The sequence below is a fragment of the Mucilaginibacter sp. P2_A4 genome (assembly GCF_056405015.1).
In genome coordinates this window covers 1-54318 of record NZ_JBFUCX010000023.1, presented here as the reverse complement: position 1 = coordinate 54318, position 54318 = coordinate 1, and the positions used below count along the sequence as shown (strand labels likewise).

71 protein-coding genes and 1 pseudogene are annotated in these 54318 nt (G+C 42.5%); 25 read left to right on the top strand and 47 right to left on the bottom strand.

The annotated features are described in order from the left end of the window. Positions 1 to 56 precede the first annotated feature (56 nt). Together AC1DYB_RS28995 and AC1DYB_RS28990 are read left to right on the top strand one after the other, a co-directional pair. Positions 57 to 215 carry a lmo0937 family membrane protein gene (locus tag AC1DYB_RS28995; RefSeq protein ID WP_477440241.1) on the top strand — a complete coding sequence of 53 codons (159 nt, stop codon included), beginning with the start codon at positions 57 to 59 and terminating at the stop codon, positions 213 to 215. A 154-nt stretch (positions 216 to 369) separates the two neighbouring features. After that, complete coding sequence (locus AC1DYB_RS28990; protein ID WP_477440239.1) at positions 370 to 648, top strand: hypothetical protein; 279 nt, start codon at positions 370 to 372, stop codon at positions 646 to 648. A gap of 7 nt (positions 649 to 655) precedes the next feature. On the opposite strand, the gene AC1DYB_RS28985 is transcribed toward AC1DYB_RS28990, so the two are convergent. The 6 genes and pseudogenes from AC1DYB_RS28985 to xth form a co-directional block, all read right to left on the bottom strand. Further along, complete coding sequence (locus AC1DYB_RS28985; protein WP_477440237.1) at positions 656 to 1039, bottom strand: response regulator; 384 nt, start codon at positions 1037 to 1039, stop codon at positions 656 to 658. 126 nt (positions 1040 to 1165) lie between these two features. Further along, positions 1166 to 1341 (bottom strand): annotated as a pseudogene (locus tag AC1DYB_RS28980) (DUF2256 domain-containing protein). Beyond that, positions 1328 to 1810: a DUF4385 domain-containing protein gene (locus AC1DYB_RS28975; protein ID WP_477440235.1), complete on the bottom strand. Its 483-nt coding sequence runs from the start codon at positions 1808 to 1810 to the stop codon at positions 1328 to 1330. Before AC1DYB_RS28975 ends, AC1DYB_RS28980 begins: the two are co-directional and overlap by 14 nt. Beyond that, on the bottom strand, positions 1807 to 2925 hold the full coding sequence (locus AC1DYB_RS28970; RefSeq protein WP_477440233.1) for an AI-2E family transporter: 1119 nt from the start codon (positions 2923 to 2925) through the stop codon (positions 1807 to 1809). The genes AC1DYB_RS28975 and AC1DYB_RS28970 overlap by 4 nt, the downstream gene beginning before the upstream one ends. A gap of 4 nt (positions 2926 to 2929) precedes the next feature. Further along, positions 2930 to 3118, bottom strand: coding sequence for a YtxH domain-containing protein (locus tag AC1DYB_RS28965; protein WP_477440231.1), 189 nt, complete (start codon positions 3116 to 3118; stop codon positions 2930 to 2932). A gap of 40 nt (positions 3119 to 3158) precedes the next feature. Beyond that, a complete protein-coding gene (gene xth / locus AC1DYB_RS28960) occupies positions 3159 to 3929 on the bottom strand; it encodes an exodeoxyribonuclease III (protein ID WP_477440229.1) in 771 nt (256 codons plus the stop codon). A 76-nt stretch (positions 3930 to 4005) separates the two neighbouring features. Between xth and uvrA the strand changes: the two genes are divergently transcribed. After that, positions 4006 to 6525 carry an excinuclease ABC subunit UvrA gene (gene uvrA, locus AC1DYB_RS28955; RefSeq protein ID WP_477440227.1) on the top strand — a complete coding sequence of 840 codons (2520 nt, stop codon included), beginning with the start codon at positions 4006 to 4008 and terminating at the stop codon, positions 6523 to 6525. A gap of 5 nt (positions 6526 to 6530) precedes the next feature. On the opposite strand, the gene AC1DYB_RS28950 is transcribed toward uvrA, so the two are convergent. From AC1DYB_RS28950 to AC1DYB_RS28925, 6 genes are all read right to left on the bottom strand, one after another. After that, a complete protein-coding gene (locus AC1DYB_RS28950; RefSeq protein WP_477440225.1) occupies positions 6531 to 7067 on the bottom strand; it encodes a lipocalin family protein in 537 nt (178 codons plus the stop codon). A 3-nt stretch (positions 7068 to 7070) separates the two neighbouring features. Continuing rightward, on the bottom strand, positions 7071 to 7313 hold the full coding sequence (locus tag AC1DYB_RS28945; protein WP_477440223.1) for a hypothetical protein: 243 nt from the start codon (positions 7311 to 7313) through the stop codon (positions 7071 to 7073). Positions 7314 to 7349: 36 nt separating this feature from the next. Then, complete coding sequence (locus tag AC1DYB_RS28940) at positions 7350 to 7691, bottom strand: hypothetical protein (protein ID WP_477440221.1); 342 nt, start codon at positions 7689 to 7691, stop codon at positions 7350 to 7352. A gap of 1 nt (position 7692) precedes the next feature. Next, positions 7693 to 8463, bottom strand: a complete 771-nt coding sequence (ku, locus tag AC1DYB_RS28935; RefSeq protein WP_477440219.1) for a non-homologous end joining protein Ku — start codon at positions 8461 to 8463, stop codon at positions 7693 to 7695. Next, positions 8460 to 8732 (bottom strand): hypothetical protein, encoded by a 273-nt coding sequence (locus AC1DYB_RS28930; RefSeq protein WP_477440217.1) that lies wholly within the window; start codon positions 8730 to 8732, stop codon positions 8460 to 8462. The genes ku and AC1DYB_RS28930 overlap by 4 nt, the downstream gene beginning before the upstream one ends. Positions 8733 to 8834: 102 nt before the next feature. Next, positions 8835 to 9731 (bottom strand): DUF72 domain-containing protein, encoded by an 897-nt coding sequence (locus tag AC1DYB_RS28925; protein WP_477440215.1) that lies wholly within the window; start codon positions 9729 to 9731, stop codon positions 8835 to 8837. Positions 9732 to 9897: 166 nt separating this feature from the next. On the opposite strand from AC1DYB_RS28925, the gene AC1DYB_RS28920 reads away from it, so the two are divergent. The 6 genes from AC1DYB_RS28920 to AC1DYB_RS28895 all read left to right on the top strand — a co-directional run bounded on the left by AC1DYB_RS28920 (position 9898) and on the right by AC1DYB_RS28895 (position 12822). Then, positions 9898 to 10119 (top strand): hypothetical protein, encoded by a 222-nt coding sequence (locus AC1DYB_RS28920; RefSeq protein WP_477440213.1) that lies wholly within the window; start codon positions 9898 to 9900, stop codon positions 10117 to 10119. Between the two features lie 32 nt (positions 10120 to 10151). Continuing rightward, on the top strand, positions 10152 to 10925 hold the full coding sequence (locus AC1DYB_RS28915) for a DNA-formamidopyrimidine glycosylase family protein (protein ID WP_477440211.1): 774 nt from the start codon (positions 10152 to 10154) through the stop codon (positions 10923 to 10925). A gap of 129 nt (positions 10926 to 11054) precedes the next feature. After that, positions 11055 to 11552: a hypothetical protein gene (locus tag AC1DYB_RS28910; RefSeq protein WP_477440209.1), complete on the top strand. Its 498-nt coding sequence runs from the start codon at positions 11055 to 11057 to the stop codon at positions 11550 to 11552. A gap of 17 nt (positions 11553 to 11569) precedes the next feature. Further along, entirely contained in the window at positions 11570 to 11761 is a 192-nt protein-coding gene (locus tag AC1DYB_RS28905) for a DUF2188 domain-containing protein (protein WP_477440207.1), read from the top strand. Then, positions 11754 to 12170 (top strand): DUF1810 domain-containing protein, encoded by a 417-nt coding sequence (locus tag AC1DYB_RS28900; RefSeq protein ID WP_477440205.1) that lies wholly within the window; start codon positions 11754 to 11756, stop codon positions 12168 to 12170. The genes AC1DYB_RS28905 and AC1DYB_RS28900 overlap by 8 nt, the downstream gene beginning before the upstream one ends. A gap of 46 nt (positions 12171 to 12216) precedes the next feature. Then, positions 12217 to 12822 (top strand): hypothetical protein, encoded by a 606-nt coding sequence (locus AC1DYB_RS28895; RefSeq protein ID WP_477440203.1) that lies wholly within the window; start codon positions 12217 to 12219, stop codon positions 12820 to 12822. Here AC1DYB_RS28895 and AC1DYB_RS28890 read toward each other — a convergent pair. Beyond that, positions 12819 to 13088 carry a hypothetical protein gene (locus AC1DYB_RS28890; RefSeq protein ID WP_477440201.1) on the bottom strand — a complete coding sequence of 90 codons (270 nt, stop codon included), beginning with the start codon at positions 13086 to 13088 and terminating at the stop codon, positions 12819 to 12821. The two genes, AC1DYB_RS28895 and AC1DYB_RS28890, sit on opposite strands and share 4 nt — an antisense overlap. Positions 13089 to 13176: 88 nt before the next feature. Between AC1DYB_RS28890 and AC1DYB_RS28885 the strand changes: the two genes are divergently transcribed. Genes AC1DYB_RS28885 through AC1DYB_RS28870 form a run of 4 tightly spaced genes read left to right on the top strand, consistent with a single transcriptional unit; the run spans position 13177 to position 18952 of the window. Next, positions 13177 to 13521: a hypothetical protein gene (locus AC1DYB_RS28885; protein WP_477440199.1), complete on the top strand. Its 345-nt coding sequence runs from the start codon at positions 13177 to 13179 to the stop codon at positions 13519 to 13521. 10 nt (positions 13522 to 13531) lie between these two features. Further along, on the top strand, positions 13532 to 14257 hold the full coding sequence (locus AC1DYB_RS28880) for an ImuA family protein (protein WP_477440197.1): 726 nt from the start codon (positions 13532 to 13534) through the stop codon (positions 14255 to 14257). Continuing rightward, positions 14250 to 15752 carry a Y-family DNA polymerase gene (locus AC1DYB_RS28875; protein WP_477440195.1) on the top strand — a complete coding sequence of 501 codons (1503 nt, stop codon included), beginning with the start codon at positions 14250 to 14252 and terminating at the stop codon, positions 15750 to 15752. The genes AC1DYB_RS28880 and AC1DYB_RS28875 overlap by 8 nt, the downstream gene beginning before the upstream one ends. Next, positions 15749 to 18952, top strand: coding sequence for an error-prone DNA polymerase (locus AC1DYB_RS28870; protein ID WP_477440193.1), 3204 nt, complete (start codon positions 15749 to 15751; stop codon positions 18950 to 18952). The genes AC1DYB_RS28875 and AC1DYB_RS28870 overlap by 4 nt, the downstream gene beginning before the upstream one ends. A gap of 5 nt (positions 18953 to 18957) precedes the next feature. On the opposite strand, the gene AC1DYB_RS28865 is transcribed toward AC1DYB_RS28870, so the two are convergent. Both AC1DYB_RS28865 and AC1DYB_RS28860 read right to left on the bottom strand, forming a co-directional pair. Then, positions 18958 to 19884: an SOS response-associated peptidase gene (locus AC1DYB_RS28865; RefSeq protein WP_477440191.1), complete on the bottom strand. Its 927-nt coding sequence runs from the start codon at positions 19882 to 19884 to the stop codon at positions 18958 to 18960. Positions 19885 to 19887: 3 nt separating this feature from the next. After that, complete coding sequence (locus AC1DYB_RS28860) at positions 19888 to 20142, bottom strand: hypothetical protein (RefSeq protein ID WP_477440189.1); 255 nt, start codon at positions 20140 to 20142, stop codon at positions 19888 to 19890. A gap of 231 nt (positions 20143 to 20373) precedes the next feature. Here AC1DYB_RS28860 and AC1DYB_RS28855 point away from each other — a divergent pair, with 231 nt between their 5' ends. Genes AC1DYB_RS28855 through AC1DYB_RS28840 form a run of 4 tightly spaced genes read left to right on the top strand, consistent with a single transcriptional unit; the run spans position 20374 to position 21663 of the window. Further along, on the top strand, positions 20374 to 20829 hold the full coding sequence (locus tag AC1DYB_RS28855; RefSeq protein ID WP_477440187.1) for a hypothetical protein: 456 nt from the start codon (positions 20374 to 20376) through the stop codon (positions 20827 to 20829). A 44-nt stretch (positions 20830 to 20873) separates the two neighbouring features. Then, complete coding sequence (locus AC1DYB_RS28850) at positions 20874 to 21107, top strand: YtxH domain-containing protein (protein ID WP_477440185.1); 234 nt, start codon at positions 20874 to 20876, stop codon at positions 21105 to 21107. Between the two features lie 15 nt (positions 21108 to 21122). Next, a complete protein-coding gene (locus tag AC1DYB_RS28845) occupies positions 21123 to 21314 on the top strand; it encodes a hypothetical protein (RefSeq protein WP_477440183.1) in 192 nt (63 codons plus the stop codon). 25 nt (positions 21315 to 21339) lie between these two features. Next, the gene (locus AC1DYB_RS28840; RefSeq protein WP_477440181.1) at positions 21340 to 21663 is read left to right on the top strand and encodes a hypothetical protein; all 324 of its coding nucleotides are present in this window, start codon (positions 21340 to 21342) and stop codon (positions 21661 to 21663) included. A gap of 567 nt (positions 21664 to 22230) precedes the next feature. On the opposite strand, the gene AC1DYB_RS28835 is transcribed toward AC1DYB_RS28840, so the two are convergent. The 20 genes from AC1DYB_RS28835 to AC1DYB_RS28740 all read right to left on the bottom strand — a co-directional run bounded on the left by AC1DYB_RS28835 (position 22231) and on the right by AC1DYB_RS28740 (position 39165). After that, complete coding sequence (locus AC1DYB_RS28835; RefSeq protein ID WP_477440179.1) at positions 22231 to 23001, bottom strand: hypothetical protein; 771 nt, start codon at positions 22999 to 23001, stop codon at positions 22231 to 22233. 32 nt (positions 23002 to 23033) lie between these two features. Beyond that, positions 23034 to 23861, bottom strand: a complete 828-nt coding sequence (locus AC1DYB_RS28830; protein ID WP_477440177.1) for a DUF4138 domain-containing protein — start codon at positions 23859 to 23861, stop codon at positions 23034 to 23036. A gap of 11 nt (positions 23862 to 23872) precedes the next feature. Further along, the gene (traM, locus tag AC1DYB_RS28825) at positions 23873 to 25153 is read right to left on the bottom strand and encodes a conjugative transposon protein TraM (protein WP_477440175.1); all 1281 of its coding nucleotides are present in this window, start codon (positions 25151 to 25153) and stop codon (positions 23873 to 23875) included. A 3-nt stretch (positions 25154 to 25156) separates the two neighbouring features. Beyond that, on the bottom strand, positions 25157 to 25501 hold the full coding sequence (locus AC1DYB_RS28820; RefSeq protein WP_477440173.1) for a hypothetical protein: 345 nt from the start codon (positions 25499 to 25501) through the stop codon (positions 25157 to 25159). A 2-nt stretch (positions 25502 to 25503) separates the two neighbouring features. After that, complete coding sequence (traK, locus tag AC1DYB_RS28815) at positions 25504 to 26121, bottom strand: conjugative transposon protein TraK (RefSeq protein ID WP_477440171.1); 618 nt, start codon at positions 26119 to 26121, stop codon at positions 25504 to 25506. A 24-nt stretch (positions 26122 to 26145) separates the two neighbouring features. After that, positions 26146 to 27351, bottom strand: coding sequence for a conjugative transposon protein TraJ (gene traJ, locus AC1DYB_RS28810; RefSeq protein WP_477440169.1), 1206 nt, complete (start codon positions 27349 to 27351; stop codon positions 26146 to 26148). A gap of 64 nt (positions 27352 to 27415) precedes the next feature. Then, positions 27416 to 28063 (bottom strand): TerB family tellurite resistance protein, encoded by a 648-nt coding sequence (locus AC1DYB_RS28805; protein WP_477440167.1) that lies wholly within the window; start codon positions 28061 to 28063, stop codon positions 27416 to 27418. Between the two features lie 7 nt (positions 28064 to 28070). Continuing rightward, positions 28071 to 28763 carry a hypothetical protein gene (locus tag AC1DYB_RS28800; RefSeq protein WP_477440165.1) on the bottom strand — a complete coding sequence of 231 codons (693 nt, stop codon included), beginning with the start codon at positions 28761 to 28763 and terminating at the stop codon, positions 28071 to 28073. Then, complete coding sequence (locus tag AC1DYB_RS28795; protein WP_477440163.1) at positions 28750 to 29433, bottom strand: conjugal transfer protein TraI; 684 nt, start codon at positions 29431 to 29433, stop codon at positions 28750 to 28752. Before AC1DYB_RS28795 ends, AC1DYB_RS28800 begins: the two co-directional genes overlap by 14 nt. Positions 29434 to 29492: 59 nt before the next feature. Further along, positions 29493 to 29867 carry a hypothetical protein gene (locus tag AC1DYB_RS28790; protein ID WP_477440161.1) on the bottom strand — a complete coding sequence of 125 codons (375 nt, stop codon included), beginning with the start codon at positions 29865 to 29867 and terminating at the stop codon, positions 29493 to 29495. Between the two features lie 15 nt (positions 29868 to 29882). Next, positions 29883 to 32372 (bottom strand): TraG family conjugative transposon ATPase, encoded by a 2490-nt coding sequence (locus tag AC1DYB_RS28785; RefSeq protein ID WP_477440159.1) that lies wholly within the window; start codon positions 32370 to 32372, stop codon positions 29883 to 29885. A 2-nt stretch (positions 32373 to 32374) separates the two neighbouring features. Further along, entirely contained in the window at positions 32375 to 32689 is a 315-nt protein-coding gene (locus tag AC1DYB_RS28780) for a DUF4133 domain-containing protein (protein ID WP_477440157.1), read from the bottom strand. 12 nt (positions 32690 to 32701) lie between these two features. Then, the gene (locus AC1DYB_RS28775; protein WP_477440155.1) at positions 32702 to 33040 is read right to left on the bottom strand and encodes a DUF4134 domain-containing protein; all 339 of its coding nucleotides are present in this window, start codon (positions 33038 to 33040) and stop codon (positions 32702 to 32704) included. A 28-nt stretch (positions 33041 to 33068) separates the two neighbouring features. Then, entirely contained in the window at positions 33069 to 33608 is a 540-nt protein-coding gene (locus AC1DYB_RS28770) for a hypothetical protein (protein ID WP_477440153.1), read from the bottom strand. Between the two features lie 151 nt (positions 33609 to 33759). Continuing rightward, the gene (locus AC1DYB_RS28765) at positions 33760 to 34626 is read right to left on the bottom strand and encodes an RteC domain-containing protein (RefSeq protein WP_477440151.1); all 867 of its coding nucleotides are present in this window, start codon (positions 34624 to 34626) and stop codon (positions 33760 to 33762) included. A 123-nt stretch (positions 34627 to 34749) separates the two neighbouring features. Further along, positions 34750 to 36696 carry a conjugal transfer protein MobC gene (mobC, locus tag AC1DYB_RS28760; protein ID WP_477440149.1) on the bottom strand — a complete coding sequence of 649 codons (1947 nt, stop codon included), beginning with the start codon at positions 36694 to 36696 and terminating at the stop codon, positions 34750 to 34752. A 10-nt stretch (positions 36697 to 36706) separates the two neighbouring features. After that, positions 36707 to 37903 (bottom strand): relaxase/mobilization nuclease domain-containing protein, encoded by a 1197-nt coding sequence (locus tag AC1DYB_RS28755; protein ID WP_477440147.1) that lies wholly within the window; start codon positions 37901 to 37903, stop codon positions 36707 to 36709. A gap of 29 nt (positions 37904 to 37932) precedes the next feature. After that, positions 37933 to 38346: a plasmid mobilization protein gene (locus tag AC1DYB_RS28750; protein WP_477440145.1), complete on the bottom strand. Its 414-nt coding sequence runs from the start codon at positions 38344 to 38346 to the stop codon at positions 37933 to 37935. Between the two features lie 175 nt (positions 38347 to 38521). Then, positions 38522 to 38839, bottom strand: coding sequence for a hypothetical protein (locus AC1DYB_RS28745; protein ID WP_477440143.1), 318 nt, complete (start codon positions 38837 to 38839; stop codon positions 38522 to 38524). Then, complete coding sequence (locus AC1DYB_RS28740) at positions 38836 to 39165, bottom strand: helix-turn-helix domain-containing protein (RefSeq protein ID WP_477440141.1); 330 nt, start codon at positions 39163 to 39165, stop codon at positions 38836 to 38838. The genes AC1DYB_RS28745 and AC1DYB_RS28740 overlap by 4 nt, the downstream gene beginning before the upstream one ends. A gap of 409 nt (positions 39166 to 39574) precedes the next feature. Here AC1DYB_RS28740 and AC1DYB_RS28735 point away from each other — a divergent pair, with 409 nt between their 5' ends. The 7 genes from AC1DYB_RS28735 (at position 39575) to AC1DYB_RS28705 (ending at position 44068) form a co-directional block, all read left to right on the top strand. After that, positions 39575 to 39958 carry an Arm DNA-binding domain-containing protein gene (locus tag AC1DYB_RS28735; protein ID WP_477440139.1) on the top strand — a complete coding sequence of 128 codons (384 nt, stop codon included), beginning with the start codon at positions 39575 to 39577 and terminating at the stop codon, positions 39956 to 39958. Between the two features lie 86 nt (positions 39959 to 40044). Beyond that, positions 40045 to 40638 (top strand): cupin domain-containing protein, encoded by a 594-nt coding sequence (locus AC1DYB_RS28730; RefSeq protein ID WP_477440137.1) that lies wholly within the window; start codon positions 40045 to 40047, stop codon positions 40636 to 40638. 53 nt (positions 40639 to 40691) lie between these two features. After that, entirely contained in the window at positions 40692 to 41015 is a 324-nt protein-coding gene (locus AC1DYB_RS28725; RefSeq protein WP_477440135.1) for a hypothetical protein, read from the top strand. A 19-nt stretch (positions 41016 to 41034) separates the two neighbouring features. Then, on the top strand, positions 41035 to 41196 hold the full coding sequence (locus AC1DYB_RS28720) for a hypothetical protein (protein ID WP_477440133.1): 162 nt from the start codon (positions 41035 to 41037) through the stop codon (positions 41194 to 41196). A 192-nt stretch (positions 41197 to 41388) separates the two neighbouring features. Further along, the gene (locus AC1DYB_RS28715) at positions 41389 to 41763 is read left to right on the top strand and encodes a response regulator (protein WP_477440131.1); all 375 of its coding nucleotides are present in this window, start codon (positions 41389 to 41391) and stop codon (positions 41761 to 41763) included. A 42-nt stretch (positions 41764 to 41805) separates the two neighbouring features. Then, positions 41806 to 42627, top strand: a complete 822-nt coding sequence (locus tag AC1DYB_RS28710; RefSeq protein ID WP_477440129.1) for an alpha/beta fold hydrolase — start codon at positions 41806 to 41808, stop codon at positions 42625 to 42627. Beyond that, a complete protein-coding gene (locus AC1DYB_RS28705; protein WP_477440127.1) occupies positions 42617 to 44068 on the top strand; it encodes an ATP-binding protein in 1452 nt (483 codons plus the stop codon). The genes AC1DYB_RS28710 and AC1DYB_RS28705 overlap by 11 nt, the downstream gene beginning before the upstream one ends. Positions 44069 to 44653: 585 nt before the next feature. On the opposite strand, the gene AC1DYB_RS28700 is transcribed toward AC1DYB_RS28705, so the two are convergent. The 8 genes from AC1DYB_RS28700 to AC1DYB_RS28665 all read right to left on the bottom strand — a co-directional run bounded on the left by AC1DYB_RS28700 (position 44654) and on the right by AC1DYB_RS28665 (position 49692). After that, on the bottom strand, positions 44654 to 46195 hold the full coding sequence (locus AC1DYB_RS28700; protein ID WP_477440125.1) for an IS630 family transposase: 1542 nt from the start codon (positions 46193 to 46195) through the stop codon (positions 44654 to 44656). A gap of 33 nt (positions 46196 to 46228) precedes the next feature. Further along, positions 46229 to 46825 carry a hypothetical protein gene (locus AC1DYB_RS28695; protein WP_477440123.1) on the bottom strand — a complete coding sequence of 199 codons (597 nt, stop codon included), beginning with the start codon at positions 46823 to 46825 and terminating at the stop codon, positions 46229 to 46231. A gap of 57 nt (positions 46826 to 46882) precedes the next feature. Continuing rightward, entirely contained in the window at positions 46883 to 47065 is a 183-nt protein-coding gene (locus AC1DYB_RS28690; protein ID WP_477440121.1) for a phosphoenolpyruvate carboxykinase (ATP), read from the bottom strand. Between the two features lie 111 nt (positions 47066 to 47176). Continuing rightward, positions 47177 to 47377, bottom strand: coding sequence for a hypothetical protein (locus AC1DYB_RS28685; protein WP_477440119.1), 201 nt, complete (start codon positions 47375 to 47377; stop codon positions 47177 to 47179). Positions 47378 to 47806: 429 nt separating this feature from the next. Next, positions 47807 to 48196: a hypothetical protein gene (locus tag AC1DYB_RS28680; protein ID WP_477440117.1), complete on the bottom strand. Its 390-nt coding sequence runs from the start codon at positions 48194 to 48196 to the stop codon at positions 47807 to 47809. A 3-nt stretch (positions 48197 to 48199) separates the two neighbouring features. Further along, complete coding sequence (locus tag AC1DYB_RS28675) at positions 48200 to 48523, bottom strand: hypothetical protein (RefSeq protein ID WP_477440115.1); 324 nt, start codon at positions 48521 to 48523, stop codon at positions 48200 to 48202. Between the two features lie 549 nt (positions 48524 to 49072). Continuing rightward, a complete protein-coding gene (locus AC1DYB_RS28670; RefSeq protein ID WP_477440113.1) occupies positions 49073 to 49354 on the bottom strand; it encodes a hypothetical protein in 282 nt (93 codons plus the stop codon). Positions 49355 to 49458: 104 nt separating this feature from the next. After that, positions 49459 to 49692, bottom strand: coding sequence for a hypothetical protein (locus AC1DYB_RS28665; RefSeq protein ID WP_477440111.1), 234 nt, complete (start codon positions 49690 to 49692; stop codon positions 49459 to 49461). Positions 49693 to 50556: 864 nt separating this feature from the next. Here AC1DYB_RS28665 and AC1DYB_RS28660 point away from each other — a divergent pair. Continuing rightward, a complete protein-coding gene (locus AC1DYB_RS28660; protein ID WP_477440109.1) occupies positions 50557 to 51066 on the top strand; it encodes a peptide-methionine (S)-S-oxide reductase in 510 nt (169 codons plus the stop codon). Positions 51067 to 51114: 48 nt separating this feature from the next. On the opposite strand, the gene AC1DYB_RS28655 is transcribed toward AC1DYB_RS28660, so the two are convergent. The 4 genes from AC1DYB_RS28655 to AC1DYB_RS28640 all read right to left on the bottom strand — a co-directional run. Beyond that, positions 51115 to 51570, bottom strand: a complete 456-nt coding sequence (locus tag AC1DYB_RS28655) for a hypothetical protein (protein ID WP_477440107.1) — start codon at positions 51568 to 51570, stop codon at positions 51115 to 51117. Further along, positions 51567 to 51833 (bottom strand): hypothetical protein, encoded by a 267-nt coding sequence (locus AC1DYB_RS28650; protein WP_477440105.1) that lies wholly within the window; start codon positions 51831 to 51833, stop codon positions 51567 to 51569. The genes AC1DYB_RS28655 and AC1DYB_RS28650 overlap by 4 nt, the downstream gene beginning before the upstream one ends. A gap of 339 nt (positions 51834 to 52172) precedes the next feature. Next, positions 52173 to 53066: an ROK family protein gene (locus AC1DYB_RS28645; protein ID WP_477440103.1), complete on the bottom strand. Its 894-nt coding sequence runs from the start codon at positions 53064 to 53066 to the stop codon at positions 52173 to 52175. A gap of 1 nt (position 53067) precedes the next feature. Then, on the bottom strand, positions 53068 to 54318 hold a 1251-nt coding region (locus AC1DYB_RS28640; protein ID WP_477440101.1), incomplete at its 5' end, for an MFS transporter.

Genomic DNA, 54318 nt, shown 5'->3' with positions numbered 1-54318 from the left:
CAATATTGGTATGCCATTTGTAAACCTCAGTTATCTACTTACATAAACTTATAACCATGAGATCAATATTGTACATTATCGCCGTTGTCCTGATCATTGGATGGGCAATCGGCACATTCGCTTATGCGGCCGGTAGTTTAATCCACGTTCTATTAGTTATTGCAATTATTGCATTAGTGCTGGGTTTCCTGCGCAAGGATACAACAGTCGTTTAGCTTAACGGAATAATAAATCTGAAAAGCCCGGACGTTAACGCCGGGCTTTTTGTCATGATGTTGAACAGTTCTTTTTATTACTGAAGTCATCAGCCCGCTGGCCCGTGTCGCTCACTGGAACTAATTCCTGTTTTGCGAAAGTTGGATTAGTATAATGTGGCCACACGAATGCTTCCTAATCTGCGCAGCCTATGAACCGGATGAACAGCAATACATTGGCGGCGTCAAATTACGGGAAGAATATTTTGACAATTTAGAATTGATGGGTGATGATAACCCGTGTTTTTCAGGGGAGTTGCACTTTAATGGCTTCGCATATTTCAAGTGTCGTTACCTTGTTACCGCCTATTTGAAGGCGAAATATGGCAGATTTTCGACCTATTACGGAACGGCTGAAAAACTTGCGTCTATTAACTATTTAGTACTTGCTTAATCATGTTTTAAGCCGCGTAACGCCTGACATAACCTACCAAATCTGTTAAATCAAATGGCTTAGCCAGAAAATCATCCGCGTTGCATTCTTTTTCCCGAAGGGCGTGCCAGCCGTGGCTGGCGGAAATAATAATAATTGGGATATCTTGCGTAGTTGGCATTTGCTTTAGTTCCCGGCAGATATCCCTTCCATCCCGGTCACCGAGCTGAACATCAAGTAATACTATATCCGGCTGTATTTGGTGAACTGTGTCTACAACCGCCTGTCCGTTATCCAATCCGGAAACATGATAGCCCTCAGATTCCAGGACCATCATGATGATTTCCCGAATATCCTGATCATCGTCTACAACTAAAATCTTTTTGGCAGTGGCTAATTTATTTGTTTCCATTTTAATATTTATTTTAGTCCGCAGGCACTTCAAATGATAATTGCCTTTCTCAATTCTTACATCTGAATTTTATAAGCAAATGTCAAGCCACCATTCTGACTTTCAATATATTCCGAATTAATCAGATTATTTCAGAGGTAACACTGCATATCCCACACAATAATTGTTCTTGTTTTTTCTAATTTTATCCGAGCAGTATTTAACTTCTTCCCAAACTACTTCCCATTTTTACGCCAATTAAACGGACGGCCGCAGGTTACACAAATTTTCTGCGGGAGGTCTTGCTTCTTAACCCTTTTCATTCTTCCATTGTTTTTTTAAACGGGCATACTGCTCGTTCGCTTCTGCCGCTTTCCAACTGGCAAAAAAAATGGCCGCGGATTTCGCTTTCTCGTTTTCACCTGTCCCTTTTTCTAAAAGTTTATAGTCATTCTCTTTGTCATATTTTTTACCACCTTTATAATTGGCATAACGCCGTGCGCGGGTGAAACCCATTTGCAGGTATTTGCGTGCCATATCAGCGCCGACGAAATCATTGTCAGCAAGGTAAACCGAGAATAATTCATAAATCTTTGCGCTGCTTTCTTTGGCGATTTCCACGGTTTTAAATCGCCAGTATTGGCCGATCTCACTTTTATAAGGTTCACAGATCAGAACGCCCTGTTCGCGTTTTCCAACACGATACAATTCCGGTTGCACGCGATAGTCGACGTTAGGATTCCAGGCGTAAGCCTCTTTGTTGAAATTTAAATATGATGGGGATTCTGTCATATGGTGACCGGCTTTTTCTTAACCGCCAGCTTTTTTGCCAGGCGGTTTTGTTTCGGCTCTTCGTCCCCAAGGATAATGCCCCATGCTTTAAGGCTTTCAACCCGGTCAAAGATGATTTTTAGGACCGCTATTACCGGTATGGATAAAAACATACCGGGGATACCCCAAACCATTTCCCCAATGATGACCCCCAATACAGTAATGAGCGCATTGATCCGGACTTTGGAACCCACGACCAGGGGCAATAAAATATTGCTGTCTATCAGGTGCGTGATCACCAGCGTAATTATGACATAGATCACGGTTCCTTGTTCAGGCGATGTAGCCAGCGTAACTGCAGAACTTAAAACCAGCGCTGTAAAAATTCCGATATAGGGTATAATATTAAAAAGGCCGGTTATTAAACCCAGCAAGATCGCATATTTAACGCCCAGGAACATAAATGCAACGCTCACTACGATGGCGACAATGGCCATTTCAATCACGATCCCTATTATATAATTCCGGATCATAAATTGCACTTTTTCAATGATATCATGTACAACTTTTTTGTTGTCTTCTTCAAATACGGTCTCTAAAAAGCGCATGATCAATTTGCGGTACAACAAAAAGAAAAAGGTGTAAATAAAAGTAAAAACCAAAAACAGCAGCATTCCCGACAAGGACAATAAAGTAGCGCCGACAACTGATCCGCCGGAGGCAACTACCCTGTTGGTTGTGTTCGCTACAAAGGTAAGCTGCTTATGGCGGGTGACATGAAAGCTGGAACGGATCCAGTCCATCATGTCATTTTGCGTTTTGTGTAATTGATCCTGGAATTGCGGCCAGTCGCTTGCCAAGTTTGATACCTGCGAACCGATTACGTAAAGTAAGCCCCCAATACAAACAAGCAGACTTAAAACGGCGAGCATCGAAGCCGCGCTGCGCGGCAAGCGGAGCTTGTTCTCCAGAAAAGCGGCAAAAGGCAGTAACAAAATGGAAAACAAGCAGGAAAAGATCAATGGCGAAAGGATCCCCTTTGCGATGATCACGATCCATACCATAGCAATCAGGCTAAACAATACGGCGGCCAGTTTTAAATAAAACGGCAGGCCCTTGAGTTGCTGAATATCCACGGAATTAACTTAGTTTTTCTTTTAAGGTATGTGCAACTTCTGCTATCGCATAATCCTTAGCCCTGTTCATAAATAAGGAAGGATTGTCCAGCAAGTCATCCAGTATGGATGTTCCGTCTATGCGTTTTCTGGTAATAAAGTAGATGGCGTAAGCTGTGCCTGCGCCTAATAAAAAAGTCTTGATCGTGCCCATAAGTTTTTCATTAACCTAATCAAGTATGGTGCCATCAAATTTATTCAGCAATTTCGATCCAAGCCGGCGCATGATCGCTGGAATGTTCCCATCCTCTTATTTCCTTGTCGATGTGTGCTGATCGCAAGCGTGGCAGGAGTAGTTTGTTTAATAGAAAATGATCTAACCGCAAACCAGCGTTTCGCTCATAAGCATGTCTAAGGTAATCCCAAAAGGTATAAACAGCTTTGTCCGGGTACAATTCGCGGATCGCATCCGTCCAGCCCAGCTTAAGTAATGTATGAAAAAGCTTTCGCGCCTCCGGCCGGAACAGCGCGTTTTCGATGTATTTCTCTGGCTTGTAAGTATCCAGGTCGGTCGGCATGATATTATAGTCACCGATGAGGGCCACCGGTAAATTAAACCCTTCCAGCTTTTTGGCATGAGCCGTCAACCGTCTGATCCAATCCAATTTATACTCAAACTTTGTCCCGGGAAAAGGGTTGCCATTTGGCAGGTACAAACAGCCGATCACAATCCCATTTATAAAAGCTTCGATGTAACGGCTATGGCTGTCATTTTCGTCGCCGGGCAGGCCACGCCGGGTTTCTTTGATTTCGAATTTAGATATGATCGCCACACCGTTCCAGCTTTTTTGTCCCTGCCAAATGGCGTTGTAACCCGCCTCTAATAAAGCACGTTCAGGAAATTTATGATCCTCTGTTTTGAGTTCTTGCAAACATACCACATCGGGTTGCGCATCTGCCAGCCAGCGGAGCAGATTGCCGATCCTTCCGTTGATTCCGTTAATATTATAAGTAGCGATTTTCACAAAAGCCTAACAAGCGGTAAGCGATCTTAGTTTCACCGGTTCTGAAACAATGGCGCTGTCAGGCTGTTGGCAAATCATGAGTACGAGAACTGAATTTTCCGGTTTTGTCAGCGTGCGCGGGGCCAGGGAGCATAATTTAAAGAATGTTAGCCTGGAGATACCAAGGGATGCACTGGTGGTTTTTACCGGTATCTCCGGTTCGGGAAAATCGTCCCTTGCTTTCGGTACTTTATATGCCGAGGCGCAGCGGCGTTACCTTGAATCCGTTTCACCTTACGCCCGGCGCTTATTTAACCAGATGGCTATTCCGGAAGTCGATGAGATCGAAGGGCTGCCTCCGGCCGTTGCCTTACAGCAGCAGCGGGGTTCGGCCAGTACCCGCTCGTCGGTTGGCAGCGTAACGACACTTTCTAATTTATTAAGAATGTTGTACTCCCGTGCCGGTGATTATCCTCCGGGACAAGGTATCATTTATGCCGAGGCCTTTTCACCCAATACGCCGGAGGGTGCCTGCCCGGAATGCCACGGCTTGGGAAGGGTTTATCAGATCACCGAACAAACCATGGTGCCAGACGATTCATTGACCATCAGGCAAAAAGCGATTGCCGCATGGCCATCAGCCTGGCAGGGTCAGAACCAACGTGATATCTTAACCACGATGGGTTATGATATTGACGTTCCCTGGAAAGACCTGTCGAAAAAAGACCGCGACTGGATACTATTTACCGAAGAACAGCCGGTAGTGCCGGTTTATTCCGGGTACAGCCATGAAGAAATTCAGCGTTTCATCAAAAATAAACGGCAGCCTGACTATATGGGCACTTTTACCGGTGCCCGCCGTTACGTGCGGCATACTTTCGCCCATACGCAAAGCGCATTGATGAAAAAACGGGTGTCGCAATATATGCTCAGCAGTGAATGCCCGCTTTGTCTGGGCAAAAGATTAAGACAGGAATCGCTGAGCATCAAATTCTCGGGTTATGATATCGCGGAACTGTCTGGATTGGCGCTGAACAAACTGGCCACCATTTTCCAGCCTTATGCGACCGGAGCCTCACCCGCCTTAAAAAAGCTGGAAGGCAAGCACCCGGAAAAGGTGGTCGTTGCTAAACGTATCGCTGAAGACTTTTTAGCCAGGCTCCAGGTAATGCTTGACCTCGGCCTGGGTTATTTGACCATCGGACGCAGTACACCTACTTTATCGCCCGGTGAATTACAAAGGTTAAGACTGGCAACGCAAGTGCGCTCTAATCTTTTCGGTGTGGTTTACGTACTGGATGAACCCTCCGCGGGCTTGCACCCGGCTGATACCGAAGCCTTGCTCAGGGCGCTTGATAAATTAAAGGCGTCGGGTAATTCGCTGTTCGTAGTGGAACACGAGATCGATGTCATTCGCCACGCGGACTGGATCGTGGATGTAGGTCCGGCAGCAGGTGAAAAAGGTGGTCATATCTTGTACAGCGGGGTGCCCTCAGGTTTAAATGACATCGAAGCGTCGCTGACCCGCCACTACTTATACGGCAACCCGAAGAAAGTAACCGGCGAAGCCAGGGTGCCTAAAGACTGGCTGAAACTGGAAGGCGTTAGCCGCAATAACCTGAACGGACTGGATGCCGCCTTTCCGCTGGGCGTACTGACCAGCGTGACCGGCGTTTCCGGCTCTGGTAAAAGCAGCCTGGTGAGCCAGGTTTTGGTGGAACTGGTCGCGGAACATTTAGGTGTACAGCTGGATACTACCGGCGAAACGGAAGCCGACCCGCTGGAACATATCGAAGTGCTAACCCTGGGAGGACAGATCACCCACGGCATGAAACATATTAAAAGACTGGTGGTTGTTGACCAGAAACCCATCGGCCGGACACCGCGTTCCAACCTGGCTACTTATACCGGCCTGTTTGACCATGTGCGTAAATTATTTGCAGCTACGCCCATGGCCAAAAGCAAAAAATATGATGCCGGCCGTTTTTCTTTTAACGTCGCCAAGGGCCGCTGCCCGCACTGCGAGGGCGAAGGTATGGTGATGGTGGAACTCTTATTTTTGCCCAGCGTCTATACGCCCTGCCCGACTTGCAGTGGTACGCGTTATAACCCCAAAACGTTGGAAGTTAAATATAAGGAAAAGCATATTGCCGAAGTACTGGCTATGACAGTAGATGAGGCAGCAAATTTCTTCGACGAAGAACCGTCCATCAGCCGGGCATTGGAAGTGGTAAGGGAAGTGGGTTTGGGCTATCTGCGTTTAGGCCAGCCGGCCACCGAGCTTTCGGGTGGCGAAGCGCAACGCATCAAGCTGGCAACCGAGCTGCAGCGCGCGCAGCACGGGCAGACACTTTATATTTTAGATGAACCGACTACCGGGCTCCATCCTTCAGATGTAGAAAGATTAATGCTGCAGTTGAACCGTTTGGTGGATGCGGGCAATACGGTTATCCTGGTCGAACATGATATGCAGGTCATAGCAGGGAGTGACTGGGTGATTGATATTGGTCCCGGTGCCGGAGACGAAGGCGGGCGGATCGTAACTGCCGGTATCCCACAGTCGATTGTAAAAGTAAAAGCCAGCCGCACTTCCTCTTATCTAAGTAAATACCTGTGAACAGGCTAATAATCCATCCATTCCAGCCGGCTGATTTCAAAACCCAAACCAATCGCCTTTTGTAAAAAGCGCTGTTTCATTTCCTCGGGCATACTGTTTTCGCGGGACAGCAGCCAAAGGTAGCCCATGCCGCTGCCGGACACCAGCGTATATTGGTAGTTTTCATCGATATCCAGCACATTATAGTCCAGGTAGATCGGCAGGAAATAAGCGACTTCGAGTCGACCGAGTGTCTGGGCTCCTTTAAACTTGATCGTGCCGGTCGCTTCCACCGGTTTGTTCTTAAACGCATTGAAGGCACGGGTGACTACTTTGATCGTCCCGTCTTCATTCAGCGAATATTCCTCTGTCAGGTTCCGCAGGTCTTTTTCGATCAGGTTTGGCAACCGGGCCACTTCGTTCCACCTGCCCATATACCGCTCCTTATCGAATGGATCAACAATAGCGCCCACCGGAATTTTCTTTTTCGGCCAAAGGGCATAAACGATACTTGCTACGCCTGCCACCGCCGCGACACCGATCAAGGCTTTTCCTTTTTTCATAACTTAGTCTTTGATCACCACATCAGTAGCTGCTTTAGCTGCTTTTTTCGGCACAATGGTTTTTTTGCTGATCAAACCGGCTGCCTGTTCGCTTACACCTTCCTTCAATCTATCCTTCATTTGCTTACGATAAACAGCACCTTTTTCCGTGAGGAACAACCAGCCCAGGCCAATGCCAGCGGTTACGCCGACCGCAAGGCCGACAATCAGACTTGTATGATCTTCTTTCTTAAATGGATTCTTCATATCATATGAACAGCAACATTCCTGGAATGTTCATATTTAAATATCGGGTTCTTCGTAACGCTCTATAAACACCGCCAGATATGCCTGCTCCGCTATGCTCAATACCCGGCCTGCGAAATGCTTAACGCTGCCATTTTCAAATACAAAATGCCCCAGATAGTCTGGGTTTTGTTCATCCGGCAGGTCATCACGCGCCTCGTCAAGCTCCGCAGGTTCGGTGAACAAGTGCGTCTCCTCTCCTACCGCATCTTTATAAACTTTGAACACACCTGTTGAACGTAAACACTGCTCTCCATCTTTTTCAAGTACGGGTTCAATGATCACGTAGCGGTCGCTGCCGTCTGTCTGCGGGATACTGGTTTGTACCGGGTTTATCATATTAAGCCCCTTTCTTAGCTGACAAGCTGTTCATCAGTTGATCGTAAAGATCGTCACTTTTTGCTTTTACCGGTTTGAGTTTCTTGATTGTCGGACGTTTGCCCTTCGCCTTTTGCTCAATGATCTTCAGCAACTCCGTATGGTATTCATCCTTATATTTAGAAAGATCCAGTGGCTCCGCGTATTGGTTAATCAGCGCCAGCCCCATATCTAACTCTTTTTTACTGACCGTAATATCATCGTCCAGGTTAAGTTCGTCCTGATCACGGATCTGCTGCGCGAAACGGATACGCGTCACCACGATAGCTTTATCCACCGGATGAACAATGCACAAACTTTCCGTACTGCGAAGTACGAATCGCGCTAAACCGGCTTTGCCTGATTTTTTGAGCGCTTCCAACAAAAGGGCATAAGCTTTGTTTTTCTTAGTGGCCGGTTCCGTATAATAAGAAGTTTCATAATACATCGGGTTTACCGAAGCGACGTCCACAAAGCTTTCGATCTCGATCACCTTGGTTTTTTCGGGAGCCGCAGCCTCAAAATCAGCCTCTTCAATGATCACATAGTCATCATCGTATTTATAACCCTTTACGATTTTATCATAAGGGACTTCCTTTTTGGTATTTTCATTTACGCGCTGAAACTTGATGTGCGCATGGTCGCGGCCATCAAGCATATCCAGATCAAGCCTGGTTTCTTCAACAGCAGAAAATAATTTAATGGGTATGCTCACAAGGCCAAAGCCGATTGAACCGGTCCAGATACTTCTCATTGCTTTAATTTTCTAATGTTATCGTTGATGCCTTGAGGATGATGTGCCTCGATCTTATCGGCCAATAGGTGCAATATTTCCTCGTCTATACTTCCAGGGTTTTGGCAGATTTGTAAAAAATCATGGACGTCAGGCGTAAAACTGGCCACATAGGCTCCGTTCTCGTACACCCTGTATTTGCATTTATCATAATCGTGATGAACATATTCGCCTACCTCGAAATGATGCACTTCTTTAGCCAGGCTTATCGTGATCGGGTAATTCTCCATAGGAGTATAACCTTTAGCCTGGGTTATTGTTTACTATCAGGCAGTGATAAAAGAAAGCTAACTTTCTGGTGGGAAAAGCCAGACGAAAAATACAAGGCTCGCCTATCTTAAAAGTCTTGGAGCCGTGAGATTTGTGCCCAGTTCTTTATTCAATTGTCTGATCATGTAGTCGCACATTTCAGGACTATTATTCTCGTCAAGCTGATGTACGAAAAACCACAACGTTTGTAAGCCCTTTTCTTGCCAGCTTTTAATCCTTTGCACCCATGCGTCTGCACGTGTGTAATCAGTCTGATGTAAATTACTTCCCACGAAACGGATCATCGTATGTGGTGTTGGTAACTCCATATGAGCACAATCTCTCCGGCCAGCGGTGTCAGTTATCACGGCACCGATTTTCAAGTCGTGCAACGTATCAAAAAGTTTTTGTCTGGCTACCTCATCCTGAAACCAATCCTTATGGCGAACCTCCAGGAACACCGGAGTACTTGTTGGCAAAGTTTCAAGGTAAGTTTTCAAGTTATCGAAACTTTTAGGACTGAAGTTGTCTCCAAGTTGTAACAAGAGCGCCCCAAGCTTGTCACCAAAACCATTTATAGATTCGTAGAATTGGGCTGTCTGTAATTCCGCATTTTTCAGGCGCCTTATGTGGGTGATAGCTTGGGGAAATCGGGGACAAAACTTAAAATCCGGACTTTCATCAACCTGACCTGTCCATCTTTTCACATCCTCCGATTTGGGAATACTGTAAAACGTTGCGTTCAGTTCTATGCTGTTAAATTGTTTACTGTATTCATTCAAAAACTGTTTTTCGTTCGTTTTTGGCGGATACACCCGACCTATCCATCCCTTATTGCCCCATCTCGGACATCCAACATGAATACTTATCGGATCACTGAGTTTCGACGCTGCGAGAGTTTTAATAGTTAAATCAGAATCAACCGGTAACACGAAGTCAATTTCCGCTAGTTCAAAATCTTCAACTCTGCCAAATTCCATATTGCAAAGTAAACAGTTAAGACTACAAGTTGTACATATAGTTGATTTATATTAATTTTCATTTGACGACGTATAACTTAAGCTATCGGGTGAAATAGACAATTTTAATTAAAAAATATACTTGAAAAATCAGCCATTGTGGCTGTAAATTTTTAATTTAGAGGTAATGGCAAACCCTGTTATTGGATTCGGGATAGCATATGGCGATGAATTGATCTATTGTGAAGCATGTATGGCTGAACGGAGTTATGATGTATATTTTGATGGAAAGTGGACAGCATCAGTTGAACATACAGACCAATTCAATTGGATTCAAGCCTCAGGAGCAATATTGCCACAAAGTATTATTGACGAGATCGGGCAAAAGATCGAAAGTCACTATAATTAGAAGCACACTATACTATTTTCTACATTTGTCATATGCCAGAAATTCCAGACTTAAACATATTCAGTCAAAATTTGAGTAAGCGCCTTATAGGCGGAACGCTCATTCAGATTGACGTACCCGTACCCAGGAAACTCAAGGTTCCGGAATTTGCTTTGAAAGAAGCCTTTGAAGGACAAAAGTTAATAGGTATTACCAGGGAAGGCAAGGAATTACATTTCGCATTCGAAAACGGACATGTGCTAGGCCTCCATTTGATGCTGCATGGAACGATGTATTGGTACGATGGTAAGAATGAGAACAGATTTACAATCGCTGAACTCTTGTTTTCTGATGGGACAGGATTAGCCATTACAGACTGGCAGAAAGCGGTAATCATAACACTCGACCCGAAGCCTACAAAAGTACCAGATGCTTTGAATATCCCGGACGGCTACCTCATTGCAGCATTAAAAAATACTGCCCACCCTATCAAAACAGTTTTAACAGAGGGAAAGGTGGTGCGGGGCATTGGCAACGCTTATGTCGACGAAATTCTTTATTGGGCAAAAATATCACCGTTTTCCAAAGCGAATAAACTTCCTGAAAAGAAGGTTGACGTCATCATCAAAGCTATCAAGACTGTCTTAGCAGATGCCGAAAGCCATATATCAAAGATATTCCCTGATACGATCACGGAGAAGGAACGTGATTTCCTTCAGGTGCATCTCCCAAGACACGAGCTGACCCCCTCCGGCGAAACAATTTTAAAGGCTGAAATAAATTCACGCAAAACCTATTACACAGAAAGTCAGGAACTCTTCGAGTAAATTCTACCCAATGATCCCCGTATCTGGAGAATTGTGATGTTCGGGGAACGATAAAACAAAGGCAACGATGCGTTGTCTTATTATTAGTTAACAATCAACAATATGATCATTGCGACATCCTCCCTCGAATTGACACGCGCAGACGGAACTAAGTTATACGTCGAAATAGCGCCTGTATCCTACCAGGAAGAAGACAAGTATGTTTATACCGGCATTTATCAATTGCAGGCGACGCGCCACGACGATCCCGCCGGTGAATATACCGAAGACAACCCTGGAGACACCACAGAGATTGGCTCATTTGCGCACAAACAGGACGATAAATATGAATGGGTTTATCTCGGGGATTTTCTGGATGAGGAAGAGCAATCACAGATTGCTGATCATATCCAGCGGCTTGAAGATAAAGATGAACCTGCGGGAAGTTTTTATGTACAGGCATTCTATCATGGCGGCATGAACAGCTTTGAGGTAAAAGCGCAGGAAGGCAGCTATACTGTTGCTTACGATGGTAAGGTCATCGCGGAGTTGCAGCATAAGGAAAAATGGGAACAAGTGAGTGGTGATCCGTTGGATGAAGATGTTTACATTTCGGTCAAACAAGCGATTGAAGCAAAATTTAAGTAAATAAAGGAGGAAGAAATATGCCCTGGCACAATGGAGATTACCCGCCATCTTATAAGAACCAGCCCAAGCACATCCGAGACAAAGCGACCGAGATCGCAAACGAAGTCCTGAGCACCACAGGTAACGAGGGTGAAGCCATTGCAACCGGCCTTAAACAGGCAAGGTTACATTTTGCGAAACTAAAAAAGAAGAAAGAGAAGGATGAGTGACGATAACTTCAAACGTTTTTTAGATGCTCAACAACGTGATTACGCCACGGCTTTATCAGAAATAAAGGCAGGCCGTAAACGCAGCCACTGGATATGGTACATTTTTCCACAGATCGGCGGGCTGGGTTACAGTGAAATGTCGAAACGTTATGCGATCAAGGATCTGCCCGAGGCTATTGCCTATCTTGCACACCCCGTCCTGGGTAAACGTCTGATTGAGATAGCAGCTGCCTTGCTGGAATTAAAGTCTATTAGTGCATCTGGTGTCATGGGCAGCCCTGACGATTTGAAATTGCGTTCATCCATGACCTTATTTGCACAGGTGCCCGGTGCGGACCCTGTTTTTGAAACAGTACTTAAGAAATATTTTAAGGGAGAGATGGACAAGGCTACTTTGAAGTTGCTGTAAATGATTGCAGGATCAAATATAGTTCAGGCTTTTTATAAATTTGTATATGACCATTCCGATCAATTTACAGATCAAACGTTCCGATAATACCTGGGATATTATCGAAGCTGCGCCTTTGCTGATCGAAGAAGGCCGCGAACTCATTCCCACCGGCACGTTCCAGCTTTATCGGGGCTTCCCCGAATTTGAAAGCACACTCTTCAACTATGAAACCATGCGGGAACGCTATGTGGAAAGCCTCGAACTAACAGGCGAAAACAATCCAGGTTATCTTGGCGAGCTTCATTTTACCGGAATCGGTTTTTTCGAATGGAAATACGAAGGACTACAATTACAAGAAAGCGAAGTCTGGCAGATTGTTGACTGTATCCAAGACTACGCTGCCGGAAAAAAGCGACCTATGGCGAACGGGATCATCCTACCCAAACCAGAGCAACCCGAAGATAAATCGCTTTTTTTCAAATACGGTAAGAATCAAATTGTGAGCGAGGTGCGTATTGAAGAAATGGAAGGCCATTTTGTAGTTCTTGTTAACGGCGACCCTATCGCGCAATTCGAACTGCTGAAAGAAAACTGGGAAATTACCAGCGGTGATATAGACGACGCCGATCTAAAAGAAGAAGTCATACGCCGGATCATGGCGAATACTTAACGGTTATCCAGAACACTTAACAATTCTTCCATCTCCTTGTGGTTCCCGGTAATTTTGCCGGCCAGTTCTTCCTGTTCGGTCAAACTCAACTTCTCACCGTCATAGATCCAGTTGTCCTTCGAATCAATCAGGATACGTCCAATCCAAGCCTCTTCCATTGCATCATACAGATGATAACCCTCGCCATCGTTCGGAAAAATTCGAACCCACCTGCCTGCACTGGTTTTGGCTGTTTTCGTAACCTCAGGAAACAATTGACTTTTCATAAAACAAAAGTGGAGAAAAAAATGTAGAAAAGATAGAAGAAATGCTAAAAATATTAGCATAGCTTTGTAATCCTCAAAATTGGCTAGCATGGTACCATATAATTTACAACTCGAACTTAACGCCCGACAGGTAACAATATCTGCCGAACAGCTTGATCAACTCGCTGATGAAGCGGGCTTTATGCGCTATCAGATCAAGACGTTCAATGATAGTTCTGTGGTTTATGTGAACATAGAAGATGTGCCGCAATTACCGAATACTCCGCAAGAAGCAGAAAACCTTTTTGAAACTATCAATTATCCGGATCAAAACATCGGGTATAGTTTAGACAACGTTTTTTCGGTCGATGAGGTGGTCGCTATTGCCAGGGCTATTCGGGAATATAACAGTAGTCGTAAACTAAACTTTGATCAAATGCATTTTGACTTTTAAAATTATAACCATGACCGCTACGAAAGAAGAAATTATCAGCAAGCTCCGGCAGGATATGATCCGCTGGGAGGGCTTCCGTCCGCCGCAGCCCGGTGCAAGCAATGACCTGGGCCTTGGCCCGGTAGCCGAAGCTTTTCCGGACGGTGTATTTCCGACGGGCGCGATCCATGAGTTTATCAGCAACTGCCCGGAAGACTCTGCCGCCAGCGGCGGTTTTATTGCAGGCCTCGTTCAAAAATTATTGAGCAGCGGAGGCGCATGCCTATGGGTCAGTTATACCCGCAGGATATATCCACCGGCATTAAAACTGTTTGGGGTAGATCCAGACCGTGTTATTTTCGTGGATGTACCCATGCAAAAAGATGTGCTTTGGGTAACCGAAGAAGCACTGAAATGCGAAGGAGTTGCTACCGTGATTTGCGAAACAAAAAATTTAAGTTTTACCGAATCACAGCGATTACAATTGGCTGTAGAGAAAAGCCATGTAACCGGTTTTGTCCTGCGAAAAGATGTAAAAACAATCAACACAACAGCCTGCGTAACGCGCTGGCAAATCCGCCCTGTGCGCAGCCAGTTAAGAACCGGCATGCCCGGCGTCGGTCATCCGCGCTGGCGGGTCGAATTGCTTAAGGTCAGGAATGGAAGGCCAGGTATCTGGACGGTGGAATGGAAAAAGCAAACATTCCAAACAGTTGTAATACCTCAAATTATCGAAAAAGCCCGTCTTTATGCCTAAGCGTTTTGCGTCCATATGGTTCCGGCATTTACTAACAGACCAAAAGGCTATCCGACAGCCAGGCCTGAAAGGGAAGCCTTATGTCTTTGCCGAACCGAATCATGGACGTATGCTTATAACAGCACTAACGGATGAAGCCCGCAAATATGGCGTGACGGAAGGTATGACTGTGGCAGATGCAAGGGTGATTGCGCCCGATCTCCAGGTGTTCGATGGCAAACCTGGTCGTAACTTGAAATTGCTGACCGGCCTCGCAGAATGGTGCCTGCGTTATACACCGCTTGTACAGACAGACCCGCCAGATGGCTTATTACTGGATGTGACCGGCTGCACGCACCTGAAAGGAGGCGAAAAAGCTTATTTACAGGAAATCGTGTCCCGCTTAAAAACTCTCGGCTATGACGTTCGTCCTGCAATCGCTGATACAATTGGCGCGGCATGGGGTGTAGCACGTTGCGCAAACTCCGGACTCATCGTACCCGAAGGCGGGCATCGCAATGCACTCATGACCTTGCCACCTTCCGCGCTTCGTTTGCCATTGGATCAGCTCCTAAAGCTGCGCAACCTTGGTATGCATCAGATCAACAGTTTTATATACATGCCCAATTCAGTTTTGCGCCGACGCTTTGGTAAGAATATGGTTTTACGTCTACAGCAAGCGCTCGGGCAGGAAGTGGAATATCTTTTTCCGCTTAAAGAACCCGTGCCTTATAGTGAGCGGCTGGAATGCCTGGAAGCAATTAAAACAAGACCGGCCATAGAGATCGCCCTGAATGACTTACTTGAAAGAATTTGTAAGAGGCTTTACGGTGAAGGGCTCGGCTTGCGTTCCGCTATACTCACCTGGTACCGGGTTGACGGTAAAAATGGAAACCTCGCTATTGGTACCAACCATGCCAGTAACCGACCGGAACATCTTTTTAAATTGTTTTTTAACAAACTGGATAGCGTTGCGCCAGGTCTGGGTATCGAATTGTTTGTTTTAGATGCCCCCAAAACGGAGCCGGTCAGCGATAAGCAGAGTGAAATCTGGTCTGCAAAGGGTGGCGCGGACAGCGAAGAGGTGGCAGAATTGCTTGACCGGGTGGCCGGCCGGATTGGCATCACGCCTATTCGTCGATATTTACCCGGCGAACATTACTGGCCAGAGCGCACTCCGGCACCAAGTGCGGATTTAAAAAAAGCACCGGAAAGCGAATGGCGCACGGATAAACCGCGTCCTATGCAGTTACTCGATCATCCCGAAGCCATTGAGGCGATGGCGCTGACTCCGGATTATCCACCCAGGTTATTTATCTGGAGGGGTGAGCAGCATGTCATTGTCGGTGCCGACGGCCCTGAGCGTATCGAGCGGGAATGGTGGCTTGATCCGGGTGAACACCGGGATTATTATATTGCTGAAGATGAAGCCGGGCGTCGCTATTGGCTTTTCCGATCAGGGCATTATAACGCAGAAAATAATCAGCACTGGTTTTTACATGGCTTTTTCGCATGAGTTACGTCGAATTACAAGTGACCAGCAATTTCAGTTTCCGGCGTGGTGGCAGCCATCCGGAGGAACTCGTCGACCAGGCGGCCGATCTGGGCTACGATGCTATTGGTATCACTGATCGGAACACTTTCGCGGGTGTTGTGCGGGGTTACCAGGTTGCCAAAGACAGGGATATACGACTGATACCCGGTGTTCGCCTCGACCTGCTGGATGGACCAAGTTTGTTGGCTTATCCCACAAATAAGGATGCATATGCCCGACTTTCCGCGCTTCTTACACTCGGCAACCTCCGTGCTGAAAAAGAAAAATGCTATATCTCCAAGAGAGATGTTTACGAGCATTCCGAGGGCTGCTATTTCATTATTATACCACCTGACAAGCTCAGCCAGGATTTTGAATTTGAGTTTGTGTTTCAGCACCATGTAAAAGATTATGAGGAAAATCTGCCAAACCTTTATTTAGCGGCAACCAAGTATTATACTGGCGACGATGCCAAGCGCTTATTTTTATTAGCCGAATTAGGCATTCCCTTAGTTGCTACCAATGACGTGCATTATCATGATGTCGCTCGTCGTGAGTTACAGGATATCCTTACCTGTGTGAGGGAAAAATGCACCATATTTAATGCCGGGTATAAGCTACATCAAAATGCCGAGCGTCATCTTAAAGAAAAGGAAGAGATGGAGCGCCTTTTCCGCAATTATCCGGAATCTATCATCAATGCCCGGACCATTGCTGATGCGTGCAGCTTCGACCTGAAATCACTGAAATATAAATACCCCAGCGAACTGACCACAAATGGCCGTACGCCTCAGCAGCAACTGGAATACCTCGCCTGGAAAGGAGCAAACAGCTTTTATCATAGAAACATACCTGCAAAGGTTAAAAAAGCGCTCGAAGACGAACTGGAGATCATTGCCGAATTGGATGTTCCTGATTATTTTTTGACTGTTGAAGATTATGTATCCTGGGCGCGCGGCCAGCATATCCTTTGCCAGGGAAGGGGTTCTGCTGCGAATTCAGCGGTTTGTTTTGTACTTGGCATCACCTCGGTGGCGCCGGATAAGTCCAATTTGCTTTTCGCCCGTTTTCTTTCCAAGGAACGCAATGAACCGCCTGATATTGATGTCGACTTTGAGCACGAGCGCCGGGAAGAAGTGATTCAATACGTGTATAATCGGTTTGGCCGTGATCGAGCCGCGATCCTGCCGACCGTCACCATGCTTCATTATAAAGGCGCTATTCAGGACGTCGGCCGCGCAATGGGACTTTCCGTAGATGTTGTTAAACAATTGTCGGATGCCTTTGGAGAGTTATCCGACGAGGAAATTACCGTTGAACAAATAGGTGCATTAGGACTTAATGCGAAAGATCCGCATTTGATCAAAGTCATAGAATTGACTTCATTAATGATTGGTTTTCCACGTCAACTTGGCCAGCACACCGGCGGCTTCGTGATAACTGACGGCAAATTAACCGACCTGTGTCCGATCTTTCATGCCCGTATGAAAAACCGTACCAACATTGAGTGGAATAAGGATGATATTGATGCGCTCGGATTTATGAAAGTTGACATTTTGGCTTTGGGTATGCTGACTTGTATCCGAAAGGCTTTTGATCTCGTGCAAAGCCACTATGGAGTTACACTTACCTTAGCCAATATTCCCCAGGACGATTCCAAAGTTTATGAGATGATTACCGCCGCCGATACCCTCGGCGTGTTCCAGATCGAGAGCCGCGCGCAAATGTCTATGCTCCCCCGCATGAAACCCACTTGTTTTTATGATCTGGTAATCGAGGTAGCCATTGTACGGCCCGGTCCGATACAGGGAGACATGGTGCATCCGTATATCAGGCGAAGGAACGGCGAAGAAGCGGTGGATTATCCTTCCGAGGAAATTCGTTCTATTCTTGAGCGCACGCTCGGCGTGCCGTTATTCCAGGAACAGGCTATGGAACTTGCTATTGTTGCCGCTGGGTTTACCCCGGGCGAAGCAGATCTGCTTCGCCGAACAATGGCAACCTTTAAATTTAATGGCATGGTCAGTAAGTTTGAACACAAGTTAATCAATGGTATGACCTCCCGTGGTTACACGGAAGAATACGCCCGCCGGATCTTTAAGCAGCTGGAAGGTTTTGGCAGCTATGGTTTCCCCGAAAGCCATGCGGCAAGTTTTGCTTTATTGGTTTACGTTTCCTGCTGGCTGAAATTTTACTACCCCGAGGTATTCGCCGCGGCCCTTCTTAATAGCCAGCCGATGGGTTTTTATCAGCCTGCCCAAATCGTAAGGAATGCCCGCGAACATGGCGTAAAAATGCTGCCCATCGACGTAAATCATTCCCAATGGGATAATACGCTGGAGGCAAAACAAGGGGAGTATTTCGCGCTCCGCTTAGGCTTTCGGCAGATCGATGGCATACGCCAGGAAGAAATAGACAAATTGGTCGCCGGGAGAATAAAACTTTACACCGCACCTCATCAAATTTGTGATGCCGGTGTCAGCGTGGCCACCATGGAGCGACTTGCTAATGCTGATGCCTTTCGTTCTATGGATCTCGACCGCAGGCGCGCCCTTTGGGAAGTTAGCGCCCTTCATGACCGGCCCGTACAGCTTATGGAAGGACAACCCTCGGAAAGTGTTTATGAGCCGGAGGTCAACCTGCCAACCTTACGGCTGTCAGAGCACGTGGTACAGGATTATGCGACCACCGGTCTTTCGATCAAAGGCCACCCGCTCAGCTTTATCAGGCATAAGCTGGAATCGCTTCATATCAAAACAGCCAAAGATGCCAGCCAAACTGAAAATAAAACGGTTATTAAAACTGCCGGACTAATCCTTATCCGTCAGCGTCCCGGTACGGCTAAAGGAGTTTGTTTCATTACGCTGGAAGATGAAACCGGCACCACTAACGTTGTTGTCTTCCCTAAACTCTTTGACAAATACAGGAAAGAGATCTTACATGCACGTTTATTGATGGTAGAGGGCGTAGTTGAACGTACTGAGGTAACACACATTATCGTGCGCCGTATTTTCGACATTACCAAATTATTGGGCGACCTTACCGCCATCCGTAATGAAAAACAACCTGTGCTCACGTTGTCTCGGGCTGACGAAAAGGCCTCACCGTTTATTCCGATGGAAAAACCTTTAAAGACGCAGCAGCCTGAAGAATTTCTCCACAAGGGAAGGAATTTTAAATAAATGTATTAGCTGAACAAATTGCCCTGTTTATTCATGTCTGGAGTATAATATGTTCTGACGATTTCTTCAACCATTGTCCCTTTTTCTTTTTCATGCAGAACTGGCTCTAAGTCCGCTGGCCAATGATTGAATTCTAATTGTTCTGTATCTATAAAACTGGTGTTGATTGGCGCCAGGTCCGGATATTCTAATGGTGTAGCTTCGAGCGTCGTGCGGTAGTTCCGGTCAATAGTACAGAAATCCAATAACCGCGATGGGATCTGCGTCCGCGCAATTTGTGAAAGACGCTCCTCGCTGGGCTTTTCCATGAGCCATTCCCAGGCAAGATCGTCCGTTAAAATGGAGGGCATCCGTTTTTTTGAATTATGAATTTGCGACATGACATCATTTGAATCGGTAATACCGAACGCCACCGTGTTGACAAACCCACTTGTTTCCGGATCTAACCATTCATTATACAGTCCAGGCATGTAAAAATATTCATGGTCCTTCAACTTTACCTGATAAGGATATTTGATCATTTCCTTCAGCTGCTGGCCATTTTTACCAATTTTAGGAATATGCCTGGATTCCACAATACCTGTTGATAATACCAGGCAACGGCGGTTCTTTGCTGCGTCGGCCCACATGGAACGCTTGCCGTCCTCCTTCACGAAAAGATTCTCTGATTTGAAGTTCAGGGTCGTGTATTTTGCTCGGAAAATATTCGCTTCAGCCCGTGTTTTTATAAATCCAGGCACATATCCCCATTCCGCCTGCACGATATCAAAATCGTTGCCGTCTTCTGACTGAACAAGAATCGCACAGGGCGCATAATTAAATCCGTTATGCACTCCCACATTGAGAAAGTTGTATTTCCGGATTGATTTTTCTATCGCTTTTAGCCGTATATATTCAACCCTGGTAACTTTTTGTCCATTATAATAACACATGATCTAACCTTCCTTTCTTTTAGCCCTTATATATGTGGCAATAAGCTTGCCAATTTGCTCGGCTTCGGTTTGCCAGCCCTGTGGAACCGAAGTCCACCATTTCTTGTTGCCGGCTGCATCAGCCACAGTAATAACGAGCGGTTTCCGCCTATCGCTGAACGTTATATGAAAAACGCGGGTCTCCTTTATCTCGTGTTCACTCACATTTGCAGGCATACCTTCATATTCGATTTTAAATGGTGGCTCAATTTCCCGCATATTTGAAATTAGTAATATTAATTATGGGATTGCACCTCAATATCCGCGTATGTCAAATTCCCATCTTCTTACTGCTGATCAAATTTAAGAAAGCAAAACGAAAAAACGATGAGCAACAAATAGAAGTGGTACCAATTTGCACTGAAAACTCCACCTTCGAACTAAATAATAAAGTTTCCGGATGACAAGCACTTTCGATTTTCTACTCCCCGCCGGGATGGGAAAGGCAAGGTGACAGGTCTTTTCAAGATCGCCAGGGACATCACCGAAAGAAAACAGGACGAAATAGGCAAAAATGATTTTATAGCAATGGTGAGTGATGAGCTTAAAACGACATTGAAATCCCCCACAGCACTTTCACAGGTTCTGAACCAAAAAATGAAGACCAATGCAGATGCCTATGTTCCTTCAGCTCTGGAAAGCCAATATCCAGGTAAAATCTATATTGAAAAACAACAATTCAATATAGATGAAGGCATCCGGGAAGAAACTGACGAAGCAAGGCTTACAATTTCAAGTCATATCTTAAATTTTGAACCCTGTAACTCTGAACCCGTTTTCGCCGATAGGGATAAAATGGGTTCCGTAATTTCCAACCTCCTGAGCAATGTCATAAAATATTCCAATATTATTAAATACATCCGGGCGATCACCGCCTTAACCAGTAATAAATACCTTCAGGCATAGAACTATTTGGAATACGTTATGTTGAGTAAATAAATATATTGGCTATGAAAAACAAACTGATCCTTCCTGTAGTTGCGGGCGCCGCCGCTGCAGCCGCGCTTACTTATATTTTCACAACAGAAGATGGCAAAGAGCTGCAAGATAAAATAGCAAAAGCAATCGATGAGCATTTACCGGGAGTTGGTGAGCATATCAAAAAAATTGGTGAAACGATCAAAGATCAATTCGCTGGATTGGCAACAAAAGTCAAGGACGTGGCAGATGACATCCAGGGATAATAAAATCACTTTTCTATGAATAATTTTTTTAGAGGAATTATCGCAGCGTGGGGAGCAAAGAAATTGGGTGGAGGCTGTCTTTCGACTATTGTAATTTTTATTGTGATCTATGTCGCTTTAGGCAAGTGCAGTAATACATCACATGCCGCCGAGGTGTCTGCAAAGGTGAAAATTTCCTGCGTCAGTGGGAAGGGTCTGAAGCAGTAAGTTATTTGCACTTTCCGTCTTATCGATGACTTATCCTATAATTGTAGTACCATTTCTAAATACAGATGGCATGGCCTTGTTTCCTTTTATCCTAATTAAGGATAAAAGCGGGATCAATGACAGCATTTTGCTCAATCACGAAAAAATTCATTTACGGCAGCAACTGGAATTGCTGGTCATCCCTTTCTACTTACTCTATGTGTTAATCTACCTGCTGAACCGGCTCAAATATGAAGATCACTACCTCGCCTATAGGGGAATAATTTTTGAAAAAGAAGCATACCTGTTTGAAAAGGATTTAAATTACTTGCGAAAACGGAGGTTTTGGGCCTGGCGGTACGCTTTTTAAAACGCTTACGAATTATCGAACTATTTTACGCTTGATGATCTTCATCATTCTGAGGTCAGCGGTGAGGTGATGCATCGGGCAAACTAATAGGGCATTCGATTCCAGCACTTCTTTTAAAAAATGAGGACATGTACCGTCCTTTACATTTTGTCCTAAAGGTTTCATACCATGTATTGATCAAGCCTTGGCTTTTTGCTCTCGCGTGGAATGAGTTGGTATCTCTGATCCTATTGTTACTCATACAACGGGAGAACCAGGCTGAATGAATCGATAAGTAATATGTGTTGGCTGTAAAATCAATTAATATGATGGGTCTTGGAACCGACCGCCATCGCAGTAGAAATCTTATGACAAATGATCATGGTAGATTTATTTTGTCTTTGCCGAACCGTTTAAGGCTAATACGCATAACGGCAACGGTTTTCATAACTAGGTCGGTTATTATTCCTCCTTTTCTTCCGACACATAAAAAACAGCCTGATAGTACTCCTTTTCAAAACCTGCACAAATCAATTGTTTATCTAGAAAAGACAGGGCGCAGATCCTGCCCTGTCTGTAAAATTTGAATTAAACGTGAACTTTGCTTTTACGCGACTGCTTTTTTACTGGAGCATCCTCCTTTTGCAGCTCGCTTTGTTTTAAGTTTTTAACGGGCTTTTGTTCCGGTTGAAGTAATTCCTCCCGCTTGATTTTCTTCATTTGATGGTCGTAGAGATCTACGGTTTTAAATTGAGGATTAGCGGATATAAAGTATTTCTTATCCTCACCATCTTTTGAAACGGTGATCTGCTGGGCATTCCCTTTTTTCAATGAACGCATCAATTCCTCTTTTGCTTTAGGATCTTCCAGTTCTTTGATACCCTTCCCTGCAATGACTTTATCAATATCATAACCATAATTTTCGTGGTAATGCTTGATCTTCATATTACCGTTTTCTGTAAGATTCTTGTTGTCCAGCGTTAACCACGCGTTATATTTTTGATGTTCCAGGTTGGTCATTTGTTTATGCACCGAACGGCCCTCCATCAGGTTAAAGGCTTCTTTAGCAGTAATGCCACTTCCTTTATTGATGTAAAACGATTGATTAACATCCTTTGCCGGGTTATCCTTATGTGAAATGCTTGCATCGTATTTGTTAAAGAAATACATATCCTGATTATCACCCGCTTTAAAATGCAGGGTGTAATCAATCGTTTTCTGGTTAAACTCGTGCTGCGTCACCAAGTTAAATTCAGGTGATTTTGCAGCTATTTCTTTGTCCAGATCGGCGTTCAGCTTATCGCCAAACCCGAGGTTAAGCAAGCTTTTTTTTAAAAATTCAGAATTCTGAGTGTTCATAATTATTAAATTTAAATGATAAAAAAATTAAATTATAAGTCGTTCATTTTCAGTGAAGTTCCATCAACTACCGGCGTAGTGTTGGCTTGCATATCGTCAAAGTCTTTTTGTCTGATTTGAAGATACAAATGCCTGTTTCCGTGACGTTCATATAGTTCAATAGTCAGGGCTTGTTCTTCTGAAAGTGAAAAGCGATGAAAAGCAAAAACATTAGCTGCTTCCCTGCTTTTTAGGATCGTAGTATGCTTAGTCAAGGTTATATATACCGGCATAATTTCCTGCTCATGAGTAGCCATTCTTGAAACGTTCTTTAAATCCCTGATGTAAAAGCGGATGAAATCTATATCATAAGGCAGATTGGATTTATTGCGAATATCCAGCCTGAAAAAAACCAGGTTATCAGCAAATGAAAGTTTATTTACCCAGGCTTTTATGCCTCCTTTTTTTTTGCGATCAACTGTATTCGAGCGTTTTCCGGCAGCAAGCTGATCTCCTATTAACGCATAACTAGTTTCGGGGGCCTTAATGACCTTTACAACTTCCGGTGTTTTGTCGCCGATCCCGATACGCCTGCCAGCCCGTCCATATGAATATTGAACAGGTATGTAATATACTTTTGCTGTTCCGATCTCTTGCACATTTATTTTGACCGGGGTAAAATCAGTCTTTTTCGCCTTTAGTGTAATCAAACCGTTTTCTTTTTGTACGACGCTAAAATCAGACGGGCATTTACCTATGACCTTAACAGCTGATTTAAAAAATAGTGCGGTAGTTTTATCGCGGCTTATGAAGGCGGTATCCTGGGCAAAGGAAACTGTTCCCATTACCGCAAGCATTAAGATGATCATTAATCTTTTCATGACGCTATATTTTAATTGTCCTTGTCGTTACTGTCTTTTAGCAGCACTTCATACCCTGCTTTAACTTTGATTTTGATCTGTTTTACCTTATGGTTGAAAAGCCCTTTGGCAGCCTCTACTCCTGCACTTGCCGCCTGTGTCCCTACAGATTCATTCATTGCCATCATTTGAATAGATTGCACGGCGTCCCCAACACCATTTTTCGCGGCATCGCGGCCAATAGATCCTGGTACATATAAACCTTCCATTCCGTCCAGATCGTAAACAGACAGGGACACTGGCAGAATATTATTCAGGTATCGAATGCTGGCAATCTTAATATCCAGACGTTCATTATTAAGGATGCAGGTGCCGTAAATAAAACTTCCTTTAGGGATCAGCCTTCCATTAACATAAATACCATCTTCCAACCTTAATTTCACTACTGCGCCGCTAACCAGCGTTTGATCTTCATGTACAACGGCCTGAATAGTATTACCTGGTGTTTGGTCAATTCCGCCTGAATGAGCTTTTTTATTTTTGCCGCTGCTATCATAAGAGGCATACTGCACATTCATTTGCCCGCTTGGGTTATTATCATCGTCATCATCGCTTGCAGCCATAACGGGGTAAACCCGCTGCTGGTTCTTCAACGACTGGCTTCGCGACTGACTATTAGCATTTCCTGGGTTTTGTATATCATTGATCTGTTGCAGCATTTGGGTAAGCTGCTTCATTTCAGGATCATTGCCACTTCCTCCATTGCTGTTCAAGGCTTTCATCATTAGTTGCAGCCGTTTAACATCTGCACCTGATTGTTCTCCCTGACCGGAACCAACACCATAGTCGGGGGTTTCCGGCTGACTGATCTGCCGGTTAATTTCCGCAAGCTTGGCCTGAATTTTTGCTTCGTTCGCGTCAGCGGTTACCGATGCGCCGATTGGTCCTATTTCCTGTCTTTTAGCGGTATCGGCAAGTTTTGTTTTGGCTTCATCAAAGCCCATTGACCTTACAAAGCTTTGGCTTACGCCCCTGGTGGCCAAATTGGCTGAATCTTGTTTTTGATTTTGGTAAACGCTCATTTTGTCTTCAGATTTCTGGTCTTTAAAATGTGCCTCTGGGAGGTTTGCGTTAAGCCCTCTTGCAGCGGGAGTATCGAAAGCGCTATTATTGCTTTTTCCTCCACCTAAAGCCCAAAAAGCCATTGTAAGAAATGGCAGAATCAGTAAAGGAATAATCATTAAGAATTTTCGCTCCTTCAAAAATTCGGGTGAATACTGCGGCAATTGGCCGCGTATTGATGTTGCTTCCATGATCTACTTTTTTATGGTTAAAGAATCTGTTACTTGATTGATATTATTTTTTCGATGCGGTATATCAGAAGGCATACCGATGTGCGCGGATGAGAAATTCTGAGCAGGTCGAAGCGGGATAGTGTAAAACGAACTACAAACGCCCGTTATTAAAACAACTGCCACCAATAGTCCGCCCCCTATCACAATCCATTTTTTCCGATTAAGGGAATGGGCATTAAACCATTTGCTCAATGCGGTTGCTATACGGTATTGATACCTGACCAATTTGTTTGCAATCAGTGCGGCTAACCGTTCGTTAACTTTTTGGACAGCATCATTCTGCTGTGTTTTTCTAAATAAATTCATACCTATTGATTTTGTATGGAGGTGTCCCTGTTGGCTAATGTTTCCCAATGCAGGATCAAAAAACCATGCGGGTTATTATCCGAACGGGATACATTGCGTAAATAACCTTGGGTAACCAGGCTGCGGTTAACTGCAGAGGTGGCGCGGATCATTTTTTCTTTAGCGTAGCATTTAAAGTAGTATGGATATTGGTTGATGTCCAATTGAATACTATCCACGGTAACCTGCTGGCTGATATTTCCCGAAATCAAATTATTGTAATAGCTCTTTTCTTTCAAGTCATTATATTGATTTCTGGCACTTTCATCGGCGAGGTAAAGCGCTTTACCAATATTGGCCTCTATTACTTTTTCATCGGGATCAAGGGTAAAAAAATAGTGATGAAACATTCGGATATGATCTTTAGCTTCAATTGGGATGTTATCCTTACGGTCTGCGGCAAAAGCTTCCAATGCTTTGCCATTAGCCAGGACATAGATGTGGTTACCAGCAATGCTTGCCGCCTGATAACTTCTATAAAGTGCAAAGCAGGAAATAAGGGTACATGCGGCAATGAGCAGGTAACTAAACAGTTTGATATGCTTAAAAGCGGTATCTATATTTTTGAGTTGTGAAAACATATTGGAGATATTAAAGGTGAATGATTAAATTTTTTGGGGATTGATTTTAGATTCCTGCTGACTTACATTTTGTCCCCTATCCTGAAAATATGGTTTGGAAACCGAGCTGTCGGCCATACTAGCGCTTGTATTGGATCTTTGGTTACCGAACGCATCAGCCGACATGCCGCCACCGGCGCTCATTACAGATTGACTGGTACTGCTAACTATGCTATTTACTTTTTGCAACAAACCATTACCGCCCCCTGCATTGACGATGTAATTAGCGACACTTGGAACGGTGAAATACCCGATGATCCCGATAATCAAGAATATAAGGTAAGCCGTATCAGTGGAGCTGAAAAATGTATCACCGGAACTTTGTACCTGTGTAATATCAAGTTTTAGCATATTTTCCTGCACCTTCCCAATGATGGCACCAAATATATTCCCAACTGGTAGCCACAGAAAAACGTTAATATATTTAGCCAGCCAAACGGTGAGCGTATGCTGAAATCCGTCGAAAACAGCCAATCCGAAAACAATAGGTCCCAGGATTGCGAGGACGATTAAATAAAACGTACGGATGGTATTAATACATAAGGCCGCAGCTTCATAAAGTACTTGTAGTACTTCTGACATCCATTCTTTGATCGAGTTACGAAAATTGTAAGACGCTTTTGACATGGCGAATTTCATATCATTGCCAACACTCGCGAGCACTCCTTCATTTGAAGCAGTTGGATCGTCAGGGTGGGTGTATTTATACCATTTATCACGATCACCGTCCCCATCGGATCCGACATACATTTGCCAGGCATCTGTTTTCTCTACGGCTGCCTCTTTAGCTTTTAATAATGTTGCAATAGCTGCATCTGAATTTTGAACCATTCCGCCTGTCGCGCTAACGGTAGGTGACATAATCCCATTAATAATTGCTATGACTGTAGGAAATAATAGAATAGCTAAACCCAAAGCAAAGGGGCGCATCAGCGGATAAAAATCGATCGGTTCTGCGCAGGCTATTTGTCGCCAAACACGGCTGCCTATATAAAAAAGCGCACCAAATCCGGCTATCGCCCGACCTACACCGATCAACTGACTGCACATCGGAAGCATATCATTATAAACTCCGTTCAACGTGCCTTGCAAACCCTGGATATCAGTTGCAAGTCCGTCTGCTTTGGAAAATAAAGGAAAAGCTATCCCCGATACCGCAAGAATTGCGGTTAAATAAATCTTCGTTTTCATCGTATTTATTTGTTTTTTAAAAGTGATGAAGCTTCCATGAATGGAGATTTCATAAAATTTCGGATTAGTTATTTATACCATAAAGCTGATTCAAGGTGTGGGTTTCGCCTAAATCCTTACTTCGCTGTAGACTAAGGACAACACCCTGCCGGTTAAAGTGCCGGAGAAACTGGAGCTTTTCGGAACTGCTGCCGTAGATCCGGTCAATAGCTCTCATTCGCTCATCATCGGACATGCGCAATTTACCTGCTGTCAGTACATTGGTTAACTCGTCGAGATTTTCTAAACTCTGTGTTACCAAATGTGAGTAAACATCACTTATGTAATTTAATTCACTCTCGCTGAATGTACGGCTTTTGCTGAACTGCTTATAAGAACTTTTATACTCGCTGATCAAGCTGGCCTGTTGAGTAATGATCTCTGTAATCCTTCCGTAGTTTCTAACCGCGACGCTGATTGATAACAACCCGTTGAGGTAAACGCTATGCAGGTCAAAGTTGCCTTTAGATAATTGGGAAATACTACCATAACCCTGTTTGTAGATTTGATACCCGGTTTTCATATCAGTCAATATTCCTTTTAGTTGGGTCAGCTTTTCTATATCTAAAATCAACTGCTGCATTTCCTGCGCTTGGGCCTGGCTTTTTTTTGCAAATCCAAGACAGGAAAAAAGCACCAGGGTAACGATGATATGTTTTATAAGCTTTTTCATATTGCAATTATTGAATACCGTAAATCTTCTTCTCCCCTGTTACATTGTTGTTTTCCTGCCCTCTCCGGAAAGCATATACTTTAACCTGATTTGCAAATGATGAAGCAAACTGATAATTATCCTGCATGGCTTTATGAATCACCCCGATATGCTTTAATCGTTCTTCATCACTCATTTGCAGTTTATTATCTATAACTAAATTTTGCAATTCAGTTACTTGTTCATTGCAGTCATTAAACAAAGCTGATTTTACCTGAACAGCGTACTTTCTTTCATTATCGTTCAGATTAGCTATTTTATCCAGGTTACCTATACGAGTGAGTATATCCTTTTGCCATTGCATGATATCGCTTACCTGTTTGTTATTTTTCACTACAGGGCTCACATTTTTTAGATTGTTGTAATAGGCGTTGTGCAAACCGTTTTCTGAAGTGAGTAAGCTATTGATAGAGCCTAAACCATTATGAGCGATATTGTTGCCCTGTTTGTAGTAGGTAGTGTAGACTTGCAAAGCGGCGATCTGCTGTAGTAAATACTTTTTTTGTGTATTCTTCTGATCGAACCATTCTGTGAAAGTCTGGGCCTTAATCTTTGAAATAAAGGCCGATGCCGCTACGGTCATGATTGATAAAGCAAGTAATTTTTTACTTTTCCGGCGGATCTCATCTGCCAGAATTTTCAAGCGGTTAATTGATTCCATAAAGTTTTTTTATTGACTGCGTATCGTTTAAATCCTTACTGCGCCAGAGGCTCAATTGAATACCCTGAGTATTGAACTGGTGCAGATCATTGTAATTCTCATCAAGATGATCGCTGGCATGATTAATTAATTCCAAACGCTGTTCATCGGTCATTTGCGTTTTAGCTGGACTAACCACAAGCATGATCTCGTCCAGATTTTTGACGCTGGCATCCAAAATCCCCGAATATACCTGCTGCATATAGCTTAATTCCTGTGGATTAAAATGGCTATCCTGCCGGAATAAACCCCAGGCTTGTTTATACTCACCGACTAATGCAGCCTGCTTCATGGTTATATCCTTAATTCGCTGATAATTTGCTATAGCTGATTTAATTTTCCCTAATTCTGTATAGTAGTTGCTAAACAATTGCTTTTGCTGTTCTGTCCAGCCTGAAATTTCTGTAAGCTTGGTTTTAGACATTTGATTTTCAAATACCTTTTGAGCATTTTGGAGCCAAATCGTTTTGTTTTGCATCCGCTGAACTTTCAGGTCTATAGCTTTAATGACTTTGGTTACGGTCAGCTTGATAACTTCCCCGATAACAAATTGAGCATTAGCCTTATTTACAGCTAAAAACAGATGGATTACAGCCATCGCGAAGATGATTTTCACCTTTAAATTTTTCATAAAAAGCCTCCCATACCCTCGCAAAACGAGAGTTTACATTTTTAAATAAATGCTTTATGTTAGTTAGTTTTTTGGTACTGAGTGTTTTTTAAGGTCAAAGTATGTTTGTCCTTATCGAAACTAATTTTCCTACCAAGGTCTGTTTCAGATAGAATTCGTTTATCAGCGTCCCACGTAGCCTGCCATTTTTCGTTCCTATATTGTTTAAGCTGCGTTATATTATTACGAATTTTTTGAAAGCCTGTTTTACGTTCTATTTGATAGGCGTTGGTAGATTCATTCATCGTAGTAATAATCAACGTATCAGATGCTGTACTGTACTCGCTTTTGGACTGATTTGTATATGTGCCAGACAAATCTCCTTTGCTTGCTTTATTATTACACCCAACAAAAAATAAGGCTATTAACGCGATAGAAATGGTTGATACTTTCATAATATTTATATTAAGTTATGCTGCTTTTTCTATTTCTTCCCTGACAATCGCGGCTATGCCCAATTGCATGCTGCCGTACTTTTTAGCGTAGGCATGTACTTTGGCTTTCTCCGCTGATTCCGTGGTGTAAGTCCAGTATTCCTCCCGGCTAACTTCGGTGCGGTAAACTTTTGATAACTGCCCGTTAAGGCTGATAAAGACTTCCTTGTATTTAAAGTTTTCATCATTATTCCTGTTCATGCTCATAATCAAGGCAGTTTCTTTATCGGTTATCCCCAATAATTGCTGTATTTTAGGAAAGTCGTTTTGATATTTACGCTGGTCAAGTAATATTTTGCAGTCACTGTTATTGATGATGGCCTGTTTAACCACTGGTGAACTAATTATATCTTCAATATCCTGGGTAACAACTAAGGCTTCGCCAAAATATTTACGAACTGTTTTGAACAGGTACTTGATGTATTCTGCCATTCCTTCCCGCGCAATTGCTTTCCAGGCTTCTTCAATCAGGATCATTTTGCGGGTATCCTTGCTTAATTTGCGCATTTTGGAAACAAATGTTTCCATGATGATTAAGGTAACAACAGGAAACAATATTGGATGGTCTTTAATATTGTCTAACTCAAAGACAATAAAGCGTTTTTGCAATAAGTCAAGATTTTCTTTTGCATTTAGCAGGTAGGAATATTCACCACCTTTGTAGTATGGTTTTAATACAAATAGCATGTTATCAATATCAAAACGAATATCCTTCACTTTTGATTGCTTCATCGTTTCATAAAATTCATTGGAAAGGAATTCATAAAAGCTATCGAAACAGGGAAAAATCTCGGGCTGAACTTTCAACTTTTCATAATAATGGTATAAAGCGTCTGAAATGGCCACATATTCAGATCGTTGTACACCCTCATCCTCCTTTTTCCATAAGGCAAGTATCATGGCCTTTATGCTCTCTCTTTTTTCCGTGTCCAGCTTATCACCTTCAGGAACATAAAAAGGGTTAAAACTAATTGGTTGGTCTTCTGTATAGGTAAAGTAATAACCGTCTACAAAATTGCATAAGCCCTGGTAACTATGTCCAACATCTACGATAACGACATGAGAACCCTGCTCAAAATAACTGCGCAGCATATGATTGGTAAAGAAAGATTTACCGCTTCCCGACGGACCTAATATAAATTTATTTCGGTTGGTCGTAATACCCTTTGTCATTGGATCATCGCTGATATCTACGTGTACCGGCTTTCCTGACAAACGGTCGCCCAGGCGAATCCCACACGGACTTATACTTGACTGATAATTTGTTTCCAGATTTAAAAAGCAGGAAGCCTGTTCAACGAAAGTATCAAATGTATCATTCATCGGAAAGCTGGCTTCATTGCCCGGCAAACCTGACCACCAAATTTGAGCTGCTCCGTCGGTTTCCTGTTTTGGCTGTGCATCCATCTGCGCCAATGATGAGCTGACCTTATTTTTAAGATCCTTTAAACTGGCAGCATTATCCGTCCATGCCAAAATATTAAAGTGCGCTTTCACAGGTAACCGTTGCTGGCTAATCGCTTCATTTAAAAAATCATGTGTGGCATCCCTTCCAATGGCATTTTCGCGGGAATAGGCTGAAAGTGATTGAAGCCTCAATTTCTTCGCTTCCAGTTTCTTTAAAGTTTGCTGACCGTCACCTATAAAAATGTATTGATTATACAAGTGATTACATTTAAGCAAAGTTCCTATTGGCGAGGCGAAGCCTGTACTGAATTTTGTTTTATCTGTACTGTATTTATCATAAGTGATTCGTGGGCCGCAAAGCGCCGGGAGATCTTCCACATCACTAAGGGTATAAAGGTGGCAATGGTTGTCGCCAATTCTAATCTCGTTTTCGATATGAATATCTTTTAAAACCGGGGCTTGGTCTTTATTTAAAAGGAAACAATATTGTTCCAAGACCCCAGGGGTTTGAAGGGTACCTGTTAATTCATCATCAGTTAACCTTTTTAAAGAGATTAAACCGCTATCTTCCAACACCCGAACTAACTGCCCCGCACTATCCAAAAAATCACGGAATAATTCATCGCAGGTAGTTTGTAAAGGAACAATCCGTTTACGCATCAATATGCTGGTGGCACTGGAATACTGTTTAAATTTATCCGGCTTCTTCGTTAGATAGATATGGCAATGATGGTGCAGGTACGCTCGTTCGTTAAAATAACGCTCACTTGAATGAGAAAGAAAAGTATTAACGTTTGCGCCGCTACTCTTTGCAAATACTGCTTCGTGCTGCTCACCCACAAACCAATCCTGTTTATGGAACACACTGTTTTTAGGCAGTAATTTTAGTGCTTTGATCAGGACCTCGTGGAATGCAAGGTACTCGTCGTTGGACAATGTAAATATTTCCGGAAGGTTTACCGAATAGCCGATGGTCAAATCACCTTGCACCGAGACCATACATTGGTGTTCTACCTTGTACACAGGAAAAACCTGTTCTGCTCTACTATGTGTAGTCATGTCTATTTTTTTAATTTTAAAAAAATCTTTCGGGTCGTAAATTTCAAATGGTTCGGCAGGTAACGTTTTGCTGATTTTTTCATCAGGCCATGCTCGCCGTATTTATGGCTTAATCTGAAAACCTGAAAAAATAACGTGCTCCCTAATCCTGCAATAATCATAATGCAGTAATGGACAGGCACGCCAAGCAAATAAATGATTGCAAAGCCTATCAATAAAAAGATAAGCCCACCTGCCAGATAACCGATGTATTGAGCTTTTAATCCTTTAAACTCGATTGGCTTATTGATGCCTTTATTAATTTGATATAATGCCATAACTGTAAATAATTAAACTCCGAAAAATGATTTTAGGACAGTTGCAACGACAACCAGGAAAATACAGCTACCAAACCAACTGGATGCAACTTTACCTGTATCATGCTCGCCATCGTTCCATTTCTTAAAAACTTTAATCGCGCCGACTAACCCTACAATCGCTCCAATGGCATACATTAAACTAGTGCCTGTAGTAAAATAACTTTTGACTTGTGTGGTCGCTGCGGTTATGCCTGAATTACCATCCTGCGCATACAGTGACAGGCTAATCAATATCAGGGTGAATGTAACCAGTACCTGCCTGATAAAACTTACCGCGCTTATACGGGTTCTAAATTTTTGAATTTTCATAATGTTAAATTAAATGTGAAAAATATAATTAAGCCCAGCATCCTTGCAGATCTGTTAAAGACATAGGGAACATTAATCTTTCTTTGGAGATTTCAACGATCCTGTTTAAGGTGGCCGGTAAATCAATATCGTCCTTAAACCTTTTGTAAGAGTCTATCAAAATTCTCAGCAGGGATATAAATTCAGGCTTATTGTCAATTTCCAGAAAGGCTGCAATCAAGTTCCCTGCCTCGGCTTCTAACTCCTGAGCTGGCGAATTATGAATTTCATTTTTTAAAAACGGGGATTCCTCTATAGACGAATTCGGCTCAACGTCATCGGGTGATGACTCCCCAAAATTCAACTCTTCTGAATTTGAGACAGATACGCCATTATCCATTTTAGCTGCACCCATAACATTAGTCGTTAGTTCCGAAGCATTCGAAAATAAATTGGCGTTGTTCTGTTTGCGGTTAAACAGGTTGGAGATTTCTTTTTGGTAATAGCGAAGTATTACGTAACTGTAATAAGAAACCGTTAAGATAATGATGGCGACCAGATAGTGCTGCCAGGAGAATGAAGACAACATATTGCTTTGATTTAAAAATCACCGCCCCATGCGGCAATCCGTAAAGCAAAGGTTGAGGTTATATAAAAACATACTTCACACCTTGTACCCAAGTTAGGTATTTTATTTTTTAATACCCTTATAACCAGCTAATTACAAATATTTAAAATTACTAAAATTTAATAGAATGCTGATGAGAACCTTCCGCGTCAAACTTATCTTCGATTTTTCGGAGCAGCGCCAATTTCAATTTGTCCAAAAAAGATGTTCGTTCCTTTTTCCGTCGTGAAATATCTGCGTATTTATGATAATATGATCCCAAATCCACATGAAATACAGTTTGAAAGAAATTCATCAACGCTTTAACCTCAATATTGCCGCTGTTAAATACTCCCAAAGCCACTAAAGCGTAAATCAGTTCTACAAGGTCGGTCTTACTAGCTGTCCATGTAAATGGGAGGTCAATCGCTTCCTCAAATACCATATTGTCGTGATGGATGATTTTAGATAAATGCAAATTTAAAAACTCCTGGAACCGCTCATTGGCCATAATCTTAGACAACTTGTAGTCATGACTGGTAGAATATAATTCATCCTCTTCAAAATCTTCCAGTTCTGCCAATACATCAAATCGACCACGGGTAAAATATACTGCGTCCATTTGTGTAGATCCTGAACGATAATACTGGTAAAAAGCCTGGTTATGGTCGAAAAAGCGCTTTACGTCGGTCAGTTGAAAATTGATATAATCTTTTAATATTTCGTCGCCGCCGAGTGGCTGCTGTACCAGAAAATTATAAATGCTAATGAAATAGATGTATTTGCTATAAAATTGAGGCTTAACATTTTTAAAGAAATGGATTTCTTCCTCGGTGTTTTCAAAAGAGTAACTTGAAATATAGTTTTTCAATTTGGCCATAGCTTTTTTGCAAAGCAGTATGGAGGAACGATATTGTTCAGTTAAAGAGTCCTCGTTCAAAGTAACTTCGGCAAGCTGATTTTCCAAGGCGCTGTAGAAACGCTCTGCAAATGTTTTCATAAGCGTGGATGTTAGGTAATTTAGGTTTTTAATACTACGTAAAATGTTAATTTGATGTTACAACATCATTAACTAAAACACCTGACATTTCCTAACACCTTAATTTTGAGCGATATAATTTAACTATGTATTATTATTTTTACATATAATAATATTGGAAAGAATCGTCTTGATGTCGTTTTTAATCTGTTGATAGTTCATTAGAATACGGTCCTGGTCTGCCTGACGGACATTCGGTATTGGAAAATATTCAGATTCTTCCTTCTTTAAAGCCACATGATCATTTTGAATCGCATTATGAAAAATTTTAAGATCAATTTTATTATCTGGGTCATCAGCAACCATTCCCACAAACTCGCCCGATGACAAGGCGGAAATTTTGGAAGCTGGTATAGCGTAATCCAATTGAACCGATTTCGTGATGGAGGTATCCTGACTATTGATTGAGACACTTTCCTTTGTCTGGTTGATCTTTCCAAAGCGTTCCGACAACTGCTTCGCCGTGTCGCCGGTCACCTGCCCAAAAACAACATTTCCTACTATATTTAAAATAACTTCAGCCTGTTCACGGCCATAGTCCTTTTTTAACTGGCTGTAATCCTGAACAGCCAATGTTACTGCAACTTTGTTTGATCGCGCTGTTGCGATGAGATTGTCAATGCCGTTAAAGTAAATGGTAGGAAACTCGTCAAATATCATACTGCACTTTTGCTGATTCTTGCGGTTCACTAATTTGTTTATGCGGTTGATGTATAATGATAATACGGCTCCATAAACCTGTGACTTTTGAGGATTGTTCGCTAAACAAACGATCTTCGGTTCCTGGGGATTATTAATATCGAGTGAGAAATCGTTACCACTTAAAACATAATACAAATGCGGAGATGATAAACGGGCAAGACTGATTTTTGCACTTGCTATTTGCCCTTCCAGTTGTTCGTAGGCTTCATTTTTCCAGGCAGACACAAAAGGATTGATCAGCACTTCAATTTCCGGCTCTTGTAATAACACTGCAAAAAGTTCTTTATAATCAACCTGCGCCAGTTCTATGACGTGCGGAAGGGTACAATAGCGCCCATCCTCGTATTTTTTTAAAAACCACATAATGGCGGTTATAAAGTTGATCGGTGATTCGACAAAGAAGTCTCCCTGTTTTTTTATCCACTCGCGGTTAAGGCCGAGCATAATAGTACGGCTGGAATCTATTGCATCGGTAATGTCCATCATGGTTTGTGGTTCCAATGGATTAGCCCGGTGCATGATCTGTTCCAGATTGATAATGTATTGAACCGGCTTGATTTTATATGAATCTCCATACCTCAATAAAGAATTGTAAACAATTTTGGTTAGGTCATCATACTTGAAGTCGTAAACCAACATGGTAAACCCTTTTTGGATATGCTGCTGAATGATATGGCGGATAACAAAATATGATTTACCGGAACCAGGACTACCCCCTATTAATGTTCCCCTGAACGGATTGATAATATTAATCCAACTTTTACGGAATTTTCCTTTAAAGTTATAAACTGCCGGGAGATTGATGGAATATTCATTTTCTAGAAGCCGCTCTTCCTGAGGGAACGATTCATTGTCCTTGTTAAAGATGTCATTGCCCATGTTTATTTTAATCATTCTGAATAGCAGGCTTCCGCCAGACAATATCATCAAATAGCCTAAAGAGGTTAAGCTGATGTAAAGCAACGCTATGGTATTAAATGGATAATGAAATCCTAATATAAAGTTGCTAAAAAAGTAAATTATTAGACCTGAAATACAATAGGCAACGATTGTTTTGCCCTGTATCGTTTCGTCTTTTTTTCCTTTACTTCCTATTAGCGAAATTAGCAAAAATGCAAGAGCAGATATTTTTGCATATATGACGGTTCTAAATATTACCATTTTAGTTAACGGTAGTAAAACATGATTGACAATCGGTGTTGTTAATCCCCTGGCCTTAAATTCCGGGTAGCATGATAAGTAAAAGTGCACGATCAATATCGCTAAACTCAACAACCTTGTAAAGTCAATGATCTTTCTAAGGGCTTGTTCATTTTCTCCGGTTTGCATAAACTATAAATTAAAATGAATGACCTTTTCGTTTCTTCTTTCGTGTATTTTGTTTTAATCTGCTGATAGCGGCCATGTCCTGTTGTTCCTCTTTGAACAGTGCCTGAAGTAAAGAACCTCCGCTATTTTCTCCGGCTGTATTGCCTGAAAAAAAGTTAACTTTTCTGATGTTGCTAACCTCCGCATTATTTACCTTTTTGATTGATGCCTTATCTTGAATTCCCGCATTTATAAACCTTTCGGCGAGCATAGCGGCACTATATTGTTTACCTAAATCACTTCCTTTGAACACCGACTTTGAATTGTGATCTACAAATGTCACCCCATATAACCGCCCATCGTCGTTTTGTCTGAACACTACTTGTATTCCTTTATCATGCAATGCTTTTTGAAATTCAACCTTTGAACGTGGCTTATTCAACACCCCATCAATTGCATTTTTCAATTGTTCTTTTAATGGTTTTCGCAATACCTCATTTAGCCTGAAACGGCCTTCCAAAGTTTTTAAAGTTGGTTTCCCATAAATGCTACTTGCTTTTATGGGCACCCCAAGTTTGTTGCCCTTTTTATCAATTACCCAATAAACCAATCCGTGCTTTTCATACATCCTGGAATCTTTTGATCCCATATCAGCGGTAACATTAAATTGATTGAGCACAGCATTCATTTCAGAAATACTGGTAAATCTGTAGCTTTTCATTACCTCATTGACAACATTGGTAATCGCTCTTTTAGTTTCATCCTTACCATATTCTACTTGCTTTAAATTGATACGTTCCAGCACCATTTCACCGTCCGGTTTGTTGCCTGCCCGTTGCAAATCATATTTAATTTCAATGGCTTTCCTGGCACTTTCTGATTTAGTCTTTCCCAATAAATGCAAGCTTATTCTTTCCCCTGATGTTTGGATATTAGTAGTAACAACATGTACATGCGGGTGACTTGCATCCAAATGTTTGTAGACCAGGTAAGGTTGGTTTCCGAAACCGATCTGCTCCATATAATCCCCAATAATTTGCTGAAGAAATGAAATTTCAAAATCCTCTCCATTTGCAAAATTCAAAGATATGTGAACGGCATTCGTTTTGGTTCTTTCATTACCTGATGCCAAATCTGTTAACCTAAAAAGCTTGTCATTAAAATTCAGATCCTGCAAATCTTTAAAATAGCCGGCTGCGTCAATGAATTGGGCTCTATTATTTCGCACCTTAATTTCATTGTAATTCAAGGCACCAATTATGCTTTTCCCGCTCTTAATTTTTGCGACCATAAATCTGCATAGTTATTCATCCGGTCTTTGATCTGGATGATAGATGGCTCCAGTTTGCTATTGATTACGCTAAGCAAATTGACCCATAAGCGTGTGTCTGCATAACCCTGCGCACAATTAATATTTCGTACCGCCTGGTTCAAATTATTACCAATGGCATTGAGTTCTTTGCGCAGTAAAATTAGTTCATCCAAAACCTCGTCCATCGACTTATCACGATAGATTACTGTTATCGGTCTTTCGAGCAAAACGCTCCTGGTGTACTCGCTGAGCCTTCTAAATCTGGTCTTCTTGAACCGATTATCAATCAGCGTAAACTCCGCGGGCTTTAACCTCGTTAGCAATATTTTTGACCGCTTTTCTTCTTTATTTTCCATCATCTGAACACTTTAAAAATTCGACTTCGGAGTATTTTTCCATGTCCCGGACTGACTTCGGAAGGGAGGGCAAGATTTCGTTTGTAATACAAACGTACATCTTGCTGATTGCTATAAAGTGGCAATCTCGTCCCTTTTCAAGGTCCTCCATTCGGATTTATTGATCATCAGTAATTTATCAAGACTGGCTGCAAAACGGCGACATTCTCAATTTCCGTTTTATTGTTTGCCGGTAGTTAAATATCCATTCGGTAGCAACGACTTTCCAATTCCGAATCGGCACACCTTTAATCGTTTTCCATTGCGATAATTCCTGCTCTGTAAAGAAATTATCGGCACACTCCGGCAGATCTTTTTGGTCAAAATAGATGGCAACAATAGTTCTATCCGGCGGGATATTTTCTCCAAAACCATTGAAGTTATCCAGATAGTTTTTGAGCTCTTCCTGGTGGGGTTCACATTCTTTTTGAATAACCCTTTTTGCCTTACGCTTCATGCCATGTTCATTTGGTCGTTCGACTTGCCGGAGTGCATCAGGCTTTCAATTTCTTCGAGGTTATAGTAAGTAACCCCACCTAATTTTTTGAAAGGAATTACCCCTTTGTCCCGCAAGTATTGCAACTTACTTTCGGAGAGCCGCAGCATTTTTTTAATCTCAAAGGCTTTCAGCCATTGATGGCCGGGATGTCCTGTTTGTTCTTTCAGCAGCTTCTTAATGTCAACAATAAGCTGTTGTTTAAAATCAATCAAGTCCTGCACGGTGATCAGCTGATCGCGGTGAACTCTAGGAAAGTCATTTTCGTGTTCATTTGTATTTGCCATAGCTTCAAATTTAGTATAGCAAATGTGAGAAAGGGTGAAATATTTTTTTCACAACTTACGTATGAGGTAGGTGTTTTTATTTTCAATGTAGATCATTCCAACATTCAATTTAACAATACAAACCTCAAGGTCCAAAGGTTCGAATCCCTAGCTCTCCGCTTATTACATTAACAAAAGTGTCAAAAGCCCCTTAATTTCGCAATTAAGGGGCTTTTTCTTTTACATACCTGCCAAAACTCGCAAATAATCGCAAAACTCTATTGCGTCATTCGTCGCGTCCTTTCAAAAAACCACTAAAAAAAACGCTACGAATAGCTTATAAATATTTAAATTACAGCATGTTCTAGAAACGCGCATCTTGTGCAACATATGGCTGAAACGTATTTTTGTTTAACTTTATTGATGTGTTATGTTAGAAAAAACGTTTGGGTTATTATTCTTTTTAAAGCAACCCAAAAACAAACAAGAGGACAACAGAGTCATTTACCTGAAAATTACCGTAGATGGTAAAGCGGTGGAGCTTTCCACCAAGCGCAGGTGTGAACAGTCGAGGTGGAATGCCCGGACAGGGCGGGCTATCGGTACAAAGGAAGCAAGTAAGGAATTAAATCAATACCTGGATTCCTTTGAACAACATGTTTTTCATTTAAAACGGATTGTGAATTATTCAGACAGTATCATTACCGCACAAAGTATCAAAGATATCTTAAATGGCAATATTGAAAAACCAAAGATGATAGTTTTCAGCGCAAACTGTAAATTATGCCTGCTGCCAGCTATATGCAGAGGTTAACGAGAATTAGCCATTATATCTCCTGGTTGTAACAATTCGCAAAGAATTATCCGTGGCTTACAATTCGTTAGCTATCTTTGTGGCTGATGGATATTCAAGCCTATATTGAAAGCGGTAATCTGGAGCACTATTGTTTCGAGTTAGAGAACACCGAACTTGGAAACGAAATCAGTGCTTTGTGGGTCGCTCATCCTAAGATCCGTCAGGAACTGAACGAAATTGAGCTGGCTTTGGAAAAGCTGTCCAAGATTCAGGGGATAAGCCCCTGCCCGCAATTAAAAAACAGAATTATGGCCGCTATCGATCTGGTTGAAGAAATCATCGATCTGGATCATTTACCCTCGACCAGCAAATATTCAAATTATGAAAACTGGCTAAAAGCGGTGGAACACCTCATCCCGGCCGAGCCCTTTGAAGATTTTTTTGCGCATACTTTACAGCAAAATGAAAGGATCGCCCAAACTCTGGTCGTCACCAAACTGAATGTACCCGAAGAAGTTCACGAAGTAGTAGCTGAAAGCTTCTTTATCTTAAAGGGTACCTGCACCTGTACGGTCGGAACAGCAATGATTACCCTAAATGCTGGCGACCACTTAGATATTCCGCTGCATACCAACCACGACATCCGGATCGATTCACCCTACGTGGTCGCTATATTGCAACACAAGTTCGCAGTTTAAAGCTGGCATACTTATCGCTATAATTTCATACATTGTTATTTATCTCACCCTGAATGCCACAAGCGCTACTTAGTCCTGCTGAACTACTATTGCTTATCCGATCCAAAACAAGGGCTGGTGCTGAAGCGCTGTACGATCAATATTCCGCAGTATTAGGGTTGGCGATCTTTCGCATTGTTCAGGAAAGGGTATTATCCGACCCCTTACTGGAAAAAACGATCTTACAAATTTGGGATACCGCTGACCAATATAATGAGCAGCAATCACCGCTGTTGACCTGGATGTTAGCCATTGCGAAAAGCTTAGCACGGCAACAAATGGAAATTAATAAACTGCAACTGAGTAAAGAAGCAGATCTCGGATTAAAACCGGCCTGAAACTTGTAAAATAACAAGCATGAAAGTTATTCTATTATACCCGATTAAAACTTTGAATATCGTCGAGAAAATGATCGCGGCAATTTTAAAACGAAACAGCGATGCTTTCAAAGATACCAGCAAACAATTCATTAAAAATAACCAGGCTTATCAACTCGGATTTACCGGTATGACTGCCTGATCAGATACATCAACTATAAAACAAACATCCACCCATGAAAAGCTTTCCTCCGGAAGGCTTTTTTTTACGATTTAGTGTTGACTATAGTGTACGCTAAATCCTAATGATTGTATGCTGAGGCCTAATCATTCATATTATTTAGTGACTTTTTAATTCAATCAGAACAGGAGCGATTATTGCCATGTAAAAACCATGGAGGACGGTACGAGACAAAAAAAACTATTGATCATAGAAGATGACGTTGATATTTTGCAAATACTGGACCTTATTTTTTGTGAAGAGGGTTACAATGTTGTGTTATCCGAGACCGGTTCTGAAAGTTGGGAACTTTCGGAAATGAAACCTGATTTGATCTTATTGGATCTAAGACTTTCGACGCTGGGCCGGGAAGGTGCAGAGATATGCACGCGTTTGAAATCGCAGCCTGCGACCTGCCATATCCCCATTATTCTATTATCAGCTGAGCGGGATATTAAACAGGTTTGTAAAGAATGCGGTGCTAATGATTACCTGAGCAAACCGTTTGATATCGAACAATTGTCCAGCATGGTGAGCAGTTGGTGTTAAATTAAGATCGATTTGCTACCTTTAACCAATCCTGTTCTCCTGATGATTATAGCCGACACAGTTTTTAAGCGTAATAATGTAAAACTAACCGGTGACGGTGAGCAGGTGATGCTTTTCGCGCATGGATTTGGATGCGATCAGCGGGCATGGAAGTATGTTGTTGACGCTTTTACCCACGATTATAAAGTCGTCCTGTTTGATTATACCGGTTCAGGGCTATCAGATATCAGCCAATATCGATCCGAGAAATATAAAAGTCTGGAAGGTTATGTTCAGGATCTGCTGGATGTGTGTAAAGCGCTCGATTTAAAGAATGCGATATTTGTCGGCCATTCGGTAAGTAGCATGGTTGGTTTACTGGCCGCAGTGCGGCATCCGGAATATTTCTCCAAAATGGTTTTTATCGGCCCTTCGCCGCGCTATCTGAATACGCCTGATTATCATGGTGGTTTTGAAAGACCGGACCTGGAAAATCTTTTCGAATTTATGGACAGCAATTACCTGGGCTGGTCAAGCGCTATGGCTCCGGCTATTATGGCCAATCCTGACAGGCCGGAATTAGGTGAATTCCTGACCGATAGTTTTTGTTCCACCGATCCTGATATTGCCCGTGATTTTGCAAGGGTAACGTTCTTTTCAGATAACCGCGATGATCTATCCAAGTTAAAGGTGAAAAGTCTAACCCTGCAATGTTCCGAAGATGTGATCGCGCCTTTAGAGGTTGGCAAGTACTTTCATGAGCATACACCCGGCAATGAATTTGTATTACTCAATGCGACCGGGCATTGTCCGCATATCAGCGCGCCTGGCGAAACGATAAAGGCCATAAAGGCCTATCTCAATAATAATGAAGATGGAAAATGATTTGCTGACCCGGCTCATTGACTCGGAGCAGTTATACCAAAATGCTCCTTGTGGCTATTTTTCCCTCTCTTCAGATGGAAATATTATCAAGATCAATTTGACCTTACTGAATTGGCTCGGTTATGAGGAAAAGGAACTGCTTGGTAGAAGGTTTGCTACTTTACTTGCTAAGGGCGGGCAGATGCACTTTGAAATGTTCTTTTGGCCGGTGGCCAGTATGAATAAAGCGGTCAAGGAATTTAGTTATGAGATCCTGCGGAAAGATGGTTCCCTAATAGCCGTGCTGTTAAACGCTTCAACCCTGTTAGGTAAGGATGGCAAAATGCAGGCTATCAATGCTGTTTTAACAAATACTACCGAACGGAAGAATTACGAAAAGGAGCTGCTGCGTTCCAAAAGAGTGGCTGAAAGTGAGAAAAAGCGTTTGCAGTTTATGGCAGATCTGGTACCTGAGATCATCTGGACGGCAACCGAAAAAGGAAATATAGATTATGTGAATGCCCGGTTCTGCCAATATTTTAATTGTACCGGCGAAGATACCCGTTCTTCTTTTGTGCTTTCCAAAATCCATAAAGATGACCTGAGAGATCTGCTGCAAGTTTGGTACAAGTGCATTGAGACAGGTGAAAATTTACAAAAAGAGATCAGGCTGATCAACCGTGAAGGAATCTATGAATGGCATTTATTGAAATCCGCTTTATTTCTGGACGAGGATGGAAACATGACCAACTGGTTTGGCTCCTGCGCAAATATCAACGACCATGTCATGGCTTTAAAGAAAAAGGATGAATTCATCAGCATTGCCAGCCATGAGTTAAAAACCCCGATCACCAGTTTAAAAGCAGTGTTGCAATTGCTCGATAGACTGAAGCATGATCCATCCAACAAAATGGTACCGGGTTTGATCGAAAAGGCGAACCGGAATATCGATAAGGTGAACGCATTGGTAGTTGATCTGCTGAATGCCAGTCAGATGAACCAAGGCCATTTGCATCTGAATAAATCGCTTTTCAACTTGGCCGAAGTCATCGGCGATTGTGTACACCATATCCGGATCGATCAACGTTACGAGATCATCACTGAGGGAGATAATACTTTACAGGTGTTTGCCGACGAAGGACGGATCGAACAGGTAGTGACCAATTTTATAACCAACGCGATTAAATACGCCCCCGATAGTAAACAGATCGTGATCAATTTAAAATTTCTTGGCCCTAACATATTGGTCGAAGTGACCGACAAAGGTCCCGGCATCGCTGAAGAGAAAATACCCCATCTTTTCGATCGTTATTATCAAGTAGAAAACAAGGGTAGTAAGTATTCAGGTTTGGGTCTTGGGCTTTTTATCTGCGCAGAGATTATCAAAAGGCATGGTGGTGAAATTGGCGCTCGAAGCATTCCCGGTGAAGGCAGTACTTTTTGGTTTAGCTTACCAGGCTGATAATCAGTATATTTCCATTCTTAAAATTATAATTTCCCACCAATCATTTTGTCGGTCGATTTCCAAGGACATGTTGGATAATTTATCAATCCTTCGAAATGGATTATGACATATTTGTAACAGTAAATTCGAGTGTGTAAAATGCTATGGCTGGACATTCCGGAACCATTGATCACCGCGTCCTGGAAAAAGAGTTCAGGGTGTTCCGTTACACTTTGACCATGTTAAATAGCTGATTTAAAATTTTTGAAACTTTTATTCAACAACACAACTCATTGATCTAATTCGCATGGAACAGCATGGTCAAGTATGACGGAATGTCCGGCCGGATACGTTAACACCTAATTCGGACCGAAAAGTCTGGTATCTCAAACTCAATAACCATGTCGAATTTTATACCGGGCCAGGGTTCGACCCTGTTCACCCCGAACGAAGGCTTAAGCCGATGACGGATAATATACGCATCAAATACGCGCACCAAAACTGATCAGTTGATTCCACATCGGCATGATCCCAGTGTTGGCCCTGAACACCCGTAGGACCCTATCATAGGCGATCACCGATTTAGGATAAAGCCCTCGAACACTACCGCGCTCCCCGCATCGCATTCCTTTTCTTTGTATGCTGCGTTTCGCTGAAGCGCGGCGCCACCAGTTCTTTTCCCCAGATCTTCCGTCCCGCTCGTTTGGGATGGGTAAGGAAATATTGGTTGCGGGTTTGGAAATGAAGGCTGATCGCCTGCTGGCAGGCGGCAACGTCCGGGTAATCGCTGTTATGGATGACCGCCCTCGCAAGCCCACAGAACACCGATTCGATCACGTTCAGGAACTGCGTACAGGAAGGCAGCGGCGCCAGGATGATCTCCGGACCTTCTCTCCTATCGTTATGATCTTTGATATAACGGAGCAGGATGGCCGAGTGATGCCAGCTGACCGCGTCCCAGCATAGGTACAACCGATTCTCCTCCCGGTATTGAGTTAACAGTAAAGCGATGAGTTTGATCATTTCAAACGTGTTCTTTTTTAACGAAAAGAAATGGCTCACCTGGTTGGTGGAAAGCTCCAGTGCCGCGGTGCAGATCATGATCCCTTTACTTCGCTGTTTTTCCGGGATGGCGACAGGCGCTTCCGCCTGTTGCCGGAGTGTCCGGCCGCCCTTGACCTTGATCCCGACCGGGCCGTATTCATCGATAGAAAAGAACTTTTCCTTCGGACCGAGCTTTTGCAGGATATGCTGGATGTACCGGATCTTTTCCCTGAATTTGGGGTCCTGGCTGGTCAGCCTATCCCGTGACTTTTTATAGCGGTAGCCCATCTGCTTCAACGTGTTGGAGACTTGCATATAGGAAACCTGCTCGAGGTACAAGGTATGGTAAACCGCGGTCAGCGCGGTGATCGTCCAGCTGGTCCGGTTCAGTCCATACAGCTTCGGCGATTCGTGCAGCAATTTAACCAGTTTTGCTTTACGGTCCTGCATTCGTTTCCGCACGACTTTTGGTGTTTGCCTGGCCGGTTTTTCAAAACCCTGCAGCCCTTTGGCCCGGTAAGCTGCCAGCCACCCGGTAACCGTTTTCCTTTCGGCCTCCACTTTCTCCATGATGCGGCTCACGTTCGTATCCGTCAGCGCCATGCGCAGCGTGACCGCGATCTGCCAGTGCCGGTGGTCATTCGAATGCCGCCATTTATCCAGCACAGCCATGTCCGCTTCGGAAATTTCCCTGAGCAAACGCGGCGGCGGTAACGGATGCTCCGCGACCCAGCTGTAATAAATATCTTTGAACGGAAAGTAGGAATAACCCTCCGGGCAAAGCTCGCGGTATTTGCGCCAAACCGGTTTGGCCGGGGTACCCGGTTTTTCTGCCGACACCAGGCCAGGCAGTACCTTTATCAGCTGGACATAGAGCGGGGTCAGGCGATGGGATCTGGCCGGTTCAGGCATATAGAAATCCATATCGGCTAATTTTTCCGGGTAAAGCGCTTTGATCTTTTCGAATTCCCGTCCGTAGCGCCAGGTCGTAATGCTGGATAGCTTCAGCTCGCGGGCCAGAAGGTGGCTGTGGAAACGGCCTTCGATAAAGCGTTTGCGCAGGGTGTTTATTTTGACCTGTGGGATCTGGTGGCGGCGCATGACAGGAATATAACAAGCTGGGATCCGAAATGTTCAGGCCCCGAAATCTGCGAGCATGGCATTTTTTACCGCCCCCATATTATCCTCCATCTGTGCATAGACGCGCTCGTAATGTGCGCAGAGAGTCGCGATAATCTCCTGGTAGTCCTGGAAGAAATCCTCCTTTTCGGCGGGCAGCGCCAGCTTGATCCGCTCGGAGTAATCGAGCACTTCCAGGTAAAGTTCGTGTGAGCGCTGGCTATCTTCCAGCATGGCTTGGAAACTGTAGGGTATGGTATAGTAAATACCGATCAGGTTATACTTCCAGTTCTCGGCCTGCAATTTGGCCTGGTAAGTATCCAGGCGGTCCATTTCCTGCCGCAGGAAACCCAGTGTGGTATCGCTGCGGTCGTCCCTGCGGTTTCGCCAGTAAGCAATGTTCTTTTTGATCATGGTCATCAGTTCCCCGTTTATAAAGTAAAAATTCTCCCCGATCTCTACTTTCTTACCGCGATAAAGTGTCTGAACCTCGGTCTTTTGTTTGCGGCGGTCATTGATATAGCTAAACAGCCCGGTCAGGAGCTGGGTGAGCAGTGCGCCGGCAAGGCCGGCAAAGGCGGTAAGGATCAGATATGAGGGCTGGGTATTCATGCTTACAGCAAAGGTAAGCAAAGGACTTTTGAATTGCTAATATTTTTAGTATTTTCATCACATTTCGGTAACCTTATTGCATGCAAAATCTATTTCGTTTGATCCATCTTTAAAGCCGGTATTTACAACAAGAGCGCCGTCCCTGATCGCGTTATAAATATCCGGCTCATGAGCTTCCGTTAGGCTGATCACTTTATAATGAAAAAAGCTTACGTCTGTTACGACCGCAAGCTTCTGCATTTTTAGTTATGAACAACCCTATTCAAAATAACTACCAACAAAACTCAGAAATAACCATATTGTTTTTTTAATATTTACTTCTTAAATCCCCTTAAAAACGGCTTTTTTTATTTAAATTTCTTTTTTGCTTTCATTCAACAATTCAATTTCCTCAGGAGTTAAATAGTGTTCTATATTTCTTATTTCTCCATCAATGATGAATATCCATTCTGAATTCAAAGAAGATTCTAACGGAATAAATTGGAGGCGCTTTCCTTTTAAAATTTCATTTTTAGTAAGTTTATTTTGTAATATTCTTAATTTCAGGCTCATATTCAGGTGAGATATGTACCAAAAACAAGCTCAATATTGATTTGTTATTAATTTACGGTTAAATTTATATTACCTATAAATTACAAAGCCCCGTAACTGATTAGGTGACCAGCTGGTAAAATTCAAATCAAACTCACGGTTTCTTATCCTATGATTACTTACTTCAATTAATGAATATAGTTTGGTATAACCTTCATTGAAAATAATGCTTTGTGGCATCGAGATAATAATTACTGAATTCTTAACAGTTATTAACTTGTTAAAAGGTTCTGCTAACTCCTGTTTTAGATAAATCCTTACTTTCTCGAAATTACTTTCTTCGCTCATACTTTTGGTTTCAACTGTTCATCTATCCTTTCACCGATGGCCTGAACATCATCAACGGTTAACTCAACTTTATAATGGTGTAATCTTTTCTAAATTCAATTATTAATTCATAGTACCACCACTACGTTTTATTTCATCCGAGATATTTTTAAGCGAAGTATACATTTTTTTACATTCTTCTTTATATGGTTTAGATGCATTACTTTTTTCCTTATCAACTATATCAATGTACTTGAAACAACTATCAATATATGAGGATGTTTGACCTTCTTTATTCCGTTGTTCATTAAAAGCATTAGAATAACAAACTGCAATATAATAAGCTGTTTTAAAGTGTGGCTTTAACTTATAAGATGATTTTAGTAATGCAGCACCAGTTAAATAATCACCTTTTTTGTAACTATTAAACCCTTCTTTATACAATTGTTTATAGTCTGATGTTTGCCAAATCAAATTGGAACTCAGTAATATTAAAAACCAAAAATTTTTCATATGTCAAGGTATTGAATCAAATTCAGGTGGTTTTGGAGGAACGTAAATTCTCCCCTTTGAACCAGAACTTTGTGAAATATCATATGTTTTTTTTACCCCTATAGCATATCCAATAATCAATATACCTAATAAGACAAATAACAAACCGGGTGAAGAACTAATTAACCCACCTTTTATTCCGTGATACTCACCAGAAAATTTAAATTCACCCTTAACCCCACTGTTAATTAACTTATACCCCAACCTGATTGTTAAATACCCTAACAAAAAACAAAACATTTTCATCAGGAAAACTAATACTACCGGGATATAGAGGTCTAAGTCCATATGATTTAAATAATCAATAAATATAATTCTTAACCACTTAACAATCAAGCAACAATAAAAATTGTTTAATTGTAGACTGCCTGTCTAAATAATCTGTCCTTTACTGTTTGGACGTTATATCACGTTTGACAACAAATGCACGAATTGGCTCTTCCTTAGTCTTATCCTGTTATAATTTTATTTGCTTGTTGTTTTATATCCACCCCGGTTATTTAATGCGTACAGGCTGGCTTTCAAAGCACCTGTTAAAGGCTACAGCTAAGGAAGATGCTGCTAATGGCACTTAGACCAGTTGAAGTGTAAAAGCCCCAGTAAAGGCTTGTATCACTATCCAAATTACCCCAAACCACCACCCTAAGCAGAGTGGACAGTTGAAGGGCTTCTATAATCTAAATATAGTTTTTCTAAAATCCAGAGGTAAAACGGGTTAATTAGCAAGCCGTTTACCCAATAGCTATTAAAATTGTTGTTGGCACCATTAAATCACTTTCTTCAATCTTTGATAACCAAACGCCTTAATGGAACTGGCACCTTTTATAGGCAGGTGCATCATCGGTTTATACACTCCCCCCTATCTTCTTCTGATGTTTTGCGACACCAGATATCTTTAACCTGATAGCTGTTTATAGGTAGTTTACTCAGGTTGTACACCAATGTCTTATCTCTGTACACGTTAAAATAAAAGACTGGCAGGTTTCCGTTCTGCTCTGGCAACTCTTTAAGCTTTTCAAACTTCAACACTTCCAAAAAACCGGTATCGTAATCATCGTGATTATTGTACCTGATTTTGATTTCACCAAGGAATGCTCCGTTTTGGGTTTGACCGCTCACATCCCAAGATGCTTTTTCTCATAAGGATGAATAACCCCAATTTTGGTTAGGGTAAAGTTTTTGTATATAACCTCTACCCCTTAATTCTGTTTTGTCGTAATCACTTAATAATTCCATTGTACTAACCCCTTTATTTCTTCGCTCAATAAGGTAATCCCTATCATTAGGGTGTACAGTTCCGGTTCAATGGATTGTACTGTCATTTCTTTTTTATTCACCAAATAAGCCCCGGTTGGGGTCTGAACAATGAGGTGGTTTTTGATTTCAATTAGGCTCATAATATTTGCTTCTTTATTATAAATACTACAGTAAAATTTTAAACGCCCCGTTTTATTCATTTTTCTAAAAATAAATTTTTGACATAAAAAACCCCGTAGCGGTGGCTACAGGTCACAATGGGTTTAAATGATTACTCACTTATTCCCGTTTCGATACGCAATGTTTTTTTTAACTTAATAATAGCAAATACAGATGATATATTGCATTACCAATTATAACCAATTATGCCAATACCTTGCTTTGAATGTCATTCGCCAAACGTTATACGTATCCCTAAATATGAATCTATAAGCGATACCTATTTGCTATATCATAGATATATCTGTACAGGATGTTTAGATGTTTTCTATTGGTATAATTCAAATTTCTTGAAACCGCCTAAATCGAAAACCGTTCAATTAATCAATAATACACTTTAATATAGGTCAAAGGATTTATTAAAAGATTTATCAACCCCGGACGGGCATTAAGCACGTACAGTTCTAACAGGTATTTTTAATTGAACCATCAGAGCGTCAATATCTGTCTTTAGGCGGTACTTCGCCGTGATGGAATAGTAATTCCATAAGGGATAAGATTACTCAACACCGGGAGGTAATTTATTAAAAAGAGAGCTTTTAAGTTCTTCGCCGAAAGTTGAAAATTTTTCAATATTTCGGTTTGTGGGAAGTACAATTCCCGCTCAAACATTTAGCTGCTTATCAGGTTATGATAGGTAATATCTTGCTTTGGCAATGGGCTAACAGGCGGCAACTTCTTTTTAGGTATTACTTAGCCTCCTTCAGTAGAAGCCGTTACTGTTATTGATGGCAGTACGACAAGGGTAAGGTTTATTATTTTTTTTTTATAAAAGTCTATCTTTTTCTTTTTTGGCGATTCTTATCTATCAAATAAAACTGGTAAAGTACGTATAAATTTGAAGCATGCAAAAAATTGGGTTTGGCGGCTCCTGTCACTGGTGTACTGAAGCAATCTTTCGCTCGCTCAAAGGGGTGACTAAAGTTGAGCAGGGTTGGATCTCCTCTGATGGTGAAAATACTACGCCATCAGAAGCTGTCATCGTCAGCTTTAACGAGACGGAGATAAATTTACAGGCATTGATTACTATCCATCTGCATACGCATAGCTGCACTGTCGAACACAGCATGCGTGGCAAATACAGGTCCGCGGTTTATGCGTTCAACGACAAGCAAGCTATTGAAGCTGCCTCTGCAATTAAAACCTTGCAGACTGACTTTGAGCAGCCCATTGTCACCGAGGTTTTGTCCTTTCAAATCTTCAGGTTGAACGAAGAAAGCTACCTCGACTATTATTACAAAGACCCCTCCAAGCCATTCTGCCGGAATGTTGTGGATCCAAAATTGAAAGAATTATTAGCTAAATTCGAAAAGCACGTCGCACCGGAACAGAAAGCGCATTTATCTACCCTTTAGCAAGTACCCGATAATCAAGCCGATCGCGATAGCTGCAATGATATATCCTCAATTTACCGCAGGTTTCTTTTCTAACGTTTTTACCTCCGCATTAAATGCGGAGATCTGTTCATTCAGCAAGGTCAGTTTCTCGTTCTGAAGTTGCTCAGCACCGGCTTTCAATTGCTCTACTCCTTTCAGCTGGTGCTTGATATCGTTATCAATTATTTCGCTTTTGCCGATGATGACCGCGATCTTAAAGGGCTTTTCGGTCACAATCCCGCTTTTAATAAACCCTTGGACATCTTTGAACCCGGTTGAGGCTTTGGCTTGCAACAGGGTAATCTTGGCGAGGCAATCTTCGGAGTATTTATTTTGTGTTTGCTCGACCAGCTCGGTTACAGTAAGCTGGATTTGGATGCCGCCCGAGCTGTTCATCACGCGTTTAGTAATAAAGCCATTCACAGTAATGGTTTTATTGGGCTGAAGCTCGTTCCGGATGAGCGCAGGAATGATCAGGGTCAATTGGGCGTCCGATGATTCATCGCGAAGCGTGTCGTAAAAGTAGCCGTTATAGCGCTGCTTCTCCCCTGCAAGAACACACCTTTCAGCCGAATCATGCGTTTGCTCTGGCTGATGGTGATCGAGTTGTTATACAGGTTGTTCGATGTCCTAAAAGTTTTGCCTTGGAGAGCTGTTTTCTTGCCTTGCGCCTCAAGCTTGTCCGCTTTTAAAGCTTGCCAGTAACCACGGTATCGATTTGCAAATTCAACATCTTCAATGACCATGGTATTATTGGTTTGGGTACAAAGTCCGGTCGGTGCCCAGTTCGTTGAACCGAACAGCACAGCCCGGGCCTCGCCTGCGGCATCTTATCTTCATAAACCAAGACCTTATTATGTCCGATATGCCCGGCCGGCATCATGCGAGCGTAAGCATCAATTTTTGAAGATCTCAGCGACCCTCGCGCGTAATCGTTATCATCTGCAGTGATCTGGTTGGGAACTGTGCTGCCTTTCCTATTCACATGGGTCCCACCTTTCGGGGCATTGATCTTTACGGCTGAGTTGGAAAGCAAAATGCTTAACCTGTCTCGTAAACTGCAAAGCCCTTCAACCTGCTGACCGTCAGGTATCTTCACACTGGTTGAAGGGCGGATCCGTTCCTTTTTTATTGGTTGCATCATAATACAATGCCGCTGCGCCCAAAATACCGCTATTTTCTAAGGCAGATATTTCTATCCTGATCCGCTCTGCCGATTTGGTATAGGCAAAGGTTTTAATCTGCTGCCACATATTTTCCTGGAAGAAATCATAAGCATGCCGCACCGATCCGCCCAAAATGATCAATTGTGGGTCATAGGCATACATCACCATTTTAATGGCATGGCCTATATGTGTGCCCAATTCTGCGTATAAGGCCAATGCCCGGGCATCGCTTTTTTTTGCATCCTCGAAAACCTGTATACCATCCAACTGGTACACATTTTGAAAGAAAGAGCCGCTGCAATAGTACTCCAGTATGTTATCCAGATAATTGAATAAGCCAAACTCCCCCGCCCCGCAATTGTACCCAGCATACAGCTTATTATTAATGATTACACCGGCACCCAAACCAGTACCCAGTGTTAAACCGATCATAGAATCAACCCCGTTGCCTTTTCCAAAATGATACTCGCCTACGGCAAAGCAATTGGCATCGTTATTTACAAAAACGGGGACATGATAGCGTGCCTCCATTAATTTTTTCAAAGGCACTTCTATCCACGAGGGAATATACAGCACGTCATAAACAATACCCTCCGCTACATCCACTACGCTGGGTACACCGATGCCTATAGCTTTTACCGAATCATCTATCAAAGCATCCACCACCTGGTAAATATCATTCAACACATCCTCAACAGAACCATCACTATGGATACGTGCCGAAACAATRTCAGATARGGCATYTCCCGTTACTACCGCCCCGCGTATGTTTGTAGCGCCAAGATCTATTCCTATAACTTTAATATCCTTCATCTTATGCTTTATCTTTTTTGTCGAACACGGTTTGATTAGTAATTAGTGGTTTTGCCCAAAAACCGATGCTTAAAATATAGCCCATGGTAAKGTATARGAACAGCATCCCTGTACGCAGGCCCAGGAAATCACCCAACCCACCGATGATCAACGGAACAATGGCRCCGCCAATAATGCCYGTAACCATAATACCGGCAAATGAACCGTGATGTTCATCTATAGAATTAAGTGCCAGCGAAAAAATAACAGGATACATTACYGATGCAAAAAAACCTACCARCGGAAAGGCAATTAATGAAACCTTAGCCGGGCCAAAAAGAGCRGCKGTGAGGCAAATTAATGCCGCAACCGTAAACCCTATTAACACTTTACGGCTATCCAATACTTTCAGCAAAAACAAACCGACAACGCCTCCTGCAGTCATCAATCCCCAAAAATAGGCAACCGTATCGGCCCCTTTGGTTTGCGGATCAAAGCCATGATAGGTTTCTAAAAATTTTGATATCCAATTGGCTATACCCTGCTCGGTGCCCACATAGCAGATCATGGCTATAAAAAACAATACGACTACCGGCTTTCTAAAAAGCGTAATATGTGTTTTGATCGGCCCTACCTCTTCATCCGCCTTCAGCGCTACTACTGGGAATTTTGAAAACCTGATGATCACGATCATCACCAAAGAAATCACGGCAAATATCCAGTAAAGCGAGATCCAGGGCAAATTGGAGGGCACTATGGTATGAAAATAAGCCATAAAGCCAGTGTTGCCCGCATCATTCAGGTGAAGTGCAAAATAGGAATACACCATCGGACTTAGAAAAGATGCCGCKCCGAATATGAGCTGRGCCAGTACGGAGTTAAATGCATAATGTTCCTCTCCGCCGGATGTACGCAGCAAAGGATTGATCACCACCTGCARCATRGCCATGCCMGAGCCAATCAGGAACAACGAAATAATAGCGCTCAAATARTTGGGCACCATGGCCAGTAGCAGCGAACCTAAAAAGGATACGATAAACCCGGCAATCATTATCTTCTTTTCCTTGTACTTCTCCAGCAACATCCCSGTGGGGATAGAAACCAAACCGTAGGCTATAAAAAAGGCAAATGGTAAGAAAGCTGCCAGCGTTAGGCTCAGGTGAAAACCCTTTATGAAATCGGGATTTAGGGCACCAATAACGTTGGTGAGAAAAGAGATAACAAAAAAGCTGAGCATGATTAATGCTACGATGTAGTAGTTACGTTTCATGAA

Bases quoted from the DNA above. Each gene is read 5' to 3' on its own strand.
- AC1DYB_RS28995 (WP_477440241.1), top strand. From the start codon at position 57: ATGAGATCAATATTGTACATTATCGCCGTTGTCCTGATCATTGGATGG.
- AC1DYB_RS28990 (WP_477440239.1), top strand. From the start codon at position 370: ATGTGGCCACACGAATGCTTCCTAATCTGCGCAGCCTATGAACCGGAT.
- AC1DYB_RS28985 (WP_477440237.1), bottom strand. From the start codon at position 1,039: ATGGAAACAAATAAATTAGCCACTGCCAAAAAGATTTTAGTTGTAGAC.
- AC1DYB_RS28975 (WP_477440235.1), bottom strand. From the start codon at position 1,810: ATGACAGAATCCCCATCATATTTAAATTTCAACAAAGAGGCTTACGCC.
- AC1DYB_RS28965 (WP_477440231.1), bottom strand. From the start codon at position 3,118: ATGGGCACGATCAAGACTTTTTTATTAGGCGCAGGCACAGCTTACGCC.
- uvrA (WP_477440227.1), top strand. From the start codon at position 4,006: ATGAGTACGAGAACTGAATTTTCCGGTTTTGTCAGCGTGCGCGGGGCC.
- AC1DYB_RS28950 (WP_477440225.1), bottom strand. From the start codon at position 7,067: ATGAAAAAAGGAAAAGCCTTGATCGGTGTCGCGGCGGTGGCAGGCGTA.
- AC1DYB_RS28945 (WP_477440223.1), bottom strand. From the start codon at position 7,313: ATGAAGAATCCATTTAAGAAAGAAGATCATACAAGTCTGATTGTCGGC.
- AC1DYB_RS28940 (WP_477440221.1), bottom strand. From the start codon at position 7,691: ATGATAAACCCGGTACAAACCAGTATCCCGCAGACAGACGGCAGCGAC.
- ku (WP_477440219.1), bottom strand. From the start codon at position 8,463: ATGAGAAGTATCTGGACCGGTTCAATCGGCTTTGGCCTTGTGAGCATA.
- AC1DYB_RS28930 (WP_477440217.1), bottom strand. From the start codon at position 8,732: ATGGAGAATTACCCGATCACGATAAGCCTGGCTAAAGAAGTGCATCAT.
- AC1DYB_RS28925 (WP_477440215.1), bottom strand. From the start codon at position 9,731: ATGGAATTTGGCAGAGTTGAAGATTTTGAACTAGCGGAAATTGACTTC.
- AC1DYB_RS28920 (WP_477440213.1), top strand. From the start codon at position 9,898: ATGGCAAACCCTGTTATTGGATTCGGGATAGCATATGGCGATGAATTG.
- AC1DYB_RS28915 (WP_477440211.1), top strand. From the start codon at position 10,152: ATGCCAGAAATTCCAGACTTAAACATATTCAGTCAAAATTTGAGTAAG.
- AC1DYB_RS28905 (WP_477440207.1), top strand. From the start codon at position 11,570: ATGCCCTGGCACAATGGAGATTACCCGCCATCTTATAAGAACCAGCCC.
- AC1DYB_RS28900 (WP_477440205.1), top strand. From the start codon at position 11,754: ATGAGTGACGATAACTTCAAACGTTTTTTAGATGCTCAACAACGTGAT.
- AC1DYB_RS28895 (WP_477440203.1), top strand. From the start codon at position 12,217: ATGACCATTCCGATCAATTTACAGATCAAACGTTCCGATAATACCTGG.
- AC1DYB_RS28890 (WP_477440201.1), bottom strand. From the start codon at position 13,088: ATGAAAAGTCAATTGTTTCCTGAGGTTACGAAAACAGCCAAAACCAGT.
- AC1DYB_RS28885 (WP_477440199.1), top strand. From the start codon at position 13,177: ATGGTACCATATAATTTACAACTCGAACTTAACGCCCGACAGGTAACA.
- AC1DYB_RS28880 (WP_477440197.1), top strand. From the start codon at position 13,532: ATGACCGCTACGAAAGAAGAAATTATCAGCAAGCTCCGGCAGGATATG.
- AC1DYB_RS28875 (WP_477440195.1), top strand. From the start codon at position 14,250: ATGCCTAAGCGTTTTGCGTCCATATGGTTCCGGCATTTACTAACAGAC.
- AC1DYB_RS28870 (WP_477440193.1), top strand. From the start codon at position 15,749: ATGAGTTACGTCGAATTACAAGTGACCAGCAATTTCAGTTTCCGGCGT.
- AC1DYB_RS28865 (WP_477440191.1), bottom strand. From the start codon at position 19,884: ATGTGTTATTATAATGGACAAAAAGTTACCAGGGTTGAATATATACGG.
- AC1DYB_RS28860 (WP_477440189.1), bottom strand. From the start codon at position 20,142: ATGCGGGAAATTGAGCCACCATTTAAAATCGAATATGAAGGTATGCCT.
- AC1DYB_RS28850 (WP_477440185.1), top strand. From the start codon at position 20,874: ATGAAAAACAAACTGATCCTTCCTGTAGTTGCGGGCGCCGCCGCTGCA.
- AC1DYB_RS28845 (WP_477440183.1), top strand. From the start codon at position 21,123: ATGAATAATTTTTTTAGAGGAATTATCGCAGCGTGGGGAGCAAAGAAA.
- AC1DYB_RS28840 (WP_477440181.1), top strand. From the start codon at position 21,340: ATGACTTATCCTATAATTGTAGTACCATTTCTAAATACAGATGGCATG.
- AC1DYB_RS28835 (WP_477440179.1), bottom strand. From the start codon at position 23,001: ATGAACACTCAGAATTCTGAATTTTTAAAAAAAAGCTTGCTTAACCTC.
- AC1DYB_RS28830 (WP_477440177.1), bottom strand. From the start codon at position 23,861: ATGAAAAGATTAATGATCATCTTAATGCTTGCGGTAATGGGAACAGTT.
- traM (WP_477440175.1), bottom strand. From the start codon at position 25,153: ATGGAAGCAACATCAATACGCGGCCAATTGCCGCAGTATTCACCCGAA.
- AC1DYB_RS28820 (WP_477440173.1), bottom strand. From the start codon at position 25,501: ATGAATTTATTTAGAAAAACACAGCAGAATGATGCTGTCCAAAAAGTT.
- traK (WP_477440171.1), bottom strand. From the start codon at position 26,121: ATGTTTTCACAACTCAAAAATATAGATACCGCTTTTAAGCATATCAAA.
- traJ (WP_477440169.1), bottom strand. From the start codon at position 27,351: ATGAAAACGAAGATTTATTTAACCGCAATTCTTGCGGTATCGGGGATA.
- AC1DYB_RS28805 (WP_477440167.1), bottom strand. From the start codon at position 28,063: ATGAAAAAGCTTATAAAACATATCATCGTTACCCTGGTGCTTTTTTCC.
- AC1DYB_RS28800 (WP_477440165.1), bottom strand. From the start codon at position 28,763: ATGGAATCAATTAACCGCTTGAAAATTCTGGCAGATGAGATCCGCCGG.
- AC1DYB_RS28795 (WP_477440163.1), bottom strand. From the start codon at position 29,433: ATGAAAAATTTAAAGGTGAAAATCATCTTCGCGATGGCTGTAATCCAT.
- AC1DYB_RS28790 (WP_477440161.1), bottom strand. From the start codon at position 29,867: ATGAAAGTATCAACCATTTCTATCGCGTTAATAGCCTTATTTTTTGTT.
- AC1DYB_RS28785 (WP_477440159.1), bottom strand. From the start codon at position 32,372: ATGACTACACATAGTAGAGCAGAACAGGTTTTTCCTGTGTACAAGGTA.
- AC1DYB_RS28780 (WP_477440157.1), bottom strand. From the start codon at position 32,689: ATGGCATTATATCAAATTAATAAAGGCATCAATAAGCCAATCGAGTTT.
- AC1DYB_RS28775 (WP_477440155.1), bottom strand. From the start codon at position 33,040: ATGAAAATTCAAAAATTTAGAACCCGTATAAGCGCGGTAAGTTTTATC.
- AC1DYB_RS28770 (WP_477440153.1), bottom strand. From the start codon at position 33,608: ATGTTGTCTTCATTCTCCTGGCAGCACTATCTGGTCGCCATCATTATC.
- AC1DYB_RS28765 (WP_477440151.1), bottom strand. From the start codon at position 34,626: ATGAAAACATTTGCAGAGCGTTTCTACAGCGCCTTGGAAAATCAGCTT.
- mobC (WP_477440149.1), bottom strand. From the start codon at position 36,696: ATGCAAACCGGAGAAAATGAACAAGCCCTTAGAAAGATCATTGACTTT.
- AC1DYB_RS28750 (WP_477440145.1), bottom strand. From the start codon at position 38,346: ATGATGGAAAATAAAGAAGAAAAGCGGTCAAAAATATTGCTAACGAGG.
- AC1DYB_RS28745 (WP_477440143.1), bottom strand. From the start codon at position 38,839: ATGAAGCGTAAGGCAAAAAGGGTTATTCAAAAAGAATGTGAACCCCAC.
- AC1DYB_RS28740 (WP_477440141.1), bottom strand. From the start codon at position 39,165: ATGGCAAATACAAATGAACACGAAAATGACTTTCCTAGAGTTCACCGC.
- AC1DYB_RS28735 (WP_477440139.1), top strand. From the start codon at position 39,575: ATGTTAGAAAAAACGTTTGGGTTATTATTCTTTTTAAAGCAACCCAAA.
- AC1DYB_RS28730 (WP_477440137.1), top strand. From the start codon at position 40,045: ATGGATATTCAAGCCTATATTGAAAGCGGTAATCTGGAGCACTATTGT.
- AC1DYB_RS28725 (WP_477440135.1), top strand. From the start codon at position 40,692: ATGCCACAAGCGCTACTTAGTCCTGCTGAACTACTATTGCTTATCCGA.
- AC1DYB_RS28720 (WP_477440133.1), top strand. From the start codon at position 41,035: ATGAAAGTTATTCTATTATACCCGATTAAAACTTTGAATATCGTCGAG.
- AC1DYB_RS28715 (WP_477440131.1), top strand. From the start codon at position 41,389: ATGGAGGACGGTACGAGACAAAAAAAACTATTGATCATAGAAGATGAC.
- AC1DYB_RS28710 (WP_477440129.1), top strand. From the start codon at position 41,806: ATGATTATAGCCGACACAGTTTTTAAGCGTAATAATGTAAAACTAACC.
- AC1DYB_RS28705 (WP_477440127.1), top strand. From the start codon at position 42,617: ATGGAAAATGATTTGCTGACCCGGCTCATTGACTCGGAGCAGTTATAC.
- AC1DYB_RS28700 (WP_477440125.1), bottom strand. From the start codon at position 46,195: ATGCGCCGCCACCAGATCCCACAGGTCAAAATAAACACCCTGCGCAAA.
- AC1DYB_RS28695 (WP_477440123.1), bottom strand. From the start codon at position 46,825: ATGAATACCCAGCCCTCATATCTGATCCTTACCGCCTTTGCCGGCCTT.
- AC1DYB_RS28690 (WP_477440121.1), bottom strand. From the start codon at position 47,065: ATGCAGAAGCTTGCGGTCGTAACAGACGTAAGCTTTTTTCATTATAAA.
- AC1DYB_RS28685 (WP_477440119.1), bottom strand. From the start codon at position 47,377: ATGAGCCTGAAATTAAGAATATTACAAAATAAACTTACTAAAAATGAA.
- AC1DYB_RS28680 (WP_477440117.1), bottom strand. From the start codon at position 48,196: ATGAAAAATTTTTGGTTTTTAATATTACTGAGTTCCAATTTGATTTGG.
- AC1DYB_RS28675 (WP_477440115.1), bottom strand. From the start codon at position 48,523: ATGGACTTAGACCTCTATATCCCGGTAGTATTAGTTTTCCTGATGAAA.
- AC1DYB_RS28665 (WP_477440111.1), bottom strand. From the start codon at position 49,692: ATGAATAAAACGGGGCGTTTAAAATTTTACTGTAGTATTTATAATAAA.
- AC1DYB_RS28660 (WP_477440109.1), top strand. From the start codon at position 50,557: ATGCAAAAAATTGGGTTTGGCGGCTCCTGTCACTGGTGTACTGAAGCA.
- AC1DYB_RS28650 (WP_477440105.1), bottom strand. From the start codon at position 51,833: ATGGTCATTGAAGATGTTGAATTTGCAAATCGATACCGTGGTTACTGG.